Origin of the sequence: Tenacibaculum geojense, assembly GCF_042676005.1 — a bacterium.
In the GTDB taxonomy this organism is placed as follows: Bacteria; Bacteroidota; Bacteroidia; order Flavobacteriales; family Flavobacteriaceae; genus Polaribacter; species Polaribacter geojense.
The window spans coordinates 1-51043 of record NZ_JBHTJR010000048.1; the positions used below are offsets into that span (position 1 = coordinate 1).

Below are 51043 nucleotides of genomic sequence, written 5' to 3' on the forward strand. Positions count from 1 at the left end.
TCCTCTTGTAAAAATTCTAGAATCGAACTAGATGCTCTCTCAAACACTCCAAGATTTTTATTTCGTAACCGCTCCGTTTAAGCGGATGCAAAGATAGAAACTTAATTTAATCTGACAAATATTATTTTAATATTTATCCCTTTTTTTTCTTAAGCTCTCAAACCTAACTCCACACTATTTTAATGAACAACCGTCCCAAAAACGGACTGCAAATATACTAGCTTTATTTTATTCTAAACAAGAAAAAAATAAAGTATTTTTTAACCTTACCCTAAAGCTATTTTTACAATCTGTTAATGAACTTTCAAACGTTTTTGCTATTGCGTTTCCCCGTTTGCGGGTGCAAATATACAACCTCTTTTTAATATAACAACACCTTTTCTTAATCTTTTTCTGAAACAATCAACAACCACCTACTAAACAGTACTTTACATAATAAAGTTTTTTTACAACTTAATAAATACAAGGTGATTTTACATAGATTATTACTCTACAAGAACTAAATTATACCGATACTAATAGCTTTTTAATTAACACAACTTTTAAAGTATATAGGTACTTAATGTAAAAATTAATATCTGTAAGTAGTTTATTCTATCCTATTATATACATCTATCCTTCCTAAGACCTAGCTAACCTATTTAGTAAACTATATTAACCACCCTTCTTCTTATCAACTACTCGCCTCTTCCTAAGCTTTGAAAACATAGTCTTATAATAACTTACATCTACAAAACCTCTTTTAGACACTATTAAACCATAACTATCAATTTCTAATTTTGAAGGTTGTGACTCTAAAGCTTGATCTATGAATGCGCGCTGGAGAATGTCTTCTATTAAATAATCTTCATTAACAGAAGCTGGAGAATATTCTGATTTTAATGAAAGTTTAAAAACATTAGCCGTTGTATTATACCAAAAAGCTTTCCAACCGCTTCGTAATTCTTTTATATTTTCAAAAACTGTTTTGCCAGTTTGACGATGTATCAACTTGATTAAAATACGTCCTTCTGTTCTTGTCATTTTTTTAATTTGTTCTGACAATTCATCTTCTACATACTTTTGAACTCTACGAACGTACTTCTTTTTTTTTCTCTTACTTTTAATCTTACTTAATCTTGAATTAAGACTATCTAACCTATTTGATGCTAATACAGCATATGGATATGCTTTGAATACTTTTTTTCTAAACCAATAATAGTAATTCATATCGGTTCTTGATTGAAATTTATGTTTAGGCAAAACTGTTACTTCATCTAGCTCTATCATTATAGAATCAGCACCTTTTACTAAAAAATATTCATCTGTAAAATTTGGGATACTATCTTTAATCTGAGAGATAGCAATTGTAGGTATCAGTATTAATATATAAAGTACTTTCTTAATCATTGAGGGAAATTAATAATAATGATTAAAATAAAAAAACTCGTGATAAAAATCACGAGCTTTATATTTTTAGGCTTCCATAATGGCCTCTGCCATTTTTTTGTAAGTGCCGTTTTCTAATTTTTCTCTAATGGCTGTAAATGCTTCAATTGTTTCTGTAACATCATCCATTGTATGTCTAGCAGTTGGAATTAATCTTAATATAATTAACCCTTTGGGTATAACAGGATAAACAACTATAGAACAAAAAACACCATGATTCTCTCTAAGATCTTGTACCATTGCCATAGCTTCTGGTATTTCTCCTTTTAAATATACTGGCGTAATACATGTTTGAGTTGTACCTAAATCAAAACCTGCTTCTCTTAAACCAGATTGTAAGGCATTGGTTATTTCCCAAAGCTTATCTTTTAATTCAGGCATGGTACGTATCATGTCTAAACGTTTTAATGCACCTTTTACCATTGGCATTGGTAATGACTTTGCAAACATTTGAGAACGCATGTTGTATTGTAAATACTGAACAACATCTTTATCTCCTGCAAAAAATGCTCCAATCCCTGCCATTGACTTAGCAAAAGTAGCAAAATACACATCAATACCATCTTGAACACCCTGTTCAAAACCTGTTCCTCTTCCACCTTCACCTAAGGTTCCGAAACCATGTGCATCATCTACTAATAAACGGAAGTTGTATTTTTCTTTTAAGGCTACAATTTCTTTTAAACGACCTTGCTCACCACGCATACCAAATACACCTTCAGAAACTAGTAAGATACCTCCTCCTGTTTTTTCTGCCATTTTGGTAGCACGTTGTAGGTTTTTTTCACAACTTTCAATATCGTTATGGCGATATACAAAACGCTTACCAGCATGTAAACGAACACCATCAATGATACATGCATGTGTGTCTACATCATAAACAATAATATCATCTTTAGAAACTAAAGCATCTATAGCAGATACCATACCTTGATAACCAAAGTTTACTAAATAGGCTGCTTCTTTATGCACAAATTCTGCACATTCACGCTCTAATTGCTCATGATATTTTGTATGACCAGACATCATACGAGCTCCCATAGGATACGCCATACCATCTTGTGCTGCAGATTCTCCATCTACCTTTAACACCTCAGGATGATTTGCTAACCCTAAATAATCATTAATACTCCACGTAACTACAGGTTTACCGTTAAACATCATTCTGTTGGAAATAGGTCCTTCTAATTTAGGAAAAACATAATAGCCTTCTGCTTTGTCTGCCCATTTACCTAAAGGTCCTTTATCTCCTTTTATTCTATCAAATAAATCTTTCACCATAATTACGTTACTTGTTTTTTAAGGATGCGAAAATAAGTTTTTTTCAGTGTTTTTCAAAAAACTTATCTTTTATTCTATTTCAATTGAATAACTAAATCGTTTGTATCTACCAATGTTCCTCCTTGCAGCTGAACTTTATCAATAACTCCAGCAGCAACAGCTGTTACAGTAGTTTCCATTTTCATGGCTTCTATAATAAACAAAGGCTGATTTTCTTTTACCTCATCGCCTGCTTTTACCAATACAGATGATAATAAACCTTGTAATGGTGCTCCGATTTGTTTTTCTGATGCAATATCAGCTTTTAAATTTTCAACTTTATCAACTTTAATAGAATTGTCCTTAATTAGAACGTTTCTCATTTGTCCATTAATTTTGAAGAAAACATTTACATTACCATTTTCATCTGGTGCTGTTTTCTGAATTAACGAAACCAATACTCTCTTTCCTGGCTCTATATCCACCATAATCTCCTCACCTACTTCCATTCCAAAGAAAAAGTTTTTGGTTGGAATATTCATTACGTTACCAAATTTTAAATGTTTGTTATACGCTTCTACAAACACTTTAGGATATAATTTATACGATAAAAAATCAGTTATTTCCAAGTCTCTGCCCATTCCTTTTGAAAATTCTTTTTTAAACTCGTTAAATTCTTTTTCAAAATCTATAGGTGCTAAATGTGCATTTGGTCTATCTGTATATGGTTGCTCGTTTTTAAGAATTATTTTTTGAAGTTTTTCAGGAAAACCTCCAACTGGCTGCCCTAAATCTCCTTTAAAGAAACTAATTACAGATTGTGGAAATGATATTGTTTCTCCTCGTTCCATAACATCGGTAACCGTTAAGTTATTACTAATCATGTACTGAGCCATATCTCCGACTACCTTGGAACTTGGAGTTACTTTAATAATGTCACCAAACATTTTATTCACCTCTCCATACATTTTTGTAACATCGGTAAATTTATCTTCTAACCCAAGCGCAATGGCCTGCCCTTTTAAATTTGAATATTGACCTCCTGGAATTTCATGTTCATAAACTTCACCTGTTCCCGATTTTAATCCAGATTCAAACGGATAATAATAACCTCTAACTGCTTCCCAGTAATTAGAATATTCTGCTAATTTTTGGGTATCGAGTTTATTTTCACGTTCATTAAAACGTAACATCTCTACCATAGAGTTAAAATTAGGCTGAGATGTTAAACCTGATAATCCGCCCAAAGCAACATCTACAACATCTACTCCTGCCTCAATAGCTTTTAAATATGATGCCGATTGAATTGATGATGTATCATGTGTATGCAAGTGAATAGGAATATTAATTTCTGATTTTAATGCAGATATTAATTCAAAAGCCGCTTGAGGTTTTAGTAAACCTGCCATATCTTTCACTCCTAAAATATGTGCACCAGCATTTTCTATGTCTTTTGCTAATTGTATGTAGTATTTTAAATTGTATTTAGTTTTACTTGGATTTAAAATATCTCCTGTATAACAAATAGAGGCTTCTGCTAAACCTTTCGTTTTATTTCTAACATGTTTAATACACGGCTCAATTGATTTCATCCAGTTTAAAGAATCAAAAATTCTAAAAACATCCACACCTGTTTCCCATGATTTCTCTACAAACTTTTCAATTAAATTATCTGGATAAGCAGTATATCCTACTCCATTAGAACCTCTAATTAACATTTGTAATAATACATTTGGCATTGCTTTACGAAGTAAAGCTAATCGTTCCCATGGATTTTCTTGTAAAAAACGTAAACAAACATCAAAGGTAGCTCCTCCCCACACTTCCATACTAAAAATATCAGGAAAGTTTTTAGCATAGCCTTCAGCAACCTTTAACATATCAGTTGTACGCATTCTTGTCGCTAATAAACTTTGGTGCGCATCACGCATAGTTGTGTCTGTAAAATGAATTTTCTTTTCATTTTTTAACCACTCAGCAAATTTTTCTGGCCCTAACTCTGTTAAAATATCTTTTGTTCCTTTTGGATATGGATCTTTTTTAGAAAACACAGGCACTTTAGGTTGAGTAAATTGATGACTAGGATTCACCTTTTTTACATCTGGATTACCATTAACCACTACTTCACCCAAAAAGTTAATTAATTTATTTGCTCTGTTTTTTGGTTCACTAAACTCAAATAAACTTGGTTCATTTTTTATAAAGTTTACCGTTACAGCTCCGTTTCTAAATGTTTGATGATTTAATATATTTCTTAAAAAGGCTATATTAGTTTTAACTCCTCGAACTCTAAACTCTACCAAAGCTCGTAACATTTTTCTACAGGCACCATCTAAAGTTCTACTTCTAGCTGATGCTTTTACTAACATAGAATCAAAAAACGGAGATATTTTTACACCCTGATATATACTACCAGCATCTAAACGTATTCCAAAACCAGATGCGCTTCTATAAGTAGTTACTGTTCCGTAATCTGGTTTAAAATCATTAGCCGGATCTTCTGTAGTAATTCTACATTGTAATGCATACCCGTTAACCTCAATAGCATCTTGACTTGGTATTTTTATTTGCGTATCTGATAACTTATAACCTCCGGCAATGAATAATTGAGTTTTAACCAAATCAATATTAGTAACCATTTCTGTTACCGTATGTTCTACCTGAATTCTTGGATTTACTTCAATAAAGTAAATACTATTATCTTCATCAACTAAAAACTCTACAGTACCTATGTTATTGTAATTAACAGCTCCACAAATATCTAATGCATATTTATATAAATTGTCTTTTATTTCTTGTGGTAAACCATAAGATGGAGCTATTTCTATTACTTTTTGATATCTTCTTTGTACCGAACAATCTCTTTCAAATAAATGAACCATGTTGCCGTGAGTATCAGCAACTATTTGAATTTCTATATGCTTTGGGTTTTCTACAAACTTTTCTAAAAATACGGTATCGTCTCCAAATGCATTCAATGCTTCTCTTTGAGCTTCTGGGTAGGCTTTTTTCAAAGCGTTTGCATCTCGTATCACACGCATTCCTCTACCTCCTCCTCCAGAAGCTGCTTTTAACATAACAGGATAACCTATTTTATCAGCCTCACTTAAGGCTATTTGAATAGATGTTAAATCTTTATCGCTACTTCTTATAATAGGTACGTTATTAGCTACTGCTACTTCTTTTGCTGTAATTTTATCTCCTAAAGCTTTTAATACTGATACTTTGGGACCTACGAAAATAATACCGTTATCCTCACACTTTTGAGCAAATTCAGCATTTTCAGATAAAAACCCATATCCAGGGTGAATTGCATCTACATCATTTTCTAGAGCAACCTTTATAATAGCGTCAATATCTAAATAAGGTTTTAACGGTTCGTTATCTTCACCAATTTGATAACATTCATCAGCTTTATATCTGTGAAGAGAATACCTGTCTTCATATGTATATATTCCAACTGTTTTTATCCCTATTTCAACACATGCTCGAAAAACTCTAATAGCTATTTCTCCTCGGTTTGCTACTAATACTTTTTTAATATTCATTGTATAGTTGTTGTGGTTTTGTTTGTGCTTCAAATTTAATATAAATTCATTTTTTATTAAATAAAACACGCTTATTAGTAAAAAAACTACTAAAAATTAACAAATTCCTAAAAATACTAAGTTAAGAAAACGATTTCGTATTATATTTTTAAAAAAATTATCAAATTATCAATAAATAAAAAAGAAAAAGTTCGCTGTTTAGCGAACTTTCGCAGAAATTAACTGCTTTAAAATAATGATTTGTGCAATTATTTAAATTGTACACTCTTAATTATCTCTTCAACAACTTCTGGATTTAATAGTGTACTAATATCGCCAAGATTAGAAACATCGTTAGACGCTATTTTTCTTAAAATTCTTCTCATAATTTTGCCTGATCTTGTTTTAGGTAGTCCATTTGTAAATTGAATAGTATCTAACTTAGCAATAGGCCCAATTTGTTCTGTAATTAATTGATTGATCTCTTTTCGTAAATTATCTTGATTTCTACCTTCTCCTGTTTCTTTTAAGGTTACAAATCCAAAAAGAGCATTTCCTTTTACATCATGCGGAACACCAACAATTGCGCTCTCTGCAACTGCAGGATGCTCATTAATAGCATCTTCAATAGGTGCCGTTCCTAAATTATGACCAGATACAATTATAACATCATCTACCCTTCCTGTAATTCTATAATAGCCTACCTCATCACGTAAAGCACCATCGCCAGTAAAGTACATATTTTTATATGCTGAAAAATACGTATCTCTATACCTTTCATGATTTCCCCAAATGGTTCTTGCCATACTTGGCCAAGGAAACTTAATACACAAACGACCATCTACTTGATTACCTTTAATTTCTTTTCCGTTTTCACAAATTAAAGCGGGTTGTATTCCAATAAAAGGAAGGGTTGCATAGGTTGGTTTTGTAGGAGTTGCAAAAGCGATTGGAGTAATCATTATACCTCCTGTTTCTGTTTGCCACCAAGTATCCACTATCGGTGCTTTTCTTTTTCCAACATTATCATCATACCAATGCCATGCTTCTTCATTGATGGGTTCTCCAACAGTTCCTAACACTTTTAATGATGATAAATCATGTTTCTCTAAATGAGTAACACCTTCTTTAGCTAATGCTCTAATAGCAGTTGGTGCTGTATAAAACTGATTTACTTTATGTTTTTCTACTATTTCCCAAAACCTATCAAACTCAGGGTAACTAGGCACGCCTTCAAACATTACGGTAGTAGCACCATTACATAATGGTCCATATACTATATAACTATGACCTGTAATCCAACCAATGTCTGCTGTACACCAATACACATCTTGTTCTCTGTATTGAAAAACATTCTTAAATGTATAAGCGGTATAAACCATATAACCTGCTGTAGTATGAACCATTCCTTTAGGCTTACCTGTTGATCCTGATGTATATAAAATAAATAATGGATCTTCAGCATTCATTATCTCAGGCTTAAAATTACCTGAAGCCTTTTCTAATAGCGGTGCTAACCATTTATCCCTTCCAGATTCCATATGGATATCAGAATTAATTCTATTAACCACCAAAACAGTATCAACACATTCACATTCTTTTAGAGCCTCATCTACAATTCCTTTTAAATCTATAGTTTTAGCACCTCTGAAGGAACCATCACTTGTAATAACCATTTTACAGCTGGCATCATTAATTCGTGTTGCTAATGCAGAAGAAGAAAAGCCTGCAAAGACTACGGAATGAATAGCTCCTATTCTTGCACAAGCTAAAACAGCAATAGCTAATTCGGGAATCATAGGTAAATAAACACAAACTCTATCTCCTTTAGAAACACCTTGCTGCTTAAGTACATTTGCAAATTTACATACTCGCTCATGTAGCTGTTTGTAAGTTATATGTAAAGCCTCTTCTTTTGGATTGTTTGGTTCGAAAATAATTGCTGTTTTGTCGCCTCTAGTATACAAATGCCTATCAATACAATTTTCCGTTATATTTAATTGGGCTCCTTCAAACCATTTAACCTCAGGTTTAGAAAAGTCCCAACTTAATACAGTATCCCACTTTTTTCTCCATAAAAAATGTTCTTCAGCAATTTCCTCCCAAAAAACTTCAGGGTTTCTTACAGATTTTCTATAAACCTGATAATATTCTTCTAAATGTTTTATATGATAGTTACTCATAGTAATGAATGTAATTGATTATTAAATGTAACTATTTTTTATCAGTAAAAAAACCAGTATTAAAAAGTACTTTCTATTTCTTCAATTATGCTAGTATAATCAAACTGCAAATCTTCGTGTAATTTTTCAATAGCTTTTTTAACCAATCTCATTTGAGTATCGTAAATATTTTGAAGCCTAGAACTTTTAGAGATAGATGGTTTGAATTGTTTAAGTTTCAAGCAGAAATATAATAAAAGCTCAACCTCGGTTGTTTTCTTTTTTGAATAACGGATGTACTTTTTAATAGATGTTAAAATTTTACGTACACTTTTTCTTATATAGAAAAAACTTTTAGTATTTATTTCTAAAAATAAAACATCCATTTCTTCTTTAATTTCTTTAATGTATTGATCTTCATTAGCGGCTTCAAAAAGTAGATATGTAAGCAACTCTTTATTTTCTTTTTTGAAACGAGCTAACGATAAACACAACTCCAATAATTCATTAGAGGTTTTGTGAGATAATTCTTCTTTTAAAACTTTAATGGAAGCTGCTTTCATGTTAGTTTTGACTCTTTAGCTCTTCTAAACTATCTACCAATCGTTGTTTTATCATGGTAAAAATTCGTTTGTTATATTCTGAAGCTTCTTTTTCATAAATAACATATTCATCTGATGTAAATTGACCTATTACAACTCCTAACAGTTGATTTTTTACAGCTGTATTTTTTGAAAATGATGTTTCTAATAAACCTGTAAACTTATCTGGCGTGATAGTGAATAGATTAATTTTATGTTTATTTGACCAATTTTTAAACATCAATAAAATTATTGAGTGTTGTAACTTTAGAATTGGACGTAAAGTTTTATTTTGAAAACTTTCGGTTTTTGAAGTAGCATCTAAATTTAAAACTGGACGAATATCTTTTTTTGAAAGCATTTATAAAAGTAAATTTAAAAGTCTGACTATTATTTGAGTAATATTAATTTGTGGAACACAAATTTACTCCAAAAAAAAGAGAAGCGTTAAGCTTCTCTTGATATTAACTATTTAAGTAGTTAGTTATGTTATTTTCTATTCTTTGTAAAATATTTTCTGTATTAGCCTTAACAAATTTCTCTCCTGTAATTTGTTCATACAATTCGATATATCTATTAGAAATTTCAATTATTTTATCGTCAGTCATTACAGGTATTTTCTGCCCTTCTTTACCCTGAAAACCATTTTCTATTAACCATTGACGGACAAATTCTTTAGACAGCTGTTTTTGTTTTTCACCTTTCTCTTGACGTTCAGCATATCCATCAGCATAAAAGTAACGTGAAGAATCTGGTGTGTGAATTTCATCAATTAAAACAATTTTACCGTCTTTTGTCTTTCCAAACTCATACTTAGTATCTACTAAAATTAATCCTCTTTTCGCAGCAATTTCAGTTCCTCTAGCAAATAATTTATATGTATAATCTTCAAGTATAGCATAGTCTTCTTCAGAAACTATACCTTTTGCTAAAATATCTTCACGAGAAATATCTTCATCGTGTTCTCCGTTATCTGCTTTTGTTGATGGAGTAATTATTGGTGTAGGAAACTTATCATTTTCTTTCATCCCATCTGGCATTGAAACTCCGCAAAGAGTTCTTTTGCCTACTTTATATTCTCTTGCAGCATGACCTGATAAATATCCACGTATAACCATTTCTACTTTAAAAGGCTGACATAAATGACCAACTGCTACGTTTTCATCGGGATTTGCAACTAACCAATTCGGAACAATATCTGCTGTATCATTCATCATTTTAGTTGCTATTTGATTTAAAATTTGTCCTTTATAAGGAATTTGACGAGGCATAATTACATCAAAGGCAGATAACCTGTCAGAAGCAATCATTACCAATACCTCATCATTAATATTGTACACCTCTCTAACTTTTCCTTTATAGACGTCTTTTTGACCTGGAAAATTAAAATTTGTTTCGTTTATTGTGTTCATTTAGCGTTGTGTTGTTGCCGCAAATGTACTCTTTTTAATCGTGTTTTGGAATACTTTTTATTTGCTTAATGTTATCTGAAATAGGGGTTACTGTAACAACTTTTTCACCTTCTTGTACATAAAATATATAACTACTATTCTGACCTATTTTTTTTACTTTAATCTTTTCATTATTCTTAAAGCAAATTATAATATCATTTTTAAAGCTATTACTTTCTAATTTTTCACTATAACTTATTGCCATACCTATACGCATACTTGGAAAAAGTATTAGTGTAGCAAATATCATTGCTGGATACAACACTTTTTTACTTTTTACTTCTTCCATTGGTTTGGGTTTATTTAGCTTTTTAAAAATCCAAGGTAAAAGTTTAGCTATATACAAGTAAAAACAAAAGATAATTACTGTAACAATTAAAAAAATTCTTAAATCTGAAGTAATTAATGTAAATGGTGATAGTAAAGCATCTAATATTGAAGTATGTTGAATGTATTGAATACCTAAAACTCCATAAAAAATACTTTCGCTTATAATACCAACTATTACCAGAATAACGTAAGCAAGAGATAAAAACTCTTGAAAATTTAAGTTTTTAAACATTGTTATTCTGTTTCTATACTTTTGTAAGCTGTAATAATTCGTTTTACTAATCTGTGTCGAATAACATCTTTATCATCTAAATAAATTTGAGCTATACCTTCAATATCTTTCAACGCTAACAATGCTTCTTTTAAACCAGAAACTTGTTTACGAGGTAAATCTATTTGCCCAGGATCACCCGTAATTATAAACTTTGCATTTTTACCCATACGCGTTAAAAACATTTTCATTTGAGCATGTGTTGTATTTTGGGCTTCATCTAAAATAACAAAAGCATTATCTAACGTTCTACCTCTCATAAATGCTAACGGCGCAATTTGAATGGTACCGTTTTCTAAAAAAGCTTGTAATTTTTCTGATGGAATCATATCTCTTAATGCATCGTACAGTGGTTGCATGTAAGGGTCTAATTTTTCTTTTAAATCTCCAGGTAAAAAACCTAAGTTCTCTCCAGACTCCACAGCTGGTCTTGTTAAAATTATTCTTCTAACAGCTTTCTCTTTTAGCGCTTTTACTGCTAAAGCAACTGCGGTATAGGTTTTACCAGTACCTGCTGGTCCTACGGCAAATAACAAATCGTTTTCAAACATTAATGAAACCATTTTGCGTTGGTTTTCCGTTTGCGCTTTTATTATTTTACCACTTACACCATGCACCAAAGCACCATCTGCTTTACCAGATTTTTCTTCTTCTTTACCAGTTGATGTTAAAATACGCTCAATACTGTTTTCATCTAACTTATTGTATTTATTAAAATATCTAATAAGTCGTTCTAAACGGATTTCAAATTCATCTAAAATTTCAGATTCTCCGTAAATTTTAAGCTTATTTCCTCTTGCAACAATTTTAATTTTTGGAAAGTATGTTTTTAATAGACTAATAGTGCTGTTTTGAGCACCAAAAAAATCATTAGGATTGATTTCTGTTAATTCAATAATTCTTTCGTTCAAACGTATTACTTTTAAATTAGATTAAGGTTTTTATGTAAATGCAAATATTACATTTTAAATTTAATGATAAATTTTATAGAATTGTTTAGTTTTGTGTGAATTTTTAGCGCAGTTGTTCACAAATTAATTAACAGCAATTTTTAATGCCAATTATAACCTTAACTACCGATTTCGGATTAAAAGATCATTTTGCAGGAGCAGTAAAAGGAGCTATTTACACCGAACTTCCTGATGCTAAAATTGTTGATATAACTCATCTTATTTCACCATTTAATATTACAGAAACTGCCTATATTATTAAAAACTCATACAAGAGTTTTCCTAAAGGTACTATTCATATTATTGGTGTAGATTCTGAACTTAGTAACACCAACAAACATATTGCTTTATTGTTAGATGAACATTATTTTATCTGTCCTGATAATGGATTAATATCAATGATTGCCTCTGCAATTAATCCAACTAAAATTGTTGAAATTAATATACATGATAGGATAGAAAGCAGTTTTCCTGTATTAGATGTGTTTGTAAAAGTTGCTTGCTTTATCGCTAGAGGTGGTACCTTAGATGTAATTGGTAGAGAAATTTCTGATTATAAAAAAATGATTGAAATTCAGCCTAAAGTAAACCAGGCTCAAACAATTATTTCTGGTGGTGTTATTTATATTGATAACTACGGGAATGTTATAAGTAATATTAGCAAAAAAGTATTTAATGATATTGGTAAAGGAAGAGATTTTATAGTCACTGCTCGTGGTTATACTTTTACTAAAATATTTAACAAATACAATGAAATAACAGGTGATTCTGACACAAACTATGGTTTTGATGGTAGTAGATTAGCTCTTTTCAACTCTGCTGAACTTTTAGAAATTGCCATATACAGAAGTAATTTAAACACTGTAGGTGGTGCGAGTTCTTTGTTGGGACTAGATTATAGAGATACCATTACTGTAGAATTTATTAACAAACCATTACCAGAATTCACCCCCCTAAATTAAATAGTATGTTTGTACGTATAGTTAAGTTAAGTTTTGATCCAACTAAAATAGACAACTTTTTAAGCAATTTTGAAAATCAAAAAAATAGTATACGAAACTTTAAAGGCTGTCGTTTATTAGAGTTGTACAGAGACAAAGCCAATACTAACGTTTTTTTCACTTATAGTTATTGGGATTCAGAACAAGATTTAGAAAATTATAGAAACTCCGATTTATTTAAAGGAATTTGGGCCAACACTAAAATTTATTTTAATGACAAACCTCTAGCTTGGAGTGTTGATAAAGTTGTAAGTTTACTATAAGATTATATCAATTAATAAAAATAATAATTTTACATTCTATGAAAAAAATCACATTTTTAAAATACTTATTCGCTTTTAATATTTTAATAATATCATGTAGTAAAAGTGATGTAATACAAGAAGAAACTATTTCTGATAATGACCCCAGACCTGAAATAGATTCGCTTTCTAGCGAATTTCTTAAAGTTGGTGAGACTTTAATTATTACAGGTAAAAACCTTAAAAGTCAAGATAACCAAACTTCTGTGTACATTAATGGTAATAGTTTTGATGTTACCTCTACTACAGATACTGAAGTCACCGTAAGAATTACCGAACAAATGGGTGTTGAAGAAAAAACAATCGCTGTAAAAGTTGGTAATCTTAACAGTCAGTCTAAAGAGTTATTTATTTTACCTAATGGTTGGTATAAAATTGATACAGAATTAAATATAAAAAAAGCTTTTATTTTTAATGGTTCTGATGATATTATACTTCTAGCTAATACTGCCACAGGAAATGCTTATTATGGGTCTGTTATGAAAATAAAAACTAGTTCTGAAGGGTATAAAACTCCAGAAACTTTAAATATTCCAGGAGGTAATAAAGATGACTTAATCATGTATAATACTAGTATTGGTGCTACAGCTACAGCTGGTACTGGTTATTTTACAAAAGATGGATTTCAAACTTCTAAAGCTTTTGGAAACTTTACAGATCATGACAATACATACGCTATAAATTCAAAAATTATGTACTTAGATGAAAATTCATGTATTGTAGTTAACTGTTGTGGTGATCATTTATATACTAATGATCAAGGAGAAACTTCTGGTTTTGCTAGTTTATGGAGGTCATTAGGTATGGAAAATAAATTTAGATACTTTGCTTCTAACAAACTTAGTGATGGTTATATTTATGCTGCAGGTATTAACTTAACAAGTAATCCTTACAGTAATTTAATTGTAAAATCTCTTGATGGAGTTTCTAATTGGGAAATAGTAGAAAATACAACTACCCCATACAGCATTGGAAATGTAAACATGTTAGACACTGACTTTTTTATTCAACTACATGTTGGTAATAAACAAGTCCAAAAAAGTAATGATTTTGCAGTAACCTGGACAGTTATTAAAGATAATGTTACACATTTATCTATAAAAGACAGAAATACTTGGTACATCGTCATTGATGATAAATTATATGTTACAAATGATTCTGGAAATACTTGGGAATTAGAATTCGAATTACCTATCGATACAAATATAAATCACATGTCTTTCTCTGAAAATAAAATTCTATTATCTGGAGATAAAATTTTATTAATTAAACACTTTTAATCAACAGATTAAACAAATGGTATCAGTATTTAAAAAAGAATGTAATGCATTTTTTGCATCTCCTATAGCTTACTTAGTTATTGGAGTTTTTTTGTTGATAAACGGATTATTTTTATGGGTATTAAAAGATAACTTTAATATTTTAAATGCTGGGTTTGCCGATTTAAATTCGTTTTTTTACGTATCACCTTGGTTATTTTTATTCTTAATTCCTGCAATTACCATGAAAAGTTTTGCAGATGAATACAATACTGGTACTATTGAACTTTTAAAAACTACACCAATTACAAATTGGCAAATAGTTATAGGTAAGTTTTTAGCCGCTTTATTTTTAGTAGTTATTGCCATTCTACCAACCCTAACATACGTTTATACTATTTATAAACTTGCCAACCCTGTTGGCAGTATAGATATAGGAGTAATAGTAGGATCATATATTGGTTTGATATTTTTAGCTGCTGCATACACAAGTATTGGTTTATTTGCTTCTACATTATCTAAAAATCAAATTGTTGCATTTATTGTAAGTGTATTTTGTACCTTTTTTATGTTTTATGGTTTTGATGCAATTGCTGCACTCCTTGGCAGCAATACTTATTGGATAAAACTTATGGGGATTAATGAACACTTTAAAAGTATTAGTAGAGGTGTACTTGATACCAGAGATATTATTTACTTTTTAAGTGTAAGCGCTTCTTTTTTATTCATCACTAAAAATAAAATTGATCATGAATAAAAAGAAATTACAACAAGTTATTGGAATTATAATTGCAGTATTTATTATTAATGGTGTAGCCTCAAAGGTTTTTAAAAGATTTGACCTTACTAATGATCAACGATATACATTATCTGATATTGCTATTGATAACATTTCTGATATTAATCAACCTTTATTAATAAAAGTATACTTACAAGGAGATTTCCCTGCTGAATTTCAACGATTACAAATAGAAACGCGTCAGTTTTTAGAAGAATTACAAAGCAACAATAACAACATCCGTTTTCAGTTTATTAATCCAGATAATATTCGAGAACGTTTGATAAAAAAAGGAATGATTCCAAGTCAGCTGACTGTAGAGGAAGACGGAAAGTTATCTGAAGCTATTATTTTTCCATGGGCAGAAATTGAATATAAAAACAATACTCAAATAGTTTCATTACTACCAAATACGTTAAGCTACACACAAGAAGAGCAACTTCAAAATGCAATTGCTAGCTTAGAATTTGGTTTTACAAACGCCATTGTAAATGTAAAAACTAGTAATCGAAAAAAAATAGCTGTTTTAAGTGGTAATGGAGAGTTAGACGATATTGAAATGTATAGCTTATTGAGTGAAGTGAGTAAAAAATATAAATTAGGAAAGTTTACTTTAGACTCTGTAGCTTCTTCACCACAAAAAACGATTAATGATTTAACCAAATTTGATTTAGCTATTATTGCAAAGCCAACTCAAAAATTTACTGATGAAGAAAAATTAGTATTAGATCAATTTATAACGAAGGGTGGTAAAACATTATGGATGATAGATAATGTTCAGGCAGATACCGATAGTTTATACAATCAAGGTAAAATGCTTGCTTATCCAAGAGATTTAGGCTTAACAGATTTATTATTTAGCTATGGAATTCGGGTAAACAATAAACTTGTACAAGACTTATACGCTTCAAAAATCCCTTTAGCCACTGGTAATATTGGAAATCAACCACAATTTCAAAGTTTAGATTGGTATTATCATCCATTAGTTGGAGCAAATCCAAATCATACAATTACTAAAAACATTTTACCAGTTAGACTTCGTTTTACTACTCAAATAGATACACTAAAATCTGACGTGACAAAAACACCTCTTTTGGTAAGTTCTGTTTTAACCAAAATGGTAGGAACTCCTAAAATCATAAGTCTTTCTTCAATTGCTGATGATCCTCAACAACAAGATTTCTCTAGTGGTAATTTACTTCTTGGGGTTTTAATTGAAGGTAATTTTAATTCAGCTTATGCAAACAGAACTAAACCTTTTGAATACAAGGATTTTACCGCAAAATCTGAATCAAATAAAATGGTAGTGATTGCTGATGGTGATATAGGTAAAAACCAAATATTTAAAGGTCAACCTTATGATTTAGCAACAGACAAATGGACTAATGAACGTTTTGGTAATAAAGATTTCTTGTTAAATACTATAGATTACTTATTAGATGACAACGGTTTAATTTATTTAAGAAATAAAAACGTTGAAATTCATATGTTAGATAAGAAAAAAGCCTTTGCAGAAAAAAATACTTGGCAGCTTATCAATATTATATTTCCTTTAGTAATGTTAACTTTGTTTGGTTTTCTATTTAATTATTACAGAAAGAAAAAATATCAATAATTTTTTTAATTTATAAACTATAAAAGAGTATTGTTTTGTATTTTTGTATCGTGTACGATTAAATCTATAACGACATGAAAACAACCATAATTCAAAAAATATTTAAAATTATATTAGGAGCCTTTATGACCTTTGCTGGTGTTGGTCATTTAACATTTCAAAGAAATGAATTTCAGGCCCAAGTACCAAGATGGCTTCCCAACACAGAGTCTTTTATGGATTTTATAGTAATTTCATCTGGAATGGTTGAAATTACACTTGGTCTAGCTATGATTGCAATATGGAAAAATCAAGTAAAAGTAGGATTGGCTTTAGCTATATTCTTTATTTTAATATTTCCTGGAAACATATCTCAATACACAAACGGAATTAGTGCATTTAGGTTAGATACTGACCAAAAAAGATTAATCAGATTATTTTTTCAACCTATATTAATACTTTGGGCATTATGGTCTACAGGTGCATTAACTTACTTAATTAACAAATACAAAAAATAAATGAACACGAATATTTATAATTTCAAGGTTAATAAATTAAACGGCACTCCAGCCGATTTAAATGAATACAAAGGCAAAACTATAATAGTAGTAAACACGGCCAGTAAATGTGGATTAACACCACAATATGAAGGTTTAGAAAAGTTATATCAAAAATATAAAGATCAAGGATTGGTAATTTTAGGATTTCCTTGTAATCAGTTTGGAAAACAAGAAAAAGGAAATTCAGATGAAATTCAAGAATTTTGTCAAGTAAACTATGGTGTTAGTTTTCCTATGTTTGAAAAAATTGAAGTTAACGGAAAGAATGCGCATCCAATTTATAAGTATTTGAAGTCAAAATTATCTGGGGGTTGCTTTTTTGGAAGTAGTATAAAATGGAATTTCACCAAGTTTGTAATTGATAAAAATGGGAAACCTGTAAAAAGGTTTGCGCCAACAACAAAGCCTGAAAAAATGGAAAAAATTATTAAAAAAATCATTTAAATGATTAAAAATTCTGTTCCTGAATTATACCTAGAAAATCAGCTATGTTTTCCTTTATATGCTGCATCAAGACTAACTACCAAAGTTTATGCACCTTATTTAGAAGAATTAGGTGTTACATATCCTCAATATTTAGTATTGTTGACTTTATGGCAATTTGATAAATTAACTGTAAAACAAATTGGTGAAAAGCTATACTTAGAGTCTAATACGCTCACTCCTCTTTTAAAAAGATTAGCTTTAAAGAATTTAATTGTCAGAAAACGATCTGAAAAAGATGAACGTACTGTTATTATTTCTTTAAGCGATGAGGGTAAACAATTAAAAAATAAAGCTGCAGAAATACCTCAAAAAATTGTAGCTTCTTTTGATGATGATTCTTTAACTGAAGAAGAGATTACAAGCTTTCAGAAAACTTTATTTAAACTTTTAGTAGTACTTAATAAATAAATTAAATAGCATTAAAGTCAAGTAAATCCTGATGAATAAATTGATACTTTAACGTATTTATTAATTTATCAGGATTAATTATTTTATACACTAAGTTTTCTTCATTTTTAAAAACAGGTAAAGGCTTTGACAATGATAGGTTTGCCTTGGTGTAAAATTCACTTCTAGTTGGGTGATGGTTAACACAAGCATTAAAAATTTCACCAAAAACATTATCTTTTATAATTTGAGTAATTATAGCAATACAGTCATCTCTATGAATCATGTTAACAAATCCTTTGGGTTGAGGAATAGCTTTATTTTCAAACCAATTTCCTGGGTGACGCTCCCCTCCTATTAATCCTGCAAAGCGAAGAATTGTAGTTTTAAAATTAGTATTATTTATAAAAAGACGCTCGATATTTGCTAACGGACCGTCATTAGTCTGCTGATTTTCTGAAACCTCACTGTTATTAGCATCATATACCGATGTGGAGCTTATAAATATAATTTTATTTATATCTGATTTTTCAATTTGATGTATTAATCGTTTAAAAGCCTCAGTGTTTTTTGAAGTAATCATTATGATTAACACATCAGTTTTAAAAAAATCTGATTCAACAATAGCGTCATCAATATTAATTAAAAAAGGAACAATATTGTTGCTTTTTAAAATATCTAATTTACTTTTTGAAGTAGTTGAGCCATATACTTTAACTCCTTTTGCTATTAAATGTTTAGCGAGTGGTAATCCAAGCCAACCACAACCTAAAATACTACAAGTTTTCATTCAATTAACAATTAGTTGTACAACAATTATCATCTTTAATAAACTTACAAGTACTAACAGCAAGAATAGCACCTAAAAAAGGAGCTGTTAAGTACAACCAAATATCCTTATAGTGCCCAGAAATAATTGCAGGTGCTAATGATCTAATAGGATTCATTGAGGCTTTGGTCATGGGACCAGCAAACATAGCTTCTAATAACACCACACCACCAATAGCGATTCCTGCCATTATACCAACTTCTTTACTTCCTGTTGATACGTTTATAATTGTTAACATAAGAAAAAACGTGAGTAAAAATTCAAGAATAAAAGCTCTCCAAGCTTCAAACGAAGGTAAAGTTGCTCCGTAAAACTCACTGGCTGGAAATAAAATAAAAAGAATACCACTAGCAGCAATAGCTCCTAAAAATTGTGCAGTTATAAACTTAGGAACTTCGCTCCAACTAAACTTTTTTGCATAGGCAAACGCTACAGTAACAGCAGGGTTAAAATGGGCTCCAGAAATTTCTCCAAAAGCATAAATCATAGCCATTACAATTAATCCCCAAGTAATCGCAACTCCAACATGAGAAATTGAACCTCCGGTAATTTCATTAATTGTCATAGCACCTGTTCCACAAAATATCATGGCAAAAGTTCCTAAAAATTCTGATACATATTTTTTCATGACATCAAATATAGTAAGCCCGATTTTAAGTTTTTGTTAACATTTGTCGTTTTTTTTAGCCGTATTTTTATGCGCAATCAATTATAAACTATTTATTTTTATGAAAAAACTAATATTAAGCTTGTTAGCTGTAGCTGTAATGGGTACTGCTTCGGCACAAGTTTCTACACCTCAGCCGAGTCCACTTTCTAAATTAGAACAAAAAGTTGGATTAACAGATGTTACTGTAGAATATTCGAGACCAGGAATGAGAGGTCGTACTATATTTGGTGATTTAGTTCCTTACGGAAAATTATGGAGAACTGGAGCTAACGCGAATACCGTTGTTACTTTTAGTAATGATGTTAAAATAAACGGAGTGGCTCTTAAAAAAGGTAAATATGCAGTATTTACTAAGCCAAGTGCTAACCAATGGGAAGTAATTTTTTATACTGACACAAACAATTGGGGTACTCCTAGAAACTGGGATGATGCTAAAGTTGCTTTAAAAACTACAGCTAAAGTTGAAAAAATGCCAATGAAAATTGAAACATTTACAATTACTTTAGACGATTTAACTAACAACTCTGCAGTATTAGGTATGTTATGGGAAAACTCTTATGCTGGTGTTAAATTTGAAGTACCTACAGATAAAGAAGTTTCTGCAAGTATAGAAAAAGTAATGGCTGGCCCTGGACCTGCTGATTACTTTGCTTCTGCTTCTTATTATTTAGAAGAGGGTAAAGATATCAACCAGGCTGTTAAGTGGATTGACAAAGCTGTTGATATGACAAAAGATAAGCCACGTTTTTGGTACTTACGTAAACAATCATTAATTCACGCTAAGGCTGGAAACAAAAAAGGTGCCATTAAAGCTGCTAAAGAATCTTTAAAATACGCTGAAAAAGCAGGTAATGCAGATTATATTAAAATGAACAAAGACTCTTTAAAAGAGTGGGGAGCTTAATCCCAAAATATCATTACCAAAAAAACTCGAGATTATTCTCGAGTTTTTTGTTTAAAAAATACAACTATGAAAAGAATAACTGTTTTTTGTGGTTCTAGTTTAGGAACCGATATTATTTATGAAAACCAAGCCATAATGCTTGGCAAAGTATTAACCAAGCATAACATAGGTTTAGTTTATGGTGGTGCTGATGTTGGTTTAATGGGCGCTATTGCCAATAGTGTACTTAAAAACAATGGTGAAGTTATAGGTGTACTTCCTCATTTTTTACAACAAAAAGAAATTGCTCACAACAATCTTTCACACTTGTATTTAGTAGATACAATGCATGAAAGAAAAAACAAAATGAATGATCTTTCTGATGGTGTAATAGCTATGCCAGGTGGTTTTGGAACTTTAGAAGAGTTTTTTGAAATGCTTACATGGGCTCAATTAGGGTTACATCAAAAACCTATAGGTATTTTAAATATAAGTGGTTTTTATAACGAACTATTAAACTTTATAGATACTATGGTTAATAAGGGCTTTTTAAAAAACGTAAATAGAGATATGATATTAGTAAGCGATCAACCTGATGTATTAATTGAAAAAATGAAAGCTTACAAGGCTCCTAATGTAAGTAAATGGATAACTAAAGAAACTAATTAAGTTATTATGAATTTAATCTGAATACAATATTGACAATAAAAAATCCGATGAGCTTTCACTCATCGGATCAAAAAACCATGCTCTTTTTCTAAGCAATTCCAAAAAATCAAAAATCTAAAATTTAAACTACTATTATTGTTTTTCAAACACTACTACAAATTCTGTATTAGCGGCATCATTCACATGGTGTAATTCTAATCTTGTTTCTGTAACTGCTGTGATATACCAATCATCATCTAAATCCCAATATGGATTTTCTCCTAAATAATTGATAACACAACGAAGGTTTTCACTACTATCTCTTACCACATTCCAACTTAATGTTGATACTTCATTGTTTAAGGTTGCTACTAAGTTTGTATTCCCTTCAAAATTGAAATTTATACCGTTAAACTGAGCAGTTATTTCTTGAGATTGTTGCGTAGTATATGTAATACTCCACGTTCCATTTGTTAAATAACTTTTAATCGCATCTACATCTTGATCTGAAGCTGAACTACAAGTCCTGTAAATTTTTAACTCTTTATTATCGGCAACTAATTCTATATAATCATTAGTTAGTTGAGAAACTCTATAATATCCACTTAACTCACTATTGTTATACAACTCTAAACCAAAAGTTAACTGACCATTGTTTAAGTTTTCTGCTTCAAAATTACCATAGTAAATTACTGTACCATTTTGAGCAGTAGCAAAACCTGTTTCAAAGAAATCAAACTTGTATGGATTGTTTGCTGTCATATCTACACCGTCCATAATAAATTGCTCTACAGCCCAAGAACACTCATTAATAATATTCATAAAATCAGTTTGAGAGTAACACTCTTGCTTTTCTATGATAAAATACGCTCCTGATTCATTTATAAATTTAATTCTATCTTCAGCACATTCATACACCTTCCATACTCCATTTACTGCTTGAATACTTGGTAATGCTACATTTCCGAATTCAATTTCTAAATTTCCTGTTGCAGATAAAGACGAAGACCAGTATGCTTCACCCTGTTGTGCCCCATTCGTTAACAATAATGTACCACCTGTGTAAAAATCTAAATCAAAATTTACAAGATCATTACTTCCGTTAAAATCTACTATATTCCAAACACAAGCATCTAAATATTCGGTTATTTCAGACTCAGAACATGCTGGGGTATTTTGGTTACAATCTTTCTCTACAATCATTTCAATATTATCTTGTAAAAAGAAAAACTTACCATCATAAGAACAATTGTTAATAGTCCATACTCCATTAAAATCTTCATGTACACCTCCAGATAATTGAGAAATTTCAACAACAACACCTTCTGTAGTTAATGATGTACTCCAAACACCTTGGTGTTCTACCCCATTATTGGTTACAACTAACTCTTGGTTTGCTCCAAAATAAACATCTAAATCTGCTAACTGGTTATCACCATTATATGAGGTAGCTACCCAATGGCAAGTCATTAATAAATCATCTACATAAGCTTCTGTACAATCAAAGTCATTATCATCATCATTGTAATCATTATCATCATCTTCATCACAAGCATCCTCAGCACTGCTGATGGCCTCATCTAACTCTTGATTATTAGTAACTTCTATAACTTCACCTGTTGCTGTTACCATATTTACAGGGAAATTTAAACTTGCTATAACTGCTCCATCTAAATTATCTATAAAATAATACAGCTCTGCATCTGTACTAATTGTTTTAGTTTCTACAATTTGAAAATCTGAATTATAAATTGAAAAAGCTATTGGATATTGAAAATCTATACACTCTATATCATCATCAGGTGCATTTTCTTCTAAACAATCTTCTGCTAAGTCTAATAATTCATCTTGACTATTAATTGTAACTTCTGAATGATTACTTAATATAACTGTTATAGGAAATGAAATAACGACTTCGTCGTTATCATTGGTAAAAGCATCTAAAATTTCCTCTATAGCATCAAAATCGGTAACATTTTCTACCACTACTGTTTCTCCGTTTGCTACCACAGTTACTGGTAACTGAACTTCTAGACAGCTAGCATAATCTATAATATTATCGTGAGATCCGTCATTAATTGCGGTTCTTCTTAAATACGTTGCTGTTGATGAATTGGCTTCAATAACAGCTTGTTCATCGGGTCCGGTAATTCTGACTACTTCTTCTTGACAAGAAACAATTAAAAAAAGTGTCATCACTTTTAATAAAAGAAACTGTTTTAAATTTTTCATACTATTCATATTTTAATAATTAACTAGTTTTTACAAAGCTTGTTTGTGCTTTTCATATATAAAACAGTTTAGATTCAAAAATTCCTACCTTGAAATTAAAAAAAAATTACGTAACCTTTGTAAAAATGAATTTAAGCCCCTGTTTATGAGTAAAAATCTGTATTCAAATATTTGCCAACAAAGTTTATTTGAAGCTTTTTTTAGAAAGCATTCTAAAAACTTACACAACTACTTATATTATAAGTATGGTGAAAAATTGAATCCTCAAGATAAAATGCAAGAAGCTTTTATTAAATTATGGGAAAACTGTAAAAAAGTGACTCCAGAAAAAGCCAAAAGCTTTGTATATACTACTGCCAATAATTTAATGTTAAATGAAGTAGCGCATCAAAAGGTGGTATTACAACATCAAAAAATAAAACCTAAAGAACATACAAATGAATCTCCTGAATTTATTTTAGAAGAAAAAGAATACTTGCAAAAACTTGAAAAAGCTATTGCAAATTTAACAGAAGCAGAACGTGTTGCCTTTTTAATGAATAGAACAGAAGGTAAAAGATTTAAAGAAATTGCCGAAATATTAGACATTAGTACGAAAGCTGTTGAAAAAAGAATTTACGGTGCTTTAAAAAAATTAAGAGCACAAATAGAAGAATTATAAAAAAATAAAAAATTTAGGTAGGAATTTCTTCTACTTACCTGTTATATATACGAACACCGAATAATGAATAGAGAAGATTTAATAAAAAAATGGTTAGATAACAATCTAAATTCACAAGAGCAACAAGCCTTTGAAGCTCTTGATGACTATAATGCGTTAACTAAGTTAGATAGATTTGCAAAAGGTTTTTCTGCTCCTGAATTTGATTCAGAAGCTACATTTAAAAACATTGTTGCTGCTACTAATTCTTCAAAAAAATCTACTAATTGGATTACCTACGCAACTAAAATTGCTGCAATGTTAGTAATTAGCTTTGGATTTTATTTTTTGTTTTACAATACTTCAACAGAATACCAAACAGATTATGCTGAAAAAACTGCTTTTACTCTTCCTGATAACTCAGCAGTTTCATTAAATGCTCAATCTCAACTATCTTTTAACAAGAAAAATTGGAATACTAAAAGAGATGTTAACTTAACTGGAGAAGCTTATTTTAAAGTAGAAAAGGGAAGTACTTTTAATGTTATTACTCAAGCCGGTACTATAACCGTATTAGGTACGCAATTTAATGTAAAAGAGCGTTCTAATTACTTTGAAGTTACTTGTTATGAAGGGTCTGTTAAAGTTACGCACCCTAAAAAAACAATAGTTTTAAAACCAGGTGATTCATTTGTAGTGTTAAATAATGAAATCATCAATAAAAACACAAATAATACAGCACCTAGCTGGATTAAAAATACCTCTGAATTTAAAAGCGTGCCTCTACAACAAGTAATTAATGAGTTAGAAATTCAATACAATATTACCATTAACACAAAAAATATAGATACAAATAAACTATTTACTGGAAAGTTTACACATACTAATTTAGAGGTCGCATTACAATCAGTAACAATTCCATTATCTTTAAAATACAGTAAAAACAACAATACAATTTCATTAACACGTGAATAAAGAACTAAAAATTACACTACTTTTTTTATTTCTTTTTTTAGGAAGATTTTTTATTTCGGCTCAAATAAAAAATCAACCCTTAGAAAAACTTTTACCTGCTATTGAAAAAAAATATCAGGTAAGTTTTTCTTATGCAGATACTACTATTAGAGGTATATCTGTAAATTTAAACATGAAGAACCTTAGTTTGCAAGAAGTACTCTTTTTTTTGCAACAAAATACCCCCCTTGTTTTCATCCAAATTGATGAAGTTTACATCTCCATTTCAAAAAAGCCTGAAGAAAATTCCCCTTTTGTTTTTGAAGAGCTCAATGAAGTGGTAGTAAACAATTATTTAACTACCGGTATATATAAAAACAATACCGGTAGTATAAGTATACAACCTCAAAAAATGGGAATTTTACCAGGGTTAACAGATACTGATGTATTGCATAGTATTCAATCATTACCAGGAATTATTAGTGTAGATGAAAGTGTTTCTAACATTAATATACGTGGAGGAACACATGATCAAAATTTGATATTATATGAAGGAATAAGAATGTACCAATCGGGACATTTTTTTGGTTTAATATCAGCTTTTAATCCTAATTTAACTAAAAATGTTACTGTTATAAAAAACGGAGCGAATGCTAAATATGGTGAAAATATATCAGGAGTTGTAGATTTAAAACTAGAAGATATTGTTACCAATCAAACTCATTACGGTGGGGGTATAAATTTAATTGCTATTGATGGTTTTGCTTCGTTACCCTTTAACAAAAAAACAAGCATACAAATTGCTGCAAGAAGATCCGTTACAGATTGGGTGAACACTCCTACTTATGATAATTATTTTAAAAGAATATTTCAGGATTCAGATTTAACAAATACAAATGATGCAGCAGTTTCTAAAGACGAAGATTTTTATTTTTACGATGCTTCTTTAAAATTTTTATATGATATTACTGAAAAAGATCAGATTCGAATAAATTTTTTAACTGTTTTTAATGATTTAAATTATCAAGAAGAAGCTACTATTAACTCTCAAGATGAAGTAATTTTTAGTAGTCTTACACAAAAAAACCTTGCTACTGGAATAACTTATCATAAATTATGGAATGATAACTATAATTCAACACTTCAGGCCTATTTTACTAATTATGATTTGGATGCTAGCAATTACGACTTTGTTAACAATCAACAACTAATACAAGAGAATAAAGTTACAGAAGCCGGAATTAAGCTAGATAACAACCTAATTTTATCTAATAATTTTAAATTAAACTTTGGAGCACAAGCTCTAGAAGTTGGTATAAGTAACTTACAAGATGTAAACAATCCTCCTTTTGAAAGTTATATTAAATATGTTTTAAGAACATTAGTTGGGTATGCTGAGACTACTTATCAATCTAACGATAAAAATACACTGCTTACTGTTGGTTTTCGTAATAATTACTTTACAAAATTTAAACAAAACAGCTTAGAACCAAGGTTGCATTTTAGTCAGCAATTTTTAAATTATTTTAATTTTGAATTTTCTGGAGAATTAAAAACACAAACCTCAACACAAGTTATAGATTTACAAAAAGATTTTTTAGGAATTGAAAAAAGGCGTTGGATTTTAGCAAATAATGATGATATTCCTATTTTAAAAAGTAAACAAGTTAGTGCTGGAATTAGCTTTGAACAAAACAAATTATTAATTTCTGCAGAAGCTTTTATAAAAAAGGTAGATGGTATTACTGCTAAAAGTCAAGGGTTTCAAAATCAATTTCAGTTTATAAATGATATCGGAAGTTATACCATTCATGGTATAGACTTTTTGATTAATAAACGGTATCAAAACTTTAGTACCTGGTTAAGTTATACTTTTAGCGAAAACACTTACACTTTTAACAACCTTCATAACGGAAATGCTTTCGCTAACAACTTTGATATAAAACATACAATTAATTTTGCAGGTACATACAAGTGGAACAATTTAAAATTTGCGTTAGGACTTAATTGGCGTTCTGGTAAACCTTATACTCAAGCAGATTATGTTGAAAACAATGAAATTGTATACAAATCTCCCAACGGAAGTAGATTACAAGACTATGTTAGATTAGATTTTTCTTCAACTTATAACTTTAGCATTGGTAAGCATCAAGCTAAAGTAGGAGTTTCTATTTGGAATGTTTTAAATAAACAAAACGTATTAAACACCTACTTTACCAATGATGGTGAGAATATTTCAAAAATTGAAAACTATTCTTTAGGGTTAACACCCAACGTAAGTTTTAGTATTTCTCTGTAAAGATTACTTTATAATACCAAGATGAATAATTCTTCCTCCTGATTGATTTACAGGATTAACACTTTTACCTACAACAATTCCGTCTTCAGGAGCCATATACTTTTTAATTGTTGCTCCAAATACATCTCTTAACGTGGCTATATGATCACCTTTTTTAACAATATCTCTTAAATCTACATGTACCGTTAACAAACCTCCTTCATCGGTATATAACCAATATGATTTTTTACAAATTACCGTTGATTTTTTAGCCTCTTCAATTTCATCGTCAATAATACCTAAACTACATAAAACATTGTGTACACCCGCTAAACCACTTTTTATTACTTTTTTTTGAAAACTATGTGGGTTTCCAACTTCAATAGTAATAGAAGGAATTCCAAGTTCCTCTGCAGCACCTCTTAAAGTACCATCTGAAGCTGCAGTATTAACTATTATCTCAGCGTTTTGAAGTAGAGCAAACTTTTTAGCAATAGGCTTACTCATATCACTACGAATATAAAATGAGTTAACTCTTCCGAAACTTGCTGTATGAAGGTCTAATAAGTAATCTAACTTTTTTACTACTTTATCTAAAAACCTACTAGCATAAACATCACTGGCGTTTCCTTGTAAATCTCCAGGCATAATTCGGTTTATATCTACACCATCAGAAAAAACTCGCGTATTTAAAATAAATGATGGAACATTAACAATAGGCACCCCAACAATGGTACCTTTCATAGTAGCTGTATCTAACTCTTTAAATAAACGTTGTATTACAGATATACCATTTAACTCATTACCATGAACCGCAGCTGTTAACCCTAAAACTGGCCCTCCTTTTGCTCCTTTAGCTACCATAACCGGTATGCTAATTGGCTCTCCTAATTGATTGGTAGTTAACTGTAACCAAAACTTTTTTATAGTATTGGCAGGTATTTTATCTAACTTTAATTTTGTTACAAGTTTAGCCATAAATTAAAATAGTTCATTTAACAAAGTACTATCGTTATTTAATGACGTAAATAACTTCTTTTTGAATTTATTTTTACTCCCCATGAGATTATGACACATTTTATCAATAGCGATGGTAGATAATACGGTTTGAATAAAAGTTTCTATTAAATCGTCAATTCCTAAACCAAGTTTGTTATAATCTCTTCGATCCATAATCATTAATCTATTAGTGTCAGAAGTCCATTGATTTTCTCCAAGTTTAATAGATAAATTTGTACCTAACATAGCCCAAGAATCTTTACTACTTTCCAAATCATTTGTTAACGGTAACAATGCTCTTCTAGAGTACATACATAAAGGCCTTATTCCATCTTTAGTAGTGCTAACCATCATTCTAAAATCAGCCACAAAAGTTTCTCCTTTTTGGTTTGGCATGGTACCAACGTGATAAAATTTTCCTTTTTCGCTAACAGAACTCCAATTGTAGTTTCCAATTAAACTCTGAACTATAAAACGTTCATATTCTATCTCTAAATTCATGAAGTCTTCCAATTCTTTTTCATTTACAATGGTAAAAACTCCTTGCCCTGCATTACTATATGGAATTTTAATAACAGCCTGGCCTCCTAGTCGTTGAACCCATAACGGTATTTCATTTTTACTAACATCCCAAATTGTATCTGGTATATTAATTTTCATACCATGAGGCGCTAACTCAGCATTATAAATATCATAAGCTTTAGCTGCTACCATTTTATTTCTTCCTCCTGCTAAACATGTAATTATTGGGTTTAAGACTTTAGTTTTTGATCCTATCGGAAAACGTGTCCATGGTTTCTGAGTTACATATCTAAAAATACCTCTAACTGGTAACCATTCATTGTTTTGATGTATGTAAAAAATACCATCCTCTATTTTAACATGATTGTTTTCTTCATTAGAAAAATATGGAACTAAGAAAACTTCTTCTTTAAAAACATCAGCTATCACAGCAGCATACCCAGAAGTTTCCATATAATTTTTATCATAAAAAACAGCTAAAACACCATTTTTAACTTTACTTTTTGCCTTTTGAAGCATTGGTTTAAAAGTACGTTCTATTAATAATCGATAGGCTCCGTCTTCTTTATTATCATCTAATAAAGGCATTGATTTTTGACCAGATGGACAAGAATTATTCTCTATAATAACCATGTTTTTATTTCCATCTTCAGATGTGGCATTAATTAAATCAGCTCCGCCCCATAAAAAATGTTTACATTGATATGATAAAATTTCTTCTAACTTTTCTCTATCTACTGTTGGGTGCAAATGACAGTACCTACTAATGATTCTTTCTTTATCTAAGTTTAAAAAAAAGTTAACCATTGGGTGTATTGTAGCATTTAGCACCTTTGGATACCAATGATTTTCGCTATTAAAAGAGTTGGGTGAGATAACCTCTGTTTTTTTCATTATAAATAGTTTACTAAATATTTAAACCAATGTTTTTTGGTACTATTAAAAATAATGAAAAAAAGAATTCAAATTCTTTTAAAACATTAACAAAATTTAAAAAAAATTAAAGAGGAAACTTATTGTTACTCAATAACATTTTTTCTAAAACCTTGTTGTAATAAACTTGCAATGGCTATCACCAATCCACAACCTAATGCGTTTAACCATAGGTAAGGCAAAATATCAAGCTTAAAAACTACAATTATTATAATTTGAGTTAAAATTGCTGCCCAAAAAACTGCTTTTGATTTTATAAATTTTAAAAAGAATGCTATTAAAAAAATACCTAATACGTTACCATAAAAAATAGAACCAATAATATTGACCAATTGTATTAAATTATCAAACAAATTAGCTACACAAGCAACTAAAATAGCTAGTACACCCCAACCTAATGTAAACCATTTAGACATTTTTACATAATGAGCTTCATCTTCATCTTGTTTTTTATGTCTTTTGTATAAGTCAATTGCTGTTGTAGAAGCCAATGCATTTAACTCTGATGCAGTTGATGACATTGCTGCTGATAATATTACAGCTAACAACAAACCAATTAATCCTTTAGGTAAATTATGAAGTATAAAATGGATAAAGACATAATCTTTATCATTGGTTTCAACAATATCATTTGCTTTGTTTATAATAGTTTTTGCCTCTTCTTTTAAACGTAAATCTTCCTGGTTAAGTGATTGTAGTTCACTTTTATTATCCGCAGTTAAACCAGCTAACAACAAGGCTTTCTTATCTTTTTCTATTTGTTGGTGTTTTACTTCTAATTCTTTATATTCTGAATAATATTCAGAATTTTTAACAGCATCATTCGCTTTAGGATTAAAATTCAAAGGTGAAGCATTAAATTGATAAAAAACAAATACCATTACTCCAACTAGTAAGATAAAAAATTGCATAGGCACTTTTAATAATCCGTTAAAAATTAGTCCCAACTGACTTTCTCTAACCGATTTTCCTGATAAGTAACGTTGAACCTGACTTTGATCCGTTCCAAAATATGATAGCATTAAAAAAGTACCACCTAAAAACCCTGTCCATACTGTGTAACGGTTATTTAAATCCCATGAAAAGTCTAACACTTGCATTTTATTAGATGCTCCCGCTATTTCAAGGGCTTTACTAAAAGTTATGCCATCTGGTAAATATTGAAGAATTAAATAAAAAGCCACAAACATACCCGCAAAAATTACGGCCATTTGTTGTTTTTGGGTTACACTAACAGCTTTTGTCCCTCCACTAACGGTGTAAATAATTACTAATACCCCAATAATTATATTTAAATAAATTAAATTCCATCCTAAAACTGCCGATAGTATTATTGCTGGTGCAAAAATAGTAATTCCAGCAGCTAAACCTCTTTGAATTAAAAATAGTATGGCTGTTAAAGTTCTAGTATTAACGTCAAATCTACTTTCTAGGTATTCATAAGCTGTATATACATTAAGTTTATGATAAATTGGAATAAATACCAAGCAAATTATTACCATTGCTAAAGGTAATCCAAAGTAAAATTGAACAAAGCCCATTCCACTATGAAAAGCTTGTCCTGGAGTTGATAAAAAAGTAATAGCACTAGCTTGAGTAGCCATAACAGAAAGTCCAATAGTCCACCATTTAGTTTCTTTTCCTCCTTTAATATAATCTTCTACGTTAGTACTTCCTTTGGTTTTTAAAGCACCATAAACAACAATAAAAAATAAGGTTAAAGAAAGAACAATCCAGTCTAAACTTTGCATAAATAACTAGTTTGAAAAAAATTGAGTAATAAAATAGAATAATATGATATAAATAATGTTAGCTATTAATACTAACGAGTATTCTTTTTTCCAATGATTTTTTATTTGGCTCATACTATAAAATATTATCTATTTAAGGATTTAGAGTTTCTAAAAATAAACATTTATTTTTGGATGAATGATTTTAGAGATTTTAAATAACTACGCACTTATTATTTTTTTATTTTTTGTAATAGCTATACTGTATTCTTCGGTAGGTTTTGGTGGCGGTAGTAGTTATATTGCTGCTCTTACGTTAACAAGCCTTTTACACACTGATATAAAAGTAATTGCTTTGTGTTGTAATATTGTAGTAGTTACCGGAAATGTCTGGAAATATTATCAGAATACGTGTTTAAATTGGTATAAAGTTATTCCGTTAACAATTATTAGTATTCCTGCTTCTTTTTTGGGTGGTTATATTTTACTTAAACAAGAACTTTTCTTTATTATTTTAGGATGCACCCTATTGATAGCCGCTGTAAGTATGTGGTTTTCTAAACAAATAGCATTAAAAACGTATCAAACTAATAATGCTCAGAATAAAAATATATTCTTTGGAGGAGTCATCGGGTTCATTTCTGGTATGGTAGGAATTGGTGGTGGTATTTTTTTAGCTCCTCTATTACATTTAACCAACTGGGATACTTCTAAAAGAATTGCTGCAACAGCTAGTTTTTTTATTTTAGTTAACTCCCTTGCAGGAATTTTAGGTCAATTATCGTCTACTAAAGTTCAGTTAAACTATCCGTTATTAATAACACTTCTACTCACAGTTATAATTGGTGGACAATTGGGGAGTAGCATTACTAATAACTACTTTACGCCTAATCAACTAAAAAAGGCAACCGCTTTATTGATTGCCTTTGTAAGTGTTAGAATATTATTGAAATATTTATACTAATACTCTTGATCTGTAAGTGTATTCATAAATGCAATTACGGCATCTATTTCTTCTTGAGATAGTTGTAAATTATCAAAAGGTAATGTTTGATATTCATTTTTAATACCTAAACCAGCTCCACCGCCTTTATTGTAAAACTCCATTACCTCATCTAAGGTATTGTATACTCCATTATGCATGTAAGGAGCTGTTTTAGCAATGTTTCTTACCGTTGGGGTTTTGAAAAAGTGTTTTCTTTCAGGAGTATTAAAAACATTATACCTTCCTAAGTCACTAGAAAGCTGAGCATTAATAGTATCTGTAGTTTGTGGTACCCCAATAAATTCTAGCTCTGTATCTTTATAATTAGGAGGAACCGTACCATTAAAAACAGGTGCAAAATGACAAGTTGCACACATTGCTTTTCCTGTAAATAAATTAAATCCAAATTTTTCTTCATTCGTTAATGTATTTTCTTCTCCTCTTATATTTCTATCGAACTTAGAATTAAACGTATTTAGTGTTTTTATATAAGATGCAATAGCATGACGTATGTTATAGTCTATTCTTTTATTAGCGTATAAACTTTCAATTTTAGTTTTATACATATCGTTAGATAAAACTCTTGAAACTACAGAATCCATACTCATGTTAAACTCGTTGTGGTTTTCTACCACACCTACCACCTGCCCTTCTATACTACCCGCTCTTCCATCCATAAAAAAGGCTCTTTGGTAAGCTGCATATGTAACTGTTGGTGTATTTCTAGTTTGATTTTCATCAAAAGTTTTTCTTCCGTCTGTAAAAGCTAAATCTTTAACGTGGCATGTTGCACAAGCCATGTTATAGTTTTTAGATAAGGATACATCATTAAAGAGTTCTTTACCAAACTCAATTTTATCTACAAGATTTGTAGTATCACTTAAATGATCAGAAAAATAACTTAAATTTATGGCATCTTCACCAAATAAATAACGCATGTTATTAGATAGTGCCATTTCAAAAGGAAAAACTACTTCCCAATCTTTTTGTATAGCTATTAATAACTGTAACTGCTTATTTGTATGATTTTTAATAAAACTGAATCTATCAAAACTATTAAACTCATGTGATAAAGCTACTTGAGCCTCTTGTAGAGCATTAATAAAGTCTTGTTTTACTTTTGAGTTTTTAAATTTATGTTCGTTTAACTGAATTATATCAATTAAAGTTTGATAAGCATACGAACTTTCTTTTAAAGACTGACTTAATACCGGTGAATCGAACCCTGTTATACCAGTAGTAGCTATTCGCGTAATTTCATCTCGAAGAAGCCATACAATATGGTAATCTTTCAATTTAAGCATTACGTTATCTTTAACCAATTTTAATCTAGCACTTGTTACTTTAATTGCTCTGTTTAAAACGGTTGTGTCAATTGTTTCTTCATACAAGTTCTCTTCTATTACCTGAAAACCTATTGGAGTTAATACTTTTGTGTCTTTGCTAGCCTCTCCTTTTACCTGAATAATATTAGGAGCATTTAAAGATTTATAGTTGTTTCTATCTGTAAACGCTAAAATAGGTTCTGCTAACTTAAAATTCTTTCTTGCATTCACATACAATTCTTTTTGCGATGCTAATGAGCTCCCCTTCATTTGATTTAGGTTTTTTATAGATTTTGATAAAAAACCTACATATAACGAGGTTAAATCTGCCACATTATTGGTTGCTTTGGCATAATTTCCTTCATTATTTTTACATCCTACAATCAAAAGCAAAAGACATACACAAAGGTATGCCTTAGCTTGACTTAATATGTCTTTCATAAATTATCTCTCTAATCCAGTAACTACATGTAATACAGAACCTTCTTTTCTGTTTTCTAAATCAGGATTTGCCATTGGATCTGTAAAAGATGTTCCATCTGCAGGCTCCCAACCATGATTTTGTGTAATTACTAAAAATGTATTTTCTCCTGTATTAACTTTATCAGTAATATCAATCATACCTGTAATTTCCCACATTCTATCTTCTGCACCGTAACCAGCAGCAGCGGCAGCTACTTGATCACATTCCAATACAACTTTTAACTCACCAGTAGTTAAGTTATATTGATATAATCTTGCATAGTGTAATTTGTTTCCAGAAGGAGCAATTGCAGGATCTTCTTGAATATATGCATAGTTTTCGGTAACTAATATGTTATCTGGAGATAAAAACTCTTCAGCTTCTCCTCCTACTACATCCCCATCTAATACACATGTAATTTTACCAGCACCTGTAGGGTCATTTTCGTTTAATACAACTTTATAAATACGACCAGATATTGTTCCTTTTCCTACTAAATCTGGTTTATCTCTACCTGTAACAGCAAAATAAATTTCTCGATTATTAGCTGCAGAACCTCTTCTCCAATCGATATCTTCTAAACGAGAGAATCCCATTACACCTTTTGCTTTACATTCAGCATCTAAAGCATCTATTTCAGTTTCCATTAATTCTACAAACTCTACGTCATATTCTGTACCTTCTTCCATATCAACTTCATAGTCAACACCAGCTGTAGTAACTTTTAATCCGTATAATTTACCTCCATATAAATCTCCTTGATCACCAACATACATACCTAAGTGACCTGATGGTACAAAATTATCACCTTGGTCATCTCCAATAAATACTACTGTTTTACCAGCATATGCGTTTTGATTTAATGCAACTGCATTTTCTGTTGACCATTGTCCTAAAGCTGGTAACATATTTGGACTACTAGCTTCTGTAGTTGCTCTGTAAGGATTGGTAGCAAAAACTCCTTTAGAAGCTCCACCCCATTCTCCACCAGATAAATATAATGGTCCAAATCCGTGTTCTTCTGGAGTAATCATAGATCCTGAACACTGAGCAGTTTCTGCAGTAGCGGCTGCATTTAAAATATACTCTCCTTTTGCAGGTTTCAAGTTTTCTGTTAACGTGATTCTAGCAATAGAATAATCTGCTTCAATATTATTTATTAACGTAAAGGTACCATTACCATTTTTTAATAAACCTGCACCGTCTGCCATAGAGCCATAAATAAAGTCCGGAGAGGCAGGAATAACATCTTCTGAAGATAAGATTGGTGTAACTACTACAGATGAAAACTCAGCAGTAGTACTTAAAAAGTTAGGCGTTTTGGATTCGTTTAAGTATGCAGTAGCATCAGCCCCATCTTGACCGTCAGCCCCGTCCTGACCATCTTGACCGTCTACTCCATTAACACCATCAACGCCATCATTAACATCTTCACAAGCAGTAAATGTGGTAAAGCTAACCGATATAGCTAATAAAGCAGCAAAGCTTAATTTTAATTTTTTCATTATAATATTTTTTTAGTTTTTGGTTACCCCAAATAAACCGCCTGTTTGTAAACATTACATCAATGCTATTTTAAGTTCAGTTAAACAAAATGTAAATTTTATTAACTAAAGATGATTAATTAGAATAGTTATAAATAAAAAAGCGATTGGAAAAATCCAATCGCTTTCTTATATCAATTAAAATATTTTCTTAGCCCAGCCAAGCATTTAACATCCAAATTGTTTTCTCTTGTTCAACTATAAAATCGCTCATCATAGAATTTGTACCTTCATCTTCGGCTTCATCGGATAAATCAAGAATTTCACGTTCAATTTTTAATAATTCAGATAAAGAATCTACTACTAATTGTACAGATTCAACATCTTTACTAATATTTTTACCTACTGGTACTTTAGCAGCTTTGGTGTAATCTTCAAAAGTATGCAACGGCACACCTTGCAAAGTTAAAATACGTTCAGCAATTAAATCTATCTTTAATTGTGAGTCTGTATATAACTCTTCAAATTTGGTATGTAATTCAAAAAAATTCTTTCCTTTAATATTCCAGTGCAAACCTCTTAAGTTTTGATAATACAGTTGAAAATTTGCTAAAAGTTTATTTAAGTCCGATACTAAATTTTCTGATTTTTGTTTATCTAAACCTATGATTGTCTTTGCCATAACGTATATATTTTTGTTAGTTTCTATTTATATTTCAAATTTACGGCAATTTTAACGCTTCAAACTATCAATTATATTGATAGTTTTTATATCTTTATATAGATAAATTATACAGAAATGACAATCACACAACTTAAATATACCTTAGCTGTTGCAGAGCATAAAAACTTTACCGTAGCAGCAGAGCATTGCTTTGTTACACAACCCACTTTAAGTATGCAAATACAAAAGCTGGAAGAAGAATTAGATGCTAAAATATTTAATAGATCTAAAAAACCTATTGAACTTACACCATTAGGAGAACGAATTGTTGAACAAGCAAAAGTTATTGTTGATGAAAGTAACCGAATAATGGATATTGTACATCAACAAAAAGGATATGTTGGAGGTGAATTTAAATTAGGAATTATTCCTACCATAATGCCTACGTTACTTCCAATGTTTTTGAAAAACTTTACGAGAGCCTACCCAAAAGTTCAATTAATTATTGAAGAACTAACAACTGAAGAAATTATTAGAAAGTTAACAGAAGGTCACATAGATGCTGCCATAGCCGCTACTCCTTTAAATAACGATGTAATTAAAGAAAGAGTATTGTATTATGAGCCTTTTGTTGGATTAGTACCTCAAGAACATCCATTATTTAAAAAATCTAAAATAGAAGTTGAAGACTTAGAAGTTGAAGACATTTTATTATTAGAAGATGGACATTGTTTTAAAGATAGTGTTGTTAATTTGTGTAGAACAAATAAGGGTGAAAACAAAAAACATTTTCAATTAGAAAGTGGAAGTTTCGATACCTTGATTAAACTATCTAAAGATGGTTTAGGTATGACATTACTCCCTTACCTAAATACTCTTGACCTTTCCGAACAAGATAAAGCACATTTACGCGAATTTGTTTCTCCTCCACCTGCTAGAGAAGTAAGTTTAATTTACCATAAATCGCAACTAAAAATGCAATTAATAGAAGCTTTAAAAAGTACTATTGATGGAGTTATTAGAGGTGCCATTGCTTTTAGTGATGTAGAAATTATTAGTCCTTTACAAAAGGCATAAAAAAGGGAAGCTTTTGCTTCCCTTTTTTTATTTACATTGATTATGAATACATTTTTTCACGTAATTCTTTAACCTTTGGATCATCTAAATAATCATCAAAAGTTGCATATTTATCGATTACTCCGTTTGGTGTAATTTCTATAATTCTATTAGCAACAGTTTGAGCAAACTCGTGATCATGAGTTGTAAACAAAACAGTACCTTTAAAATTAATAAGAGAGTTATTTAATGATTGGATAGATTCTAGATCTAAGTGATTTGTAGGCTCATCTAGTAATAAAATATTAGCTCTTGTCATCATCATTCTAGACAACATACAACGTACTTTTTCTCCTCCAGATAACACATTACTCTTTTTAAGAGCTTCTTCTCCAGAGAAAATCATTTTTCCTAAAAATCCACGTAAGAAAACCTCTTCACGCTCTTCTTCAGTTTGTGCATATTGACGTAGCCAATCTACTAAATTTAAATCACCATTTTGGAAAAACTCTGAGTTATCAGATGGTAAATACGATTGGGTTGTTGTAACTCCCCATTGATATTTACCAGCATCAGCTTCTACATTATCAGTAATAATTTGATAAAACGCTGTAGTAGCTTTAGAATTTTTAGAGATAATAGCTACTTTATCTCCTTTATTTAAATTAATATCTATATTAGAAAATAAAACCTCACCTTCAGCATCTTTTTTAGCTAAACCTTCAATATTTAAAATTTGATCTCCAGCTTCTCTATCTCTATCAAAAATTATTGCAGGGTATCTTCTACTTGATGGTTTGATTTCATCTACATTTAACTTCTCAATCATTTTTTTACGAGAAGTAGCTTGTTTAGACTTAGCTACGTTAGCCGAGAAACGACGAATAAATTCTTCTAATTCTTTCTTTTTATCCTCTGCCTTTTTATTTTGTTGTGCTCTTTGCTTGGCTGCTAATTGACTAGATTCATACCAGAAAGTATAATTACCTGAAAAATGATTAATTTTTCCGAAGTCTATATCAGAAATATGTGTACAAACTGCGTCTAAGAAGTGACGGTCGTGAGAAACCACTATTACTGTATTATCGTAATTCGCTAAAAAATTTTCTAACCAAGATATAGTTTCAAAATCTAAATCGTTGGTAGGCTCATCCATAATTAATACATCCGGATTACCAAATAAACACTGTGCTAACAACACACGTACTTTTTGCTTACCATCTAAATCTTTAACTAATGAATAATGAAAGTCTTCTTTAATTCCTAAGTTAGATAATAATGCAGCAGCTTCTGCATCTGCATTCCAACCATTCATTTCTTCAAACTTTACCTGTAATTCACCAATTTTCTCGGCGTTCTCATCGGTATAATCAGCATATAAAGCATCTATTTCTTTTTTAATTTGATATAGATCTTTATTACCCATTACTACAGTTTCTAAAACAGTAAAATCATCAAAAGCATAATGATCTTGAGATAATACAGACATACGTTTTCCTGGTTCTAAATGAACGTGACCAGAAGTTGGTTCTAACTTTCCTGATAATATTTTTAAGAAAGTAGATTTTCCGGCTCCGTTTGCTCCAATAATTCCGTAGCAATTCCCTTGGGTAAACTTAGTATTTACTTCATCAAATAAAATACGCTTACCAAACTGAACTGATAAATTAGAAACTGATAACATTTTACGATTTTTTAAATTCGCTGCAAAAGTATAAAATAAGATATTCTTTAAAGAATTTGAAAAGAATTATTTATTTAGTTAAAAATCATTTAAAAAAATTTGTTTTAACAAGGTATTAACAACTAAATTTGGCGCTTATACATATTTTTGAACGGTTAAACTGTACATGACACACACTAAATGACAAAATATATATTACCATTACTAACAATATTTTTTCTAAGTTGTAGTAAATCCCCCAAAAAAGAGTTTACATATTTTGGCGGGAAAATAATAAATCCAAAAACAGACTTTGTGGTTTTATTTGACAACGAAAAACCGTTAGACACCATAAAGCTCAAGAATGACCATACTTTTATGGGAAAACTTAAAGGTATACATTCAGGATTGTACTACTTTAAACATGGGCCCGAACATCAGTTTGTATATTTAGAACCTAATGATAGTTTATTAATACGTTTAAACACCTGGGATTTTGATGAATCTTTAGTGTTTAGTGGGGTAAATGCCGATAGAAATAATGTGTTAATCGAAGCGTTTTTACAAACGGAAATAGACCAGCGTAATTTTTACAAATATTATACGCTACAACCAGAACAGTTTAAGCTTAAAGTTGATTCTTTATTAAATAGAAAAGCTAACTTTATTGAAGACTACAAATTAAATAATAATGAAACTTCTGAACAGTTTTTAAAAACATTAAGTATTGCTTTAAACTACCCTATTTACACGAAAATAGAAAATTACATTGCTCAAAAAAAATTAAAAAACTTACCTGATAATTTTGCGAATCATAGAGAGTTAACCAATATAAACTTAGATTCTTTAATGTTTTTTGGTACTTATTATAGATATGTACAAGCTAATTTATATGGTGAAGTTTATCAAAATGATAATTATAAAACCAATGATGATTACACGGTTGCTCTTTTAAATGATATTGATAAAAAAATTGTATCAGAAAAATCTAAAAACAGAATGTTACGTAGAGCGGCCATTCGTCATTTTTATGATAAATCTAGCTGCCACGTAAACAAGCAAATGTTTGATACTTTTTTAAACCTTACCTCAGATAATGAAGATAAAGAAGAAATGAAACGTTTGTTAAATGATATTTACAAATTAAACAAAAACAAGCAGCTTCCGGATTTTAAAATGGTTTCACCACAAGGAGCTATTGAAAATGTTAGTGAATTAGCGGCCAATAAAAAAACTATCATTTATTTCAGAAATAGTAAACGTTCTTCCAAAGATTGGGTTGCAAAACGTATCAATTATTTAGTTCATAATAACCCAGATAAGACTTTTTTAGTGGTTAATATGGATACTAAAAAAGAATATGTACCTAATTTAGACATCAAATTACAGTATTATTTAACCTCTGATAGTGAAGCTCGTGAATTTTTAACAAGTAAATTGCCTAGGGTGGTTTTAGTAGACGAAAACGGAATAGTAGTGAACGGATTCGCCTCTTTATCATCAGAAAAAATAAATTCACAAATTAAAGAATTATAAAATTTCACGTTTTTTTACAGTTAAACCGTTTATTTGCCGTACTTTTGCGCCGTCCAAACTCTAAGGAGTAATAATAATCAAGAATTCGCGGATGGGGCATCTGTGGATTCAGCATAATACACAGTATGTCAAATTTTATAGATCTAGGCTTGTGCGAGCCTATTAATCGTGCGTTAACAGATTTGGGTTACGAAAAACCTACAGTAATTCAAGAAAAAGCAATTCCACAAATTTTATCATCTCAACAAGATTTAAAAGCATTTGCACAAACCGGTACCGGAAAAACTGCAGCTTTTAGTTTACCTATAGTTGAACAAGTTGATACTGAAAATAGAAATACACAAGCTATTATTTTATCACCAACTCGTGAGCTAGCTGTTCAAATTGGTAATAATATTAAAGAATTTGCTAAATATATGCCAGACCTTAAAGTAACAACAGTTTACGGAGGTTCTAATATTGATGAGCAAATTAGAAAGCTAAAAAAAGGAGTTCACATTGTGGTAGGTACTCCAGGTAGAACTGTTGATTTAATTAACAGAAGAGCACTAAAACTAAGCAATGTGCAATGGGTAGTTTTAGATGAAGCTGATGAGATGTTAAACATGGGATTCAAAGATGAATTAGATACCATTTTAGCAGCTACTCCAGATACTAAACAAACTTTATTATTCTCTGCTACCTTCCCTAGAGAAGTAGAATCTATTGCTAGAAACTACATGGTTGATCCAGTAGAAGTAGCTTCAGGTCAGAAAAACGAAGGAAGTAACAATGTAACACATGAGTATTATTTAGTTACAGAAAGAACTCGTTATCCTGCTTTAAAGAGAATTGCAGATATTAACCCTAACATTTACGCAATAGTTTTCTGTAGAACTCGAAGAGAAACTCAGGAAATTGCAGATAAATTAATTCAAGACGGCTACAACGCTGATTCTTTACATGGTGATTTATCACAAGCACAAAGAGACAGTGTTATGGAAAAGTTTCGTAAGAAAAATATCCAAATGCTAGTTGCAACAGACGTTGCTGCTCGTGGATTAGATGTTGATAACCTTACACATGTTATTAACCACAAGTTACCAGATCAAATAGAAAACTACAACCACCGAAGTGGAAGAACTGGTAGAGCTGGTAATACAGGAGTTTCTATTGTTTTAGTAAACAAAAAAGAAAAAGGGAGATTACACCCTATTGAAAGAATATTAAAAAAGAAATTTGTTCATACTCCTATTCCAACTGGAGATGAAATTTGTAAAACTCAACTTTTCCATTTAATAGACAAGGTTGAAAATACACAAATCAATACAGAACAAATTGATGCTTTTTTACCTAACATCTATGATAAATTAGCTGATTTATCAAGAGAAGAGTTAATTCAGAAATTTGTATCAGTAGAATTTAATTCATTTTTATCTTACTATAAAGATGCTGATGATTTAAATAACCTTGTATCTAAAGGAAGAGCTACAGATCGTTTATCTGATGAGAATATGACTCGTTTCTTTATAAACATTGGTAGAAAAGATAGATTAAACCCTGCTAAGTTAATTGGTTTAATTAATGAGCAAGGTATTGGTAAAAATGTAGAAATTGGTGCCATTGATATTTTAGATACTTTCTCTTTCTTTGAAATTGATAAAAACTTTGAAGATGATACTTTAACCGCTTTTGGTGAAAACAACCCTGAGTTTAGTGGTAGAAAAGTTAATGTAGAAGTTACTAAAAACGATCGTAAATCTGGCGGTGGAAGACGCAGAGGTGGAAACGGCGGAAGAAGAAGAGATGGTGGCGGACGCAGAAAAGAAGCTTCTGGAGGAAACAAAGGAGGTTTTGGAAGACGTAGAAGTGAAAATAAAAGTGGCGGAAGTTTTAAAAAAGAAGGAAATAAAGACTTCGGAAGAAAACGTAGAAGTCCAAGAAGAACAGCATAATAAAAAATCCCGCTTTATAAAGCGGGATTTTTTTTACAACCAAACTAACATTTATTTATATAAATTAAACTATTATGCTATCTAAAAAATAAATTCTATGTCCTAATGTGAATTAAGTATATAAAACAGAACATTAAAAGCTAACTGATTTATTTACTTTGATAGTTATTATATTTTCAAATAAAAAAGCCAAATACTAATTATAGTATTTGGCTTTCTTTATAAATATTTAGTAATTGTAGTTACTTAGCTACGTTTACTGCTCTAGTTTCTCTAATTACAGTTACTTTAACTTGACCAGGATAAGTCATATCATTCTGTATTTTTTGTGAAATATTAAATGATAATTCAGCTGCTTTAGTATCATTCACTTTAGCGCTTTCAACCATTACACGTAATTCTCTACCTGCTTGAATAGCATACGCTTTTTGAACACCATTAAATCCGAATGCAATATCTTCTAAATCTTTTAATCTTTGAATATAGCTATCTAACACTTGTCTTCGAGCACCAGGTCTAGCACCAGAAATAGCATCACACACCTGAACAATAGGAGAAATTAAACTTTTCATTTCAATTTCATCGTGGTGAGCACCAATAGCATTACATACATCTGGTTTTTCACCATATTTTTCAGCCCATTGCATACCTAATAATGCGTGCGGTAATTCACTTTCAGTTTCAGGTACTTTACCAATATCATGTAATAAACCAGCACGTTTGGCAGCTTTAGCATTTAAGCCCATTTCAGCAGCCATAATACCACATAGGTTTGCAACCTCTCTTGAGTGTTGTAATAAATTTTGACCGTATGAAGAACGATACTTCATTCTACCTACAGTTTTAATTAATTCTGGGTGTAAGCCATGAATACCAAGTTCTATAACAGTACGTTTACCTACTTCTATAATTTCTTGGCTAATTTGTTTTTCAGTTTTCTTTACAACTTCTTCAATTCTTGCTGGGTGAATTCTACCATCAGTTACTAGTTTATGCATTGATAAACGAGCAATTTCTCTTCTAACAGGATCAAAACAAGATAAGATAATAGCTTCAGGTGTATCATCAACAATAATTTCAACACCCGTAGCAGCTTCTAAAGCACGGATATTTCTACCTTCTCTACCAATAATCCTACCTTTAACATCATCAGATTCTAAGTTAAATACAGAAACACAATTTTCAACAGCTTGTTCTACTCCTACTCTTTGAATAGTATTTAAAACTACCTTTCGAGCTTCTTGCTGCGCTGTCATTTTAGCTTCCTCAACAGTATCTTGAATAAAGGACATTGCGTCAGCTTTTGCTTCATCTTTTAAACTAGCCACCAATTCTGTTTTAGCTTCATCTGCAGATAATCCTGAAATTTGCTCTAACATATCAACATGACGCTTGTGTAATTTTTCAATTTCACCTTCACGTTTTTCTAGGAATTCTAATTTATAATCGAAGTCGCTCTCTTTCTTTTGAAGCGAGGCGTTTAATTTTTTGTTTTTGTCTAATTCAGAAGATACTCTGGACTCTTTATCTCTAATTCTTTTTTCTACATCAGATAGCTTTTTCTCTCTAGATAAAATAACCTTTTCATGTTCAGCCTTTAACTCAATAAACTTTTCTTTGGCTTGTAATATTTTATCTTTTTTAATAGCTTCAGCCTCTACTTTGGCCTCTTTTATAATGCTACCTGCTTGCTTTTTAGTATCTTTAATTAATTTGCTTGCTTTATTTTTTTCAAGCCACTTTGCAATAGCAAACCCAATTGCTATACCAATGATTCCTGCTAACACAGAAAATACGATTCCTTCCATAATTTTAATTTACTACCCTATATATAAAAAAACCTACATTAGCAGGGTTTATCATAAACTCCAAAAAAACAAGTTTAGGACTAACTGATTTATCAAGTTTCCGTCCAAGAAATCTTTCGATTCTAACGGCATGCTTTCCTTATCTAGACTCATCCTTTCTAATTGTATAGCGTTGAGTTTATCAAACAATGTACTAATGTAGGCAGTATGTTTACTTTTGTATGTAAAGAACTTATTTTAAATGATCCGTTATTAATGAGGTTAACGCATCTATTTTATTTAATGCTTGTTGGTTTTCTTCTGATGTTTTTATAGCTACTATAGCTGCTTTTGATGCAAATTGTAAGGCACACATTGCCAGCACATCTTGCTTGTCTGCAACCGCATAGTTTTCTTCAAACTTCACTATCAGTTCATTAATGCTTTTTGCAGCCTTACGTAAACCTTCTTCTTCTTGTGCATTATTTACACTTAAAGGATATGTTCTACCTGCTATAATAACATTAACTTTTAGCTTTTCCATTTTAAAGAACCTTTCTTATGAATTCAATTGAATGATACATTTATCAATCTCTCGAATCAAAGCATTTATTTTGAGTTTTGTATTTCTCGTGTTTTCTTTACTGCCTTCAATAGTTTTTGCAACCTTTAACAGTTCATATTTGTCTTGCTGTTGTTGTAATTGTTGCTCTTTTTCTTTTAACAATAAATGTAGTTTGGCATTATTTTGAAGTAACGTTTCGTTTTCTTCTTTTAAAAATTCATAATTTGAAAGAAGTTGTTGCAACTTATCTTCCAGTAAATGAATTGATTTTAATGTTTCACTCATTTATTATTTTAAAATAAACTATCCCAACAAATTTAACAATCTTAACCAAGATTAACAACATTTTTGTTATTTTTTGTTACTTAACTAACAATCAACATCTTGAGGGTTTTGGTATAATTTTAGTATTTTCGTTAGAAAATTAAAGGACTTGAAACATTTTATAATCACCCTATTTTTATTGTGTAGTATTGTTAATTATGGACAGAAAAAATATCCGGAAAACTATTTCTCAGCGCCTTTAAAAATTCCAATTGTACTTTCTGGTACTTTTGGTGAATTAAGAAGTAACCATTTTCATTCTGGACTGGACATTAAAACTCAAGGAAAAGAAGGAATTCCAATCTATGCTCCGGCAGATGGTTATATATCAAGAATTAAAGTAGCTCAGTACGGATTTGGTAAAGCTTTGTATATGTCGCATCCAAACGGATACACTACTGTATATGCACATTTACAAAAATTTTCTCCTGCTATTCAGGCCTGTGTTAAAAAAGTACAATACTCAAAAAAAAGCTATTATACTGGTAATTTATTTCCTAAACCTACTCTTTTTCCTATTAAAAAAGGTGATATAATTGGTTATACAGGGGATACTGGTGGCTCTGGTGGTCCTCATTTACATTATGAAATAAGAGATTCCAAAACAGAGCATATCATTAACCCATTACTATTTGGTTTAAAAGTTGAAGATAGTAAACATCCTATTTTTAATACACTAATTGCGTATCCTTTAAGTGATGACGCTCGTATTAACAATACAGCTAATAAAACTACTATCAGTTTTAAATCTGTTGGAAAAGGTGAATACAAAGCTGAAAGCACACTAGCCAGCGGAAAAATTGGATTGGGAGTTAAAGTTTTTGACAGGTTAGACAAAGCTTACAATAAAAACGGAATTTATAGCTTAGAAATGAAAGTAAACGGTACTCGTGTATATTATCATGATGTAGAAACATTTTCTTTTGCAGAAAGTAAATACATTAATTTATTAATTGATTACGAACATTATGCAAATTATAGAAACAGAATTCAAAAAACACACAAAGTAACTGGTAATAAGCTAAGCTTGTATGAAAACCTTATAAATAATGGCGAATTACTAATTAAAAACGGACAAAATTATGCGATAGAAATTATTGCTAAAGATTTTGCTGGTAATACCTCTACCTTAAAGCTGCCAATTCGCGGCACAAAAAGCACTACAATTTTCACACAAAAAGATACTACTGCTTTTAAAATTACAGCTAAAAATTTTCATAAGTTTAGCCGTAAAAATGTTTCTGTAGCTTTTCCTAAAAATACTTTTTATAACGATTGTTACATTGATTTTTTTGTTAAAAATGATACTGCTAAGGTTCATCAACCAACCATTCCGTTAGATAAAAAATATACACTTACCTTATTTACCAATCATTTATCTGACTCATTACAAGAAAAAGTATACATCGCAAATGTTACTAAAAAGAAATATCCAAGGTATGTAAGTACCAAAAAGAAAGAAAATAAAGTGTATACTACTACTAAAACATTAGGAACATACACGCTTAAGTTTGATAGTATTCCTCCAACTGTTTATGCTACTAATTTTAAAAATAATCAATGGATTTCTAACCATAAATACCTAAAAATAAAGATCAAAGACAAAGAAACTGGTATTAATGATTTCCATGCAACAATTGATGGTGAATGGATTTTAATGGAGTACAATCATAAAAAAGGAATTTTAACTTATGATTTTTCCGATAAAAAGTTGGTTGGTAGCAAACATCTTTTTAAAATTGTAGTATCTGACAATGTGGGGAATACCGAAAGTTTTTCAGCAACATTTTTCAGAAAATAAAAACTTTAAAACTTGAAAAAACTTTTATTCTTGCTGTTTTTCCCTGGGTTTCTTTTAGCACAACAAACAGCTAAAGTAACCGGAATTGTTATTAATAAATACAATCAACCAATAGAAGGTGTAGCTATCTCCTATCTTGAAAAAGGAACTGTAACCAATGCTAAAGGATTGTATGAATTTACAATTCCTATTAAAAAAACAGTTGTAGTTACTTTTAGCCATGTATCTTACAAAACCATTAGTAAAAAATTCACAGCAAGAGGTAGTAGAACTTTTACCTACTCACCCACTCTCGATTTTAAATCAGAAGCATTAGAGGAAGTGGTTGTAAAAAATCGACAAAAAGAAGCCCAAGGCATTACAGAAATAAAAACTCAAAAGGTTGCTACTATTACTGGTCCTAATGCTGGAGTTGAGGCTGTATTGATGACCTTACCTGGTGTGAGTAACAATAATGAATTAAGCACCCAATATAATGTTAGAGGTGGTAATTTTGATGAAAACCTTGTGTATGTTAACGGAATTGAAGTTTACAGACCTTTCTTAATTAGATCTGGCCAACAAGAAGGATTAAGTTTTATCAACTCGCACATGATACAACATATTAATTTTTCTGCAGGAGGATTTCAAGCTCAATACGGAGACAAACTTTCTTCAGTATTAGACATTACCTACCGAAAACCAACTGAATTTGCAACTCAAGTTGATCTTAGCTTATTAGGCGCTAATATTACTGTAGAAAATACATTGTTAGATAATAAACTACACGCTATGTTAGGTGTTCGTTATCGTGATAATAGTTTGTTAGTAAATTCTAAGCAAACAGATGTAAATTTTAATCCTAATTTTACAGATATTCAAACTTATATTTCTTACAACTTATCATCAAAAACAACTGTAAGTTTTTTAGGAAATTTTGCATTAAATAATTACAATTATCAACCATTAACAAGAAAAACTCGTTTTGGAACAGTTGCTGACCCTATTGAGCTTACTGTTTTTTACAACGGACAAGAAAAAGATAGTTATCAAACATTATTTGGTGCATTAAGTGCAAATTATAACGTTTCTGATAACTTAACAATAACCGCAATCGCATCTTCATTTAACACACAAGAGCAAGAATATTTTGATATTGAAGCAGCTTACAGACTTGGTGAAGTGAATACCAATGCTGCGGGTGAAGATTTTGGTGAAGTTGAATTTTCTCAAGGAATTGGCTCTCAAATTAATCATGCTAGAAATGATTTAGATGCCTTAATCAGCAATATTCAATTAAAAGCCAGGTTAAAAGATGGTACTAATGAATGGAAAGCTGGTGTAAAATTTCAAACTGAAAACTTTAAAGACAGAATTCGAGAATGGGAAGTTATAGATAGCGTTGGCTTTTCTGTTAGACCTCCAAGTCATACAACTCCTCAAGATCAACCATATACTCCTTATGAAGGTCCTATTGAACCTTATCAGCAAATTAAAGCAGATAACGATGTCACTACCAACAGAATTGCTGGTTTTTTACAATTTAGTAGAAAATCTTTTTGGAAAGAACATCAAATATGGATGAATATCGGAGTACGTTCACAATTTTGGAATGTGAGAGCTAATGAACTATCCAACCAACAACAATTTACTATTAGTCCGCGTGCACAATTTAGTATAAAACCCGACTGGAAAAAAGACATGCTATTTCGAATTTCTGGTGGTTGGTATTCACAACCTCCTTTATACAGAGAAATGCGAGATTATAATGGTAATGTGCAACCACAAACTAAAGCACAAAAATCCATTCATTTGGTTGCTGGTAACGATTACAGTTTCACACTCTGGAACAGACCATTTAAATTAACTACTGAAATGTATTACAAATCATTATCGGATGTAAACGCTTATGCGGTGGATAATGTAAGAATTAGATACAGAGCAGACAATGTAACTGAAGCATATGCCTACGGATTAGATGTACGTTTAAATGGAGAATTTGTTCCTGGTACTGATAGTTGGTTTAGTATTGGGTATTTAAAAACTGAAGAAAACATAAATAATAGAGGTTACATAGCAAGACCAACAGATCAACGACTAAAACTTGGTATTCTTTTTCAAGATTATGTACCTAACTTACCAGATTTAAAAGCATATTTAAATCTTGTTTACAATACCGGTTTACCAGGCGGAGCTCCTGCTTATGCTGACGTTTATGATTATACGAACAGACTTAACGATTATAAAAGAGCAGATATTGGTGTATCTTATATTTTTGCTGATGCGAATAAAATACACTCTAAAGGTTTTCTAAAACACTTCAAAGAACTATCAGCAGGTATTGAGCTATTCAATGTTTTTGATATCAGAAATGCAATTACCAACACCTGGGTAAGAGATGCATATAGTAAACGTCAATACGGTATTCCTAATTATATGACACAACGTGTGTTGAATTTTAAACTTAAGATGAAGCTCTAAAAAATCAGCTTTTTTTCTTATTTTTATAAGATGAAAAAGATTGCTTTAGTGCCAATTACGCATCAAAACGCGAAACAAATTGCACTTAAATTTCCGTTTGATCAAGAATTAAAATCAATAGTTAAAAAATTAACTCATGTACGTTGGTCCCAAACACATCGTACATTTTATGTTGCCAATACACCTGATGTAAAAAAAGAAATAACAAAGCTATTTACCAGTAATAGTATTATTATTGATGATCAAACAGATAAAATTTTACACAACCATTTACCTGAAGATAAAAAAATAGAACTTCAACGATTTAAAAAATGGTTAATTCAAAAAAGATTAAGTAGTAATACTGTAAATACCTATACTGAAGTTACACACTACTTTTTAAAATACTGCGAGTTAAAAAATAATCATGACTATTCTCCTAGACTTATAGAAGCATTTAATTTTGATTTTATTGTTTCTAAAAACAAATCTATTTCCTATCAAAATCAATGTATAAATGGTATTAAAAAATATTTGAGTTATAAAGGTATTGAAGTAGAAAGTTTACAAATTTCAAGACCACAAAAAGAAAAGAAACTACCAACCGTTTTAAGTCTTGAGGAAATTCAACAAGTTTTTAGTGTAATTCATAATATGAAACATAAAACATTGATGGCTTTAATTTATTCAGCAGGATTACGTATTAGCGAAGCTTTACGATTAAAAGTAAAAAATATTGATAGCAAGCGTATGCTTATTCATATTGAAGGAGCAAAAGGAAAAAAAGACAGATACACATTATTATCACCTGTTTTTCTTGTCTTACTAAGGAAGTATTATAAAGTATACCAACCCAAAAACTATCTTTTTGAAAATAAAGAAGGCAAGATGTACAGTGCTTCGAGTGCACAAAAAATATTAAAAACAGCCATTAACAAAGCAGGAATTAACAAACGAGTTACCCTGCATACATTGAGACACAGTTTTGCTACACATTTATTGGAAAACGGAACCGACTTAAGGTATATTCAAGAATTATTAGGACATAACAGTCCTAAAACCACTATGATTTACACACATGTTTCCAACAATAAGTTATCTAACATTAAAAACCCAATTGATGAGATGGATTTTTAAAAATGTAAATATTTCATTTGCATACTAAAGAATTTTAATTATTTTTAAACAAGTAAAAAATTGCATCTATGACCAAAAAAATAAAGCTTACTAAAAAACAATCAAACTTCTGCTTAGCCAACCAAAATCCTGTTATAAAAGGAATAAAGTTGGGTATATAAACAAGTTAGCTTTAACTGTTCCTGAAAATGAAAATCATAACTGAAAGAATAAATAACGAACCTAATCATTCCAT

42 protein-coding genes are annotated in these 51043 nt (G+C 30.5%); 20 read left to right on the forward strand and 22 right to left on the reverse strand.

The annotated features are described in order from the left end of the window. Positions 1–654: 654 nt before the first annotated feature. From ACFQ1U_RS09930 to ACFQ1U_RS09970, 9 genes are all read right to left on the reverse strand, one after another. Positions 655–1389, reverse strand: a complete 735-nt coding sequence (locus tag ACFQ1U_RS09930) for a DUF4294 domain-containing protein (RefSeq protein ID WP_386107871.1) — start codon at positions 1387–1389, stop codon at positions 655–657. A gap of 66 nt (positions 1390–1455) precedes the next feature. Then, the gene (locus tag ACFQ1U_RS09935; RefSeq protein ID WP_386107951.1) at positions 1456–2706 is read right to left on the reverse strand and encodes an aminotransferase class I/II-fold pyridoxal phosphate-dependent enzyme; all 1251 of its coding nucleotides are present in this window, start codon (positions 2704–2706) and stop codon (positions 1456–1458) included. Between the two features lie 77 nt (positions 2707–2783). Continuing rightward, positions 2784–6236 carry a pyruvate carboxylase gene (locus ACFQ1U_RS09940; RefSeq protein ID WP_386107873.1) on the reverse strand — a complete coding sequence of 1151 codons (3453 nt, stop codon included), beginning with the start codon at positions 6234–6236 and terminating at the stop codon, positions 2784–2786. Positions 6237–6484: 248 nt separating this feature from the next. Continuing rightward, positions 6485–8398, reverse strand: coding sequence for an acetate--CoA ligase (gene acs / locus ACFQ1U_RS09945; RefSeq protein WP_386107875.1), 1914 nt, complete (start codon positions 8396–8398; stop codon positions 6485–6487). A 59-nt stretch (positions 8399–8457) separates the two neighbouring features. Beyond that, entirely contained in the window at positions 8458–8940 is a 483-nt protein-coding gene (locus ACFQ1U_RS09950; protein ID WP_386107877.1) for a hypothetical protein, read from the reverse strand. A gap of 1 nt (position 8941) precedes the next feature. Next, on the reverse strand, positions 8942–9319 hold the full coding sequence (locus tag ACFQ1U_RS09955) for a glyoxalase (protein WP_386107879.1): 378 nt from the start codon (positions 9317–9319) through the stop codon (positions 8942–8944). A 103-nt stretch (positions 9320–9422) separates the two neighbouring features. Next, positions 9423–10370 carry a phosphoribosylaminoimidazolesuccinocarboxamide synthase gene (locus tag ACFQ1U_RS09960; RefSeq protein ID WP_386107880.1) on the reverse strand — a complete coding sequence of 316 codons (948 nt, stop codon included), beginning with the start codon at positions 10368–10370 and terminating at the stop codon, positions 9423–9425. Positions 10371–10404: 34 nt separating this feature from the next. Continuing rightward, positions 10405–10971, reverse strand: coding sequence for a hypothetical protein (locus ACFQ1U_RS09965; protein WP_386107882.1), 567 nt, complete (start codon positions 10969–10971; stop codon positions 10405–10407). A 2-nt stretch (positions 10972–10973) separates the two neighbouring features. Beyond that, positions 10974–11921 carry a PhoH family protein gene (locus tag ACFQ1U_RS09970; RefSeq protein WP_386107884.1) on the reverse strand — a complete coding sequence of 316 codons (948 nt, stop codon included), beginning with the start codon at positions 11919–11921 and terminating at the stop codon, positions 10974–10976. 143 nt (positions 11922–12064) lie between these two features. Between ACFQ1U_RS09970 and ACFQ1U_RS09975 the strand changes: the two genes are divergently transcribed. The 8 genes from ACFQ1U_RS09975 (at position 12065) to ACFQ1U_RS10010 (ending at position 18348) form a co-directional block, all read left to right on the forward strand. Next, the gene (locus tag ACFQ1U_RS09975; RefSeq protein ID WP_386107886.1) at positions 12065–12922 is read left to right on the forward strand and encodes an SAM hydrolase/SAM-dependent halogenase family protein; all 858 of its coding nucleotides are present in this window, start codon (positions 12065–12067) and stop codon (positions 12920–12922) included. 5 nt (positions 12923–12927) lie between these two features. Beyond that, complete coding sequence (locus tag ACFQ1U_RS09980) at positions 12928–13224, forward strand: putative quinol monooxygenase (RefSeq protein ID WP_386107888.1); 297 nt, start codon at positions 12928–12930, stop codon at positions 13222–13224. Between the two features lie 38 nt (positions 13225–13262). Continuing rightward, positions 13263–14543: an IPT/TIG domain-containing protein gene (locus ACFQ1U_RS09985; protein ID WP_386107890.1), complete on the forward strand. Its 1281-nt coding sequence runs from the start codon at positions 13263–13265 to the stop codon at positions 14541–14543. Positions 14544–14559: 16 nt separating this feature from the next. After that, positions 14560–15279: a gliding motility-associated ABC transporter permease subunit GldF gene (gene gldF, locus ACFQ1U_RS09990; protein ID WP_386107892.1), complete on the forward strand. Its 720-nt coding sequence runs from the start codon at positions 14560–14562 to the stop codon at positions 15277–15279. Next, positions 15272–16915, forward strand: coding sequence for a gliding motility-associated ABC transporter substrate-binding protein GldG (gldG, locus tag ACFQ1U_RS09995; protein ID WP_386107894.1), 1644 nt, complete (start codon positions 15272–15274; stop codon positions 16913–16915). Before gldF ends, gldG begins: the two co-directional genes overlap by 8 nt. Positions 16916–16989: 74 nt before the next feature. Next, a complete protein-coding gene (locus tag ACFQ1U_RS10000) occupies positions 16990–17412 on the forward strand; it encodes a DoxX family protein (protein WP_386107896.1) in 423 nt (140 codons plus the stop codon). Further along, complete coding sequence (locus ACFQ1U_RS10005; protein WP_386107898.1) at positions 17413–17898, forward strand: glutathione peroxidase; 486 nt, start codon at positions 17413–17415, stop codon at positions 17896–17898. Continuing rightward, positions 17899–18348: a MarR family winged helix-turn-helix transcriptional regulator gene (locus ACFQ1U_RS10010; protein ID WP_386107900.1), complete on the forward strand. Its 450-nt coding sequence runs from the start codon at positions 17899–17901 to the stop codon at positions 18346–18348. A 1-nt stretch (position 18349) separates the two neighbouring features. Here the strand turns inward: ACFQ1U_RS10010 and ACFQ1U_RS10015 are convergent, their stop codons facing one another. Both ACFQ1U_RS10015 and ACFQ1U_RS10020 read right to left on the reverse strand, forming a co-directional pair. Next, positions 18350–19117, reverse strand: coding sequence for an NAD(P)H-binding protein (locus tag ACFQ1U_RS10015; RefSeq protein WP_386107902.1), 768 nt, complete (start codon positions 19115–19117; stop codon positions 18350–18352). 4 nt (positions 19118–19121) lie between these two features. Then, positions 19122–19784 (reverse strand): MIP/aquaporin family protein, encoded by a 663-nt coding sequence (locus tag ACFQ1U_RS10020; RefSeq protein ID WP_386107904.1) that lies wholly within the window; start codon positions 19782–19784, stop codon positions 19122–19124. A 100-nt stretch (positions 19785–19884) separates the two neighbouring features. Here ACFQ1U_RS10020 and ACFQ1U_RS10025 point away from each other — a divergent pair, with 100 nt between their 5' ends. Together ACFQ1U_RS10025 and ACFQ1U_RS10030 are read left to right on the forward strand one after the other, a co-directional pair. After that, positions 19885–20730, forward strand: a complete 846-nt coding sequence (locus tag ACFQ1U_RS10025) for a DUF2911 domain-containing protein (protein ID WP_386107906.1) — start codon at positions 19885–19887, stop codon at positions 20728–20730. Positions 20731–20796: 66 nt separating this feature from the next. Then, positions 20797–21378 (forward strand): LOG family protein, encoded by a 582-nt coding sequence (locus ACFQ1U_RS10030; RefSeq protein ID WP_386107908.1) that lies wholly within the window; start codon positions 20797–20799, stop codon positions 21376–21378. Positions 21379–21510: 132 nt separating this feature from the next. On the opposite strand, the gene ACFQ1U_RS10035 is transcribed toward ACFQ1U_RS10030, so the two are convergent. Next, positions 21511–23589, reverse strand: coding sequence for a hypothetical protein (locus ACFQ1U_RS10035; protein WP_386107910.1), 2079 nt, complete (start codon positions 23587–23589; stop codon positions 21511–21513). A gap of 145 nt (positions 23590–23734) precedes the next feature. Here ACFQ1U_RS10035 and ACFQ1U_RS10040 point away from each other — a divergent pair, with 145 nt between their 5' ends. The 3 genes from ACFQ1U_RS10040 (at position 23735) to ACFQ1U_RS10050 (ending at position 27482) form a co-directional block, all read left to right on the forward strand. After that, complete coding sequence (locus ACFQ1U_RS10040) at positions 23735–24250, forward strand: RNA polymerase sigma factor (protein ID WP_386107912.1); 516 nt, start codon at positions 23735–23737, stop codon at positions 24248–24250. Positions 24251–24313: 63 nt separating this feature from the next. Further along, a complete protein-coding gene (locus ACFQ1U_RS10045) occupies positions 24314–25204 on the forward strand; it encodes a FecR family protein (RefSeq protein WP_386107914.1) in 891 nt (296 codons plus the stop codon). Further along, positions 25197–27482: a TonB-dependent receptor plug domain-containing protein gene (locus ACFQ1U_RS10050; protein ID WP_386107916.1), complete on the forward strand. Its 2286-nt coding sequence runs from the start codon at positions 25197–25199 to the stop codon at positions 27480–27482. Before ACFQ1U_RS10045 ends, ACFQ1U_RS10050 begins: the two co-directional genes overlap by 8 nt. Before the next feature lie 3 nt (positions 27483–27485). Here ACFQ1U_RS10050 and ACFQ1U_RS10055 read toward each other — a convergent pair whose 3' ends face one another. The 3 genes from ACFQ1U_RS10055 to ACFQ1U_RS10065 all read right to left on the reverse strand — a co-directional run bounded on the left by ACFQ1U_RS10055 (position 27486) and on the right by ACFQ1U_RS10065 (position 31666). Next, entirely contained in the window at positions 27486–28439 is a 954-nt protein-coding gene (locus ACFQ1U_RS10055) for a succinylglutamate desuccinylase/aspartoacylase family protein (protein WP_386107918.1), read from the reverse strand. 3 nt (positions 28440–28442) lie between these two features. After that, the gene (locus tag ACFQ1U_RS10060) at positions 28443–29876 is read right to left on the reverse strand and encodes a hypothetical protein (RefSeq protein ID WP_386107920.1); all 1434 of its coding nucleotides are present in this window, start codon (positions 29874–29876) and stop codon (positions 28443–28445) included. Positions 29877–30001: 125 nt separating this feature from the next. Next, on the reverse strand, positions 30002–31666 hold the full coding sequence (locus tag ACFQ1U_RS10065) for a sodium:solute symporter (RefSeq protein ID WP_386107921.1): 1665 nt from the start codon (positions 31664–31666) through the stop codon (positions 30002–30004). A gap of 178 nt (positions 31667–31844) precedes the next feature. Between ACFQ1U_RS10065 and ACFQ1U_RS10070 the strand changes: the two genes are divergently transcribed. Continuing rightward, positions 31845–32609, forward strand: coding sequence for a sulfite exporter TauE/SafE family protein (locus ACFQ1U_RS10070; protein WP_386107922.1), 765 nt, complete (start codon positions 31845–31847; stop codon positions 32607–32609). Here the strand turns inward: ACFQ1U_RS10070 and ACFQ1U_RS10075 are convergent. The 3 genes from ACFQ1U_RS10075 to ACFQ1U_RS10085 form a co-directional block, all read right to left on the reverse strand. After that, positions 32606–34396 carry a cytochrome-c peroxidase gene (locus ACFQ1U_RS10075; protein ID WP_386107924.1) on the reverse strand — a complete coding sequence of 597 codons (1791 nt, stop codon included), beginning with the start codon at positions 34394–34396 and terminating at the stop codon, positions 32606–32608. The two genes, ACFQ1U_RS10070 and ACFQ1U_RS10075, sit on opposite strands and share 4 nt — an antisense overlap. 3 nt (positions 34397–34399) lie before the next feature. After that, complete coding sequence (locus ACFQ1U_RS10080; protein WP_386107926.1) at positions 34400–35923, reverse strand: phosphatase; 1524 nt, start codon at positions 35921–35923, stop codon at positions 34400–34402. A 190-nt stretch (positions 35924–36113) separates the two neighbouring features. Further along, the gene (locus ACFQ1U_RS10085; protein ID WP_386107928.1) at positions 36114–36584 is read right to left on the reverse strand and encodes a Dps family protein; all 471 of its coding nucleotides are present in this window, start codon (positions 36582–36584) and stop codon (positions 36114–36116) included. Positions 36585–36701: 117 nt separating this feature from the next. Between ACFQ1U_RS10085 and ACFQ1U_RS10090 the strand changes: the two genes are divergently transcribed. Then, entirely contained in the window at positions 36702–37643 is a 942-nt protein-coding gene (locus ACFQ1U_RS10090) for a hydrogen peroxide-inducible genes activator (RefSeq protein WP_386107930.1), read from the forward strand. A gap of 40 nt (positions 37644–37683) precedes the next feature. Here the strand turns inward: ACFQ1U_RS10090 and ACFQ1U_RS10095 are convergent, their stop codons facing one another. Then, the gene (locus tag ACFQ1U_RS10095) at positions 37684–39306 is read right to left on the reverse strand and encodes an ABC-F family ATP-binding cassette domain-containing protein (RefSeq protein WP_386107932.1); all 1623 of its coding nucleotides are present in this window, start codon (positions 39304–39306) and stop codon (positions 37684–37686) included. Between the two features lie 180 nt (positions 39307–39486). Here ACFQ1U_RS10095 and ACFQ1U_RS10100 point away from each other — a divergent pair, with 180 nt between their 5' ends. Both ACFQ1U_RS10100 and ACFQ1U_RS10105 read left to right on the forward strand, forming a co-directional pair. Further along, positions 39487–40821, forward strand: coding sequence for a hypothetical protein (locus ACFQ1U_RS10100; protein ID WP_386107935.1), 1335 nt, complete (start codon positions 39487–39489; stop codon positions 40819–40821). Between the two features lie 125 nt (positions 40822–40946). Next, on the forward strand, positions 40947–42755 hold the full coding sequence (locus ACFQ1U_RS10105; RefSeq protein WP_386107937.1) for a DEAD/DEAH box helicase: 1809 nt from the start codon (positions 40947–40949) through the stop codon (positions 42753–42755). A 242-nt stretch (positions 42756–42997) separates the two neighbouring features. Here ACFQ1U_RS10105 and rny read toward each other — a convergent pair whose 3' ends face one another. The 3 genes from rny to ACFQ1U_RS10120 form a co-directional block, all read right to left on the reverse strand. Beyond that, on the reverse strand, positions 42998–44563 hold the full coding sequence (rny, locus tag ACFQ1U_RS10110) for a ribonuclease Y (RefSeq protein ID WP_386107939.1): 1566 nt from the start codon (positions 44561–44563) through the stop codon (positions 42998–43000). A gap of 232 nt (positions 44564–44795) precedes the next feature. Beyond that, the gene (locus ACFQ1U_RS10115) at positions 44796–45086 is read right to left on the reverse strand and encodes a cell division protein ZapA (RefSeq protein ID WP_386107941.1); all 291 of its coding nucleotides are present in this window, start codon (positions 45084–45086) and stop codon (positions 44796–44798) included. Positions 45087–45101: 15 nt separating this feature from the next. Continuing rightward, on the reverse strand, positions 45102–45392 hold the full coding sequence (locus tag ACFQ1U_RS10120; RefSeq protein WP_386107943.1) for a hypothetical protein: 291 nt from the start codon (positions 45390–45392) through the stop codon (positions 45102–45104). 148 nt (positions 45393–45540) lie between these two features. Here ACFQ1U_RS10120 and ACFQ1U_RS10125 point away from each other — a divergent pair, with 148 nt between their 5' ends. The 3 genes from ACFQ1U_RS10125 to ACFQ1U_RS10135 are packed head-to-tail and all read left to right on the forward strand — an operon-like array spanning position 45541 to position 50808. Next, a complete protein-coding gene (locus tag ACFQ1U_RS10125; protein WP_386107945.1) occupies positions 45541–47232 on the forward strand; it encodes a M23 family metallopeptidase in 1692 nt (563 codons plus the stop codon). Positions 47233–47244: 12 nt separating this feature from the next. Continuing rightward, positions 47245–49692, forward strand: a complete 2448-nt coding sequence (locus tag ACFQ1U_RS10130; RefSeq protein ID WP_386107947.1) for a TonB-dependent receptor — start codon at positions 47245–47247, stop codon at positions 49690–49692. A 30-nt stretch (positions 49693–49722) separates the two neighbouring features. Continuing rightward, entirely contained in the window at positions 49723–50808 is a 1086-nt protein-coding gene (locus tag ACFQ1U_RS10135; protein WP_386107949.1) for a tyrosine-type recombinase/integrase, read from the forward strand. Positions 50809–51043: the final 235 nt, after the last annotated feature.

Bases quoted from the DNA above. Each gene is read 5' to 3' on its own strand.
- ACFQ1U_RS10100 (WP_386107935.1), top strand. From the start codon at position 39,487: ATGACAAAATATATATTACCATTACTAACAATATTTTTTCTAAGTTGT.
- ACFQ1U_RS09955 (WP_386107879.1), bottom strand. From the start codon at position 9,319: ATGCTTTCAAAAAAAGATATTCGTCCAGTTTTAAATTTAGATGCTACT.
- ACFQ1U_RS10055 (WP_386107918.1), bottom strand. From the start codon at position 28,439: ATGGCTAAACTTGTAACAAAATTAAAGTTAGATAAAATACCTGCCAAT.
- ACFQ1U_RS09980 (WP_386107888.1), top strand. From the start codon at position 12,928: ATGTTTGTACGTATAGTTAAGTTAAGTTTTGATCCAACTAAAATAGAC.
- ACFQ1U_RS09950 (WP_386107877.1), bottom strand. From the start codon at position 8,940: ATGAAAGCAGCTTCCATTAAAGTTTTAAAAGAAGAATTATCTCACAAA.
- ACFQ1U_RS10060 (WP_386107920.1), bottom strand. From the start codon at position 29,876: ATGAAAAAAACAGAGGTTATCTCACCCAACTCTTTTAATAGCGAAAAT.
- ACFQ1U_RS10020 (WP_386107904.1), bottom strand. From the start codon at position 19,784: ATGAAAAAATATGTATCAGAATTTTTAGGAACTTTTGCCATGATATTT.
- ACFQ1U_RS10135 (WP_386107949.1), top strand. From the start codon at position 49,723: ATGAAAAAGATTGCTTTAGTGCCAATTACGCATCAAAACGCGAAACAA.
- ACFQ1U_RS10000 (WP_386107896.1), top strand. From the start codon at position 16,990: ATGAAAACAACCATAATTCAAAAAATATTTAAAATTATATTAGGAGCC.
- ACFQ1U_RS10105 (WP_386107937.1), top strand. From the start codon at position 40,947: ATGTCAAATTTTATAGATCTAGGCTTGTGCGAGCCTATTAATCGTGCG.
- ACFQ1U_RS10065 (WP_386107921.1), bottom strand. From the start codon at position 31,666: ATGCAAAGTTTAGACTGGATTGTTCTTTCTTTAACCTTATTTTTTATT.
- ACFQ1U_RS10075 (WP_386107924.1), bottom strand. From the start codon at position 34,396: ATGAAAGACATATTAAGTCAAGCTAAGGCATACCTTTGTGTATGTCTT.
- ACFQ1U_RS10070 (WP_386107922.1), top strand. From the start codon at position 31,845: ATGATTTTAGAGATTTTAAATAACTACGCACTTATTATTTTTTTATTT.
- rny (WP_386107939.1), bottom strand. From the start codon at position 44,563: ATGGAAGGAATCGTATTTTCTGTGTTAGCAGGAATCATTGGTATAGCA.
- ACFQ1U_RS09960 (WP_386107880.1), bottom strand. From the start codon at position 10,370: ATGAACACAATAAACGAAACAAATTTTAATTTTCCAGGTCAAAAAGAC.
- ACFQ1U_RS10040 (WP_386107912.1), top strand. From the start codon at position 23,735: ATGAGTAAAAATCTGTATTCAAATATTTGCCAACAAAGTTTATTTGAA.
- ACFQ1U_RS10010 (WP_386107900.1), top strand. From the start codon at position 17,899: ATGATTAAAAATTCTGTTCCTGAATTATACCTAGAAAATCAGCTATGT.
- ACFQ1U_RS10115 (WP_386107941.1), bottom strand. From the start codon at position 45,086: ATGGAAAAGCTAAAAGTTAATGTTATTATAGCAGGTAGAACATATCCT.
- gldG (WP_386107894.1), top strand. From the start codon at position 15,272: ATGAATAAAAAGAAATTACAACAAGTTATTGGAATTATAATTGCAGTA.
- ACFQ1U_RS10085 (WP_386107928.1), bottom strand. From the start codon at position 36,584: ATGGCAAAGACAATCATAGGTTTAGATAAACAAAAATCAGAAAATTTA.
- ACFQ1U_RS10120 (WP_386107943.1), bottom strand. From the start codon at position 45,392: ATGAGTGAAACATTAAAATCAATTCATTTACTGGAAGATAAGTTGCAA.
- ACFQ1U_RS10025 (WP_386107906.1), top strand. From the start codon at position 19,885: ATGAAAAAACTAATATTAAGCTTGTTAGCTGTAGCTGTAATGGGTACT.
- ACFQ1U_RS10005 (WP_386107898.1), top strand. From the start codon at position 17,413: ATGAACACGAATATTTATAATTTCAAGGTTAATAAATTAAACGGCACT.
- ACFQ1U_RS10030 (WP_386107908.1), top strand. From the start codon at position 20,797: ATGAAAAGAATAACTGTTTTTTGTGGTTCTAGTTTAGGAACCGATATT.
- ACFQ1U_RS09985 (WP_386107890.1), top strand. From the start codon at position 13,263: ATGAAAAAAATCACATTTTTAAAATACTTATTCGCTTTTAATATTTTA.
- ACFQ1U_RS09930 (WP_386107871.1), bottom strand. From the start codon at position 1,389: ATGATTAAGAAAGTACTTTATATATTAATACTGATACCTACAATTGCT.
- ACFQ1U_RS10095 (WP_386107932.1), bottom strand. From the start codon at position 39,306: ATGTTATCAGTTTCTAATTTATCAGTTCAGTTTGGTAAGCGTATTTTA.
- ACFQ1U_RS10080 (WP_386107926.1), bottom strand. From the start codon at position 35,923: ATGAAAAAATTAAAATTAAGCTTTGCTGCTTTATTAGCTATATCGGTT.
- ACFQ1U_RS09940 (WP_386107873.1), bottom strand. From the start codon at position 6,236: ATGAATATTAAAAAAGTATTAGTAGCAAACCGAGGAGAAATAGCTATT.
- gldF (WP_386107892.1), top strand. From the start codon at position 14,560: ATGGTATCAGTATTTAAAAAAGAATGTAATGCATTTTTTGCATCTCCT.
- ACFQ1U_RS10035 (WP_386107910.1), bottom strand. From the start codon at position 23,589: ATGAAAAATTTAAAACAGTTTCTTTTATTAAAAGTGATGACACTTTTT.
- ACFQ1U_RS10045 (WP_386107914.1), top strand. From the start codon at position 24,314: ATGAATAGAGAAGATTTAATAAAAAAATGGTTAGATAACAATCTAAAT.
- ACFQ1U_RS10090 (WP_386107930.1), top strand. From the start codon at position 36,702: ATGACAATCACACAACTTAAATATACCTTAGCTGTTGCAGAGCATAAA.
- ACFQ1U_RS09965 (WP_386107882.1), bottom strand. From the start codon at position 10,971: ATGTTTAAAAACTTAAATTTTCAAGAGTTTTTATCTCTTGCTTACGTT.
- ACFQ1U_RS09975 (WP_386107886.1), top strand. From the start codon at position 12,065: ATGCCAATTATAACCTTAACTACCGATTTCGGATTAAAAGATCATTTT.
- acs (WP_386107875.1), bottom strand. From the start codon at position 8,398: ATGAGTAACTATCATATAAAACATTTAGAAGAATATTATCAGGTTTAT.
- ACFQ1U_RS10015 (WP_386107902.1), bottom strand. From the start codon at position 19,117: ATGAAAACTTGTAGTATTTTAGGTTGTGGTTGGCTTGGATTACCACTC.